The sequence below is a fragment of the Kibdelosporangium persicum genome, from assembly GCF_013280595.1.
Classification (GTDB): Bacteria; Actinomycetota; Actinomycetes; order Mycobacteriales; family Pseudonocardiaceae; genus Kibdelosporangium; species Kibdelosporangium persicum.
Genome location: NZ_JAAATY010000051.1, coordinates 1 through 52,856 on the forward strand (window position 1 = coordinate 1; position 52,856 = coordinate 52,856).

42 protein-coding genes are annotated in these 52,856 nt (G+C 67.4%); 24 read left to right on the plus strand and 18 right to left on the minus strand.

Translation table 11 applies throughout. From position 1 onward, the window contains the following. Positions 1–36 precede the first annotated feature (36 nt). The 4 genes from GC106_RS44560 to GC106_RS44575 all read right to left on the minus strand — a co-directional run bounded on the left by GC106_RS44560 (position 37) and on the right by GC106_RS44575 (position 3,674). Positions 37–792, minus strand: coding sequence for an SMODS-associated NUDIX domain-containing protein (locus GC106_RS44560; protein WP_173142258.1), 756 nt, complete (start codon positions 790–792; stop codon positions 37–39). A gap of 235 nt (positions 793–1,027) precedes the next feature. Next, complete coding sequence (locus GC106_RS44565) at positions 1,028–1,744, minus strand: lasso peptide biosynthesis B2 protein (protein WP_173142259.1); 717 nt, start codon at positions 1,742–1,744, stop codon at positions 1,028–1,030. Continuing rightward, positions 1,741–3,489 carry an albusnodin/ikarugamycin family macrolactam cyclase gene (locus tag GC106_RS44570; protein WP_173142260.1) on the minus strand — a complete coding sequence of 583 codons (1,749 nt, stop codon included), beginning with the start codon at positions 3,487–3,489 and terminating at the stop codon, positions 1,741–1,743. Before GC106_RS44570 ends, GC106_RS44565 begins: the two co-directional genes overlap by 4 nt. A gap of 35 nt (positions 3,490–3,524) precedes the next feature. Next, the gene (locus tag GC106_RS44575; RefSeq protein WP_173142261.1) at positions 3,525–3,674 is read right to left on the minus strand and encodes a hypothetical protein; all 150 of its coding nucleotides are present in this window, start codon (positions 3,672–3,674) and stop codon (positions 3,525–3,527) included. 290 nt (positions 3,675–3,964) lie between these two features. On the opposite strand from GC106_RS44575, the gene GC106_RS44580 reads away from it, so the two are divergent. The 3 genes from GC106_RS44580 to GC106_RS44590 all read left to right on the plus strand — a co-directional run bounded on the left by GC106_RS44580 (position 3,965) and on the right by GC106_RS44590 (position 7,478). Beyond that, positions 3,965–5,200: an ROK family transcriptional regulator gene (locus GC106_RS44580; protein WP_173142262.1), complete on the plus strand. Its 1,236-nt coding sequence runs from the start codon at positions 3,965–3,967 to the stop codon at positions 5,198–5,200. Positions 5,201–5,721: 521 nt separating this feature from the next. Beyond that, entirely contained in the window at positions 5,722–6,870 is a 1,149-nt protein-coding gene (locus GC106_RS44585; protein ID WP_173142263.1) for a hypothetical protein, read from the plus strand. Between the two features lie 191 nt (positions 6,871–7,061). Further along, a complete protein-coding gene (locus tag GC106_RS44590) occupies positions 7,062–7,478 on the plus strand; it encodes a transposase (protein ID WP_173142264.1) in 417 nt (138 codons plus the stop codon). A gap of 217 nt (positions 7,479–7,695) precedes the next feature. Here the strand turns inward: GC106_RS44590 and GC106_RS44595 are convergent, their stop codons facing one another. From GC106_RS44595 to GC106_RS44615, 5 genes are read right to left on the minus strand one after another with little or no spacing between them, the layout of a single operon-like run. Continuing rightward, positions 7,696–9,597, minus strand: coding sequence for a radical SAM protein (locus GC106_RS44595; RefSeq protein WP_173142265.1), 1,902 nt, complete (start codon positions 9,595–9,597; stop codon positions 7,696–7,698). Beyond that, entirely contained in the window at positions 9,594–11,498 is a 1,905-nt protein-coding gene (locus GC106_RS44600; protein WP_173142266.1) for a B12-binding domain-containing radical SAM protein, read from the minus strand. The genes GC106_RS44595 and GC106_RS44600 overlap by 4 nt, the downstream gene beginning before the upstream one ends. Before the next feature lie 20 nt (positions 11,499–11,518). Continuing rightward, positions 11,519–12,793, minus strand: a complete 1,275-nt coding sequence (locus tag GC106_RS44605) for an aminotransferase family protein (RefSeq protein WP_173142267.1) — start codon at positions 12,791–12,793, stop codon at positions 11,519–11,521. A gap of 4 nt (positions 12,794–12,797) precedes the next feature. Then, a complete protein-coding gene (locus GC106_RS44610; RefSeq protein ID WP_173142268.1) occupies positions 12,798–13,082 on the minus strand; it encodes a phosphopantetheine-binding protein in 285 nt (94 codons plus the stop codon). After that, complete coding sequence (locus tag GC106_RS44615) at positions 13,079–19,774, minus strand: non-ribosomal peptide synthetase (protein ID WP_173142269.1); 6,696 nt, start codon at positions 19,772–19,774, stop codon at positions 13,079–13,081. The genes GC106_RS44610 and GC106_RS44615 overlap by 4 nt, the downstream gene beginning before the upstream one ends. A 243-nt stretch (positions 19,775–20,017) precedes the next feature. Between GC106_RS44615 and GC106_RS44620 the strand changes: the two genes are divergently transcribed. From GC106_RS44620 to GC106_RS44630, 3 genes are read left to right on the plus strand one after another with little or no spacing between them, the layout of a single operon-like run. Further along, positions 20,018–21,088: an acyl-CoA dehydrogenase family protein gene (locus GC106_RS44620; protein ID WP_173142270.1), complete on the plus strand. Its 1,071-nt coding sequence runs from the start codon at positions 20,018–20,020 to the stop codon at positions 21,086–21,088. A 1-nt stretch (position 21,089) separates the two neighbouring features. Further along, positions 21,090–21,725, plus strand: a complete 636-nt coding sequence (locus tag GC106_RS44625; RefSeq protein WP_173142271.1) for an acyl-CoA dehydrogenase family protein — start codon at positions 21,090–21,092, stop codon at positions 21,723–21,725. A 12-nt stretch (positions 21,726–21,737) separates the two neighbouring features. Next, positions 21,738–22,478, plus strand: a complete 741-nt coding sequence (locus GC106_RS44630; protein ID WP_173142272.1) for an SDR family NAD(P)-dependent oxidoreductase — start codon at positions 21,738–21,740, stop codon at positions 22,476–22,478. Between the two features lie 7 nt (positions 22,479–22,485). Here the strand turns inward: GC106_RS44630 and GC106_RS44635 are convergent, their stop codons facing one another. Further along, positions 22,486–23,670, minus strand: a complete 1,185-nt coding sequence (locus GC106_RS44635) for a cytochrome P450 (protein WP_173142273.1) — start codon at positions 23,668–23,670, stop codon at positions 22,486–22,488. A 60-nt stretch (positions 23,671–23,730) separates the two neighbouring features. On the opposite strand from GC106_RS44635, the gene GC106_RS44640 reads away from it, so the two are divergent. Together GC106_RS44640 and GC106_RS44645 are read left to right on the plus strand one after the other, a co-directional pair. Then, on the plus strand, positions 23,731–24,477 hold the full coding sequence (locus GC106_RS44640; protein ID WP_173142274.1) for an SDR family oxidoreductase: 747 nt from the start codon (positions 23,731–23,733) through the stop codon (positions 24,475–24,477). 7 nt (positions 24,478–24,484) lie between these two features. Next, on the plus strand, positions 24,485–25,240 hold the full coding sequence (locus tag GC106_RS44645) for an SDR family NAD(P)-dependent oxidoreductase (protein WP_173142275.1): 756 nt from the start codon (positions 24,485–24,487) through the stop codon (positions 25,238–25,240). A 22-nt stretch (positions 25,241–25,262) separates the two neighbouring features. On the opposite strand, the gene GC106_RS44650 is transcribed toward GC106_RS44645, so the two are convergent. Beyond that, positions 25,263–27,173: a hypothetical protein gene (locus GC106_RS44650; protein WP_173142276.1), complete on the minus strand. Its 1,911-nt coding sequence runs from the start codon at positions 27,171–27,173 to the stop codon at positions 25,263–25,265. Between the two features lie 208 nt (positions 27,174–27,381). Here GC106_RS44650 and GC106_RS44655 point away from each other — a divergent pair, with 208 nt between their 5' ends. The 9 genes from GC106_RS44655 to GC106_RS44695 are packed head-to-tail and all read left to right on the plus strand — an operon-like array spanning position 27,382 to position 35,185. Then, complete coding sequence (locus tag GC106_RS44655; RefSeq protein WP_173142277.1) at positions 27,382–28,503, plus strand: M20/M25/M40 family metallo-hydrolase; 1,122 nt, start codon at positions 27,382–27,384, stop codon at positions 28,501–28,503. Beyond that, complete coding sequence (gene lysX, locus GC106_RS44660; RefSeq protein WP_173142278.1) at positions 28,497–29,336, plus strand: lysine biosynthesis protein LysX; 840 nt, start codon at positions 28,497–28,499, stop codon at positions 29,334–29,336. The genes GC106_RS44655 and lysX overlap by 7 nt, the downstream gene beginning before the upstream one ends. Further along, positions 29,333–30,592: a DegT/DnrJ/EryC1/StrS family aminotransferase gene (locus tag GC106_RS44665; protein WP_173142279.1), complete on the plus strand. Its 1,260-nt coding sequence runs from the start codon at positions 29,333–29,335 to the stop codon at positions 30,590–30,592. The genes lysX and GC106_RS44665 overlap by 4 nt, the downstream gene beginning before the upstream one ends. Continuing rightward, a complete protein-coding gene (locus tag GC106_RS44670; RefSeq protein ID WP_173142280.1) occupies positions 30,589–31,401 on the plus strand; it encodes a transketolase in 813 nt (270 codons plus the stop codon). Before GC106_RS44665 ends, GC106_RS44670 begins: the two co-directional genes overlap by 4 nt. Further along, on the plus strand, positions 31,398–32,366 hold the full coding sequence (locus GC106_RS49625; RefSeq protein ID WP_173142281.1) for a transketolase family protein: 969 nt from the start codon (positions 31,398–31,400) through the stop codon (positions 32,364–32,366). The genes GC106_RS44670 and GC106_RS49625 overlap by 4 nt, the downstream gene beginning before the upstream one ends. Beyond that, positions 32,366–32,533: a lysine biosynthesis protein LysW gene (locus tag GC106_RS44680; protein ID WP_173142282.1), complete on the plus strand. Its 168-nt coding sequence runs from the start codon at positions 32,366–32,368 to the stop codon at positions 32,531–32,533. The genes GC106_RS49625 and GC106_RS44680 overlap by 1 nt, the downstream gene beginning before the upstream one ends. Then, a complete protein-coding gene (gene argC, locus GC106_RS44685; protein ID WP_312873408.1) occupies positions 32,533–33,558 on the plus strand; it encodes an N-acetyl-gamma-glutamyl-phosphate reductase in 1,026 nt (341 codons plus the stop codon). Before GC106_RS44680 ends, argC begins: the two co-directional genes overlap by 1 nt. An 8-nt stretch (positions 33,559–33,566) precedes the next feature. Beyond that, on the plus strand, positions 33,567–34,379 hold the full coding sequence (gene argB / locus GC106_RS44690; RefSeq protein ID WP_246368247.1) for an acetylglutamate kinase: 813 nt from the start codon (positions 33,567–33,569) through the stop codon (positions 34,377–34,379). Next, complete coding sequence (locus GC106_RS44695; RefSeq protein ID WP_217281750.1) at positions 34,376–35,185, plus strand: LLM class flavin-dependent oxidoreductase; 810 nt, start codon at positions 34,376–34,378, stop codon at positions 35,183–35,185. The genes argB and GC106_RS44695 overlap by 4 nt, the downstream gene beginning before the upstream one ends. On the opposite strand, the gene GC106_RS44700 is transcribed toward GC106_RS44695, so the two are convergent. The 3 genes from GC106_RS44700 to GC106_RS44710 are packed head-to-tail and all read right to left on the minus strand — an operon-like array spanning position 35,157 to position 40,775. Beyond that, on the minus strand, positions 35,157–36,989 hold the full coding sequence (locus GC106_RS44700; protein ID WP_173142285.1) for a RiPP maturation radical SAM C-methyltransferase: 1,833 nt from the start codon (positions 36,987–36,989) through the stop codon (positions 35,157–35,159). The genes GC106_RS44695 and GC106_RS44700 overlap by 29 nt on opposite strands. A 4-nt stretch (positions 36,990–36,993) precedes the next feature. Next, positions 36,994–40,005 (minus strand): non-ribosomal peptide synthetase, encoded by a 3,012-nt coding sequence (locus tag GC106_RS44705; RefSeq protein ID WP_173142286.1) that lies wholly within the window; start codon positions 40,003–40,005, stop codon positions 36,994–36,996. Next, positions 40,002–40,775 (minus strand): thioesterase II family protein, encoded by a 774-nt coding sequence (locus GC106_RS44710; protein ID WP_173142287.1) that lies wholly within the window; start codon positions 40,773–40,775, stop codon positions 40,002–40,004. Before GC106_RS44710 ends, GC106_RS44705 begins: the two co-directional genes overlap by 4 nt. Before the next feature lie 172 nt (positions 40,776–40,947). Between GC106_RS44710 and GC106_RS44715 the strand changes: the two genes are divergently transcribed. The 3 genes from GC106_RS44715 to GC106_RS44725 all read left to right on the plus strand — a co-directional run bounded on the left by GC106_RS44715 (position 40,948) and on the right by GC106_RS44725 (position 43,753). Beyond that, the gene (locus GC106_RS44715; RefSeq protein ID WP_173142288.1) at positions 40,948–42,153 is read left to right on the plus strand and encodes an MFS transporter; all 1,206 of its coding nucleotides are present in this window, start codon (positions 40,948–40,950) and stop codon (positions 42,151–42,153) included. Positions 42,154–42,468: 315 nt separating this feature from the next. Continuing rightward, the gene (locus tag GC106_RS44720) at positions 42,469–43,317 is read left to right on the plus strand and encodes an SAM-dependent methyltransferase (RefSeq protein WP_173142289.1); all 849 of its coding nucleotides are present in this window, start codon (positions 42,469–42,471) and stop codon (positions 43,315–43,317) included. A gap of 70 nt (positions 43,318–43,387) precedes the next feature. Then, positions 43,388–43,753, plus strand: coding sequence for an MGH1-like glycoside hydrolase domain-containing protein (locus GC106_RS44725; RefSeq protein WP_246368249.1), 366 nt, complete (start codon positions 43,388–43,390; stop codon positions 43,751–43,753). Between the two features lie 133 nt (positions 43,754–43,886). On the opposite strand, the gene GC106_RS44730 is transcribed toward GC106_RS44725, so the two are convergent. Next, positions 43,887–44,597, minus strand: coding sequence for an SGNH/GDSL hydrolase family protein (locus GC106_RS44730; protein ID WP_312873409.1), 711 nt, complete (start codon positions 44,595–44,597; stop codon positions 43,887–43,889). Positions 44,598–45,034: 437 nt separating this feature from the next. On the opposite strand from GC106_RS44730, the gene GC106_RS44735 reads away from it, so the two are divergent. The 3 genes from GC106_RS44735 (at position 45,035) to GC106_RS44745 (ending at position 49,774) form a co-directional block, all read left to right on the plus strand. Continuing rightward, a complete protein-coding gene (locus GC106_RS44735; protein ID WP_173142257.1) occupies positions 45,035–45,232 on the plus strand; it encodes a hypothetical protein in 198 nt (65 codons plus the stop codon). A gap of 243 nt (positions 45,233–45,475) precedes the next feature. Continuing rightward, a complete protein-coding gene (locus tag GC106_RS44740) occupies positions 45,476–48,412 on the plus strand; it encodes a S8 family serine peptidase (protein WP_173142290.1) in 2,937 nt (978 codons plus the stop codon). A gap of 351 nt (positions 48,413–48,763) precedes the next feature. Beyond that, positions 48,764–49,774, plus strand: coding sequence for an SMP-30/gluconolactonase/LRE family protein (locus GC106_RS44745; protein WP_173142291.1), 1,011 nt, complete (start codon positions 48,764–48,766; stop codon positions 49,772–49,774). On the opposite strand, the gene GC106_RS49910 is transcribed toward GC106_RS44745, so the two are convergent. Further along, positions 49,681–49,962: a class I SAM-dependent methyltransferase gene (locus GC106_RS49910; RefSeq protein ID WP_173142296.1), complete on the minus strand. Its 282-nt coding sequence runs from the start codon at positions 49,960–49,962 to the stop codon at positions 49,681–49,683. The two genes, GC106_RS44745 and GC106_RS49910, sit on opposite strands and share 94 nt — an antisense overlap. Before the next feature lie 196 nt (positions 49,963–50,158). Then, positions 50,159–50,371 (minus strand): hypothetical protein, encoded by a 213-nt coding sequence (locus GC106_RS44755; RefSeq protein ID WP_173142292.1) that lies wholly within the window; start codon positions 50,369–50,371, stop codon positions 50,159–50,161. A gap of 306 nt (positions 50,372–50,677) precedes the next feature. Here GC106_RS44755 and GC106_RS44760 point away from each other — a divergent pair, with 306 nt between their 5' ends. Then, the gene (locus GC106_RS44760; protein ID WP_173142293.1) at positions 50,678–51,997 is read left to right on the plus strand and encodes an AlbA family DNA-binding domain-containing protein; all 1,320 of its coding nucleotides are present in this window, start codon (positions 50,678–50,680) and stop codon (positions 51,995–51,997) included. Positions 51,998–52,548: 551 nt separating this feature from the next. On the opposite strand, the gene GC106_RS44765 is transcribed toward GC106_RS44760, so the two are convergent. Then, a partial coding sequence (locus GC106_RS44765) for an SMODS-associated NUDIX domain-containing protein (RefSeq protein ID WP_217281533.1) occupies positions 52,549–52,856 on the minus strand: 308 nt, incomplete at its 5' end.

The window sequence follows — 52,856 nt, forward strand, 5'->3', positions numbered from 1 at the left end:
CGGGCAGGGTGTGGAGTCTGCCGGGCGCGGCATGCGTTATCGCACCGCCGGGATCGGTGGGTGGCGCCGTTTGGTGCCAATGAGAAACGCGGCTTGACCGCCGATCAGTCCGGCCGTGCAGCGGCCGTACTCGATGTCCGTCGCGCCCACCCCGACGATCAAGTGAGTCGTCGGATCCTCGGCCAGCTCCAGCAGGCGCTGCTTGAACTGGGCCGCGGCCCCGGTTGGAGCCACTGCGATGTCGTAGACCTCGAACCGGCGCAGGTGCAGATAGTCGGTGCCGGGTTCTTGGCGTGGGCCCGTTTGGACCACCCGGAGTGGGGTGAACTCCAGCGAAGCCACGTGGTCGATCAGTTCCGGATGGCCGACCTCGGCCAGCTCTTCAGCCAGCTCGCGGCGCAGGCACTCGGTTGCCGACTCGCGGCCGGTACCGCTGTCGAACCAACGTATGAACTTCTTGACCGAGCGGGAATCGACGAAGCCGCGCAGATCGTGCCGCATGTGATCGATCAGGCCGGTGGGTTTCGGTTCATCTTTGAATCCCAGCCTCTCCAGCTGTGCCTCGCCGTCGCTAAGGTACTTGTAGGCACCACCGGGTGGCCCGTAGGAACCGGGCCGGTTGATGGCGTGGAACAGTACGTAGCGGTCGTCGTCGCGGATGCGCAGCAGGGCACTGAAGGACACCCGAACTCGGCGCGGTTGGGCAAGCATCCGAACGCGGTACCGCCAGACCACTGCCGCCGTCGCGGTCATCGCCGAAGTGATGAGACCGGCCACGATCTCGACAACCACCGTCACCTCCGACGACCCGTCCGCAATGGCTGTCTTCATTGTCACAGTCCGCGCTCGCACCACAAGCGCCGTGCGGGGGAAGTTCCGCTGCCCCAGGCAGGATGGGAAACTCCGCGCCGGTGGTACATCCTCAGGCCTCATCCTCCAGCACGTGGCCAGAATGCCTCGTCGCTCAACGTGGCCGCCCCGCCCACCTCCAGATACCGCAGCGTGAATCCATCCGTTCACCAAGAATCTAGATCACGAGCACTTGGCGGTAGGTCGAGTTGATCGGGTCGTCTGAGTTGTCGGTCACAGGGCTGCCGTCCACGGCGATCCAGGCGTGAAAGGACAGCGGATCGACGGCGAAGCCGAAGCACCAGTCCACGCGATAGCCGATGATGGCCGCGGCCAGTACCGCGGTCAGGGACTCCTCGAGGCAGGCTACGCGGCCAGGGTGGAACCTGCCGGCTCGGCGGGCGGCGGAGAGAACGCCTTGAGCCTCGGCGATTGTGGCCTTACGGCGGCAGAGGCGGTGTTTCAGGCGTGTCACGGCGGCGGTGGTGACGCGGAATGGCATCTTCAGCAGGAGGAGTGCCACGGGGAAAGCGACGAGCGCGGTGAATCCCTGCAGCCGGGTATTGGGTTGGCTCGTCGGGGGGAGCGTCATGAGGATTCCGGCGGCTTGTCGGCGGAACAACTCGTCAGGGACGAGTAGACCTCGAGCAACCAAGGCGGACACCAGGAGTTCGATGTCGTGCTGGATCTGCCCGGCTGGCACGTCGGGGTGGCGCCGCACCAATGAGTCGATCGCCGTCTGGATGTCCTGGTGTGCGCGCAATGACTGGTAGAACTCGGCGCCTGTCCGGTTGAGGAGGTGCCAGCGACCGGTCGCCTGGTTGAGCAGGGTCAGGTTCCCCCGGTCGTCCGGTGTTGCGTGGACGGTTTCGGGGATGACGAATCTGCCGCTCATTCTGCGTCTCCGGACTGGTTGCGAAGCCACAATTCGACGGCGATCCACTGGTTCAGTGCGCCCCACGGCGTCGGCAGTCCGTCGATCGCTCGTACGACGGTCTGACGGACGGGTGCGGGCTCGATCAGTCCGTGATCCGCTGTGGCCGGGTTCTCCAGCAAGCGCCGCAGGACAGGCGCCGCGCGGCGGATGCCTTGGTATGCGTCTGCGGTGTAGTCGCCCTTGGTCGGGCGCGCGAGCACGAGGTCGGGAACAAGACTGGACAGCGCCGCGCGGAGGAGCGGTTTCGGCTTGGTGATGCTAGATCGCCGCGAGGCCGAAAGGGCCAGACAGGCACGCACGACATCTGTGTCGAGGTAAGGCGCGTGCACCGCGACGCCACACTGTGCACCTGAAGTCCGCACCGCTCGCTGCGTCAGGGCTTGCAAACGCAGTCTGGCTGAAGTTACGACGTCACCGACCGACGCTTCGTCGTCTGTGGACAAGCCGGCCCCGTATGCACGGACGTGCTCGGCGAGCGTCCTTCGCGCGGGTCTGGTCAGCCAGTCGGCCTGCGGAACAGTCCAATAGGCGACATTGTCCTTCTCCCAGGCCACCTCACCGGTTGGTCGTCCTTGGGCGATTTGACCGGCTAAGTCGGCAAAGGCTTCGCTCCGGCTGGTTCTCGACATGGCGATGGCCCTGGAGAGTAGCGACATGGGCGATCGGTTGCGTATCCTCGCCCAGCCGAGACAATGCCGCCACAGCCGGGGTAAGTCCCGTTGCCTGCCCAAGTCGGCAAGATAAGCGGCGGGCGCGGCGAGCACGATATCGCCACCCTCGCCGACGAGATGCAGGTCTGAACCGAGTTTCGCGGCCACCTTCAGGCGCGCTTTCATTGAGCCCATCGCGACTGCGGATGAATGCGGTTCTTCGGCGAGCACGTCAATACTCTGATACGGCAGATCCGCATCAGAGCCGAAGACCAGATGGTGTTCGAGTCTGTCGGCGAGTCCCACTACCCGAGTGGCGTGGTCGACGTCGTCCGTGACCGGCCGACTGCTGTTGAGATACGTGAGAACCGGCAGTCGGGGCGATTTCTGGGCGGCAAGAAACGCGAGCGATGTTGAATCAAGCCCACCGCTGAAATCGGAGGTGAGCGAACCAGCGGACGCGACTCTGGCATCGACCGCCCTGGTCAACGATGACTGGAGCCCAGTCGCGGCTTCGGCGAGCGATACATGGGGGTCCGGCTGAAACTCAGTGTAGGGTTCCACCTCGACGTGGCCGTTCACGATGCGAGCCAAGCGCCCCGGACTGAGCCGGTCGACCCCGGCGAACATGGAGCGGGTATCGAAAAGATCACCCGCTTCGGGGCAGGTCAGTGTGGCCAGCAAGGCGACCCGGTCAGGCTCGGCTTGGACATGCTTCGCCAGCGCGGACGCACTCGATCCGAACACCACATCATCGTCGGACCGGGCCAGGTAAAGCGGGAACTGACCGACCGGGTCCGCGATCAGGGTAGCCGCCTGCGGCTGGAGAACAGCGACTGAATAGCAACCGGACCAACCACTGAAACACTCCGGCGCACCGGTTTCGGCGAACTCGCCAAGGCTGCTTTCAAGCTCGTCACGAGAGGCGAAGCAGTGCCCGATGACGACTGCGCACGCCGACGCCCCAACAACGACTCGAAGTTCATCGGATTCGATGCATTCAAGGACCTGTGGCGTTGTGACACTTCTCGCTGATCGGCCGCTGAAACGCACTTCTTCGCTCCCCTGCGCGACTCTCCTTCATCAAATCAGTTCTGCTGGCCATTCGCATCGCCACTTCCGTTGCTGTTTCCGTGAGTGACGTCCTGAATCAGGCCGAAATCATGGATCGCGGGCGGTTCATAACCACTTTCACTCGGCTGATCGTCGCGGCGCGATTCGGCCCAATCATCACTCACAAGCCACCTCCCGAGGCTCGACTCCGGGCTGTCGCGACCCGGTCACAATTGGTAAAGTCTAGCCGTCGCAACTGTCACCCGCCAGTGTTTGACCTTCACCATTTAGTGGCCCTGCATGTGAGTTGATGGTGACAAGCTCTAAGAATCCACGGCTACGATTTCCGACCGCACGAGCCTTCCAACTGACGAAGACACGCCCCCCTAGCCAAGGCATGGCTACAGGATTATGGTAGAAGGTCTTCTAATTGAAGACGGCCCGCCGACCGGCGGGCCCCTTGACTGGAGGACCCGTGGCATCTACGAGTCGGACAAACCATGACGCGCGCGACCTGCTCTGGACGCCGTCCGACTCGCTTAAGGACGCAAACCGGCGGAGGATCATCCGTGCCGTGATGCTCGATCCGAGCAGCACGCAAGTGAACATTGCCCGGATCACCGGCCTGTCCCAGGCAACAGTGTCGACCGTGGTGAGCGAGCTCCAAGAAGAGAAGATCTTCCGGGTCGACTCCGGCGGAGGCGAGCGCGGCAAACGGATCCGTCTGGGCGCCGTACGGGGTTTGGCGGTGGGCATCGAGGTCAACCACACCGGCTTGACCGTGGCCGCGAGGCGCGTGGACACACCCAGAGTGGAGTCGGACACCGTCGACTTCAGCGCCGATCAGGGCGGCCGGATCTGGGTCTCGGAAAGTGTCCGGCTGATCAAGGAACTCGCGCGCAAGACCGGGCTTGACGAAGACCACATCGTGTCGATCGGGCTGGGTGTCCCCGCTGCCGTCGACCCGCGTACCGCCTTGGTCACCCAGGTAGCCTCGTCGCTTGAGTGGAATCTCGGCGGCGATCCCCGGGAGAGGTTCCACGAGCACTTCCCGGGCGTGCCGATCATCATCGACAACGAGGCCAACCTGGCCGCATATGGCGAATACGCCTTCGGTGTAGGCAAGGGGGACGCTGGCAAGAACGTCGAAACCATGCTCTTCGTCAAAGCCTCGACAGGCATCGGATCGGGGCTGATCATCGGCGGTCTGATCTACCGCGGACGCCACGGTCTGGCGGGCGAGCTGGGCCATCTGACCATGGACCCCACGGGAACCGTCTGCCGTTGCGGCAATCGTGGCTGCCTGGAGACGCTGGTCGGCGGAGCGCGTCTGGTCGAACAAGTGCGGCAGGCGTATTCCGGATACCGGATAGATCTGCCCACTGGGCTGGAAAGCATGATCGAAAAGGCCAAGGGCGGGGACCAGGTGTGCGGCAGGGTGCTGCACGATGCCGGTCGTAACATCGGTCTAGCGCTGGCAAGGGTGTGCAACCTACTCAACCCCGAGATCATCGTGCTGGGCGGAGAGCTGGGCCGAGCCTCCGAACTGCTCATCGAACCCGCGGAACAGAGCCTGCGTCTCTATGCATTGCGGGGGATGCTCGACCATCCCGATCCGACTCGGATCATGGGATCGCAGCTCGGCCTCCTGGCGGGTGCTCAAGGCGCGCTCGGCTTCGCGCTGAAGGCGGACGTCACGGTAGGTGTCTAGGCTGAGCTTCCCTTCAACCTGATGCTGCAGTCCATGCTGGAGCAGTATTGACTTCGAATCGAAGAGTCGTACCCTTCTGGTTGGAGGCCGCGACGTTTCGAGGTCGAAGGCGGTGAAGGCAGTGACGCCAATCCCCAGGAGCGCATGCGTCAGTCGATCGATTTACGGACCGGAAGCGCCCGGTGGCCGAAGCGCTGTGCTGCGCACGACAGCCAACCTGGGCCGCCGCACGAGAAAAGTGGCCGAGTTCGCGGTCGCGAGCTCGCGGTGCGTCCTTCCTGCCCCACCGAAAGCCAGGTAGTGCCATGTCCTCCCGATCCCGCCGCCGGAGAGCGGCCGAGCCCGTTGACCACGCCAACGAACGCCCACGGCGCCTGACACCACGGAGAGGCATCTCTGCCGGAAGGCGGACAACGCTCCCCAGCCAGCGCAGTGCCACACCTGACGTGCCGGTTCTCTATCCCACCGCCAGGCCGATCCGCCACCGCTGGTCGACCATGAACACAGAACGCACTGTCCTCGTGGGGGTTCACACTCCGACAAGCCTGCTGCGGCTTGAGGACATCACGCTGCTGTTGGAGGACGACCCGCGGGTCCAGTTGATCTACACCCAGGTGCCTGACCAGCTGGGAAACGGTGTGGCGGAAAAGCTCCAGCAGCTTGAAGTGCGGACGATCCCGTGGCAGGAGGCCGTCTGCCAGACGTTCGACCTGTCCATCTCGGCGAGCCTGCACCAGATGGGCGAAGTGGCCGCTGCCCGCCGTTTCACCGCTCCACATGGAGCCGGCTACAACAAGCTCTGGCCCGCCTGGGCCACGGATGAGCCCGGCAGCGAACGGCAGGTTTACGGACTCGACCGCCGGTCCCTGCTCGACGAGCACGACCAGCCGATCTTCGACTCGATCGTGCTCCCGCACCACGACCACATGGCGACACTCACCCATCAGTGCCCGGAGGCTGTCGCGGCGGCGGTCATCGCCGGAGATCCGTGCTACGACCGCCTGTGCGCATCCCTGTCAGCCAGGGACAAGTACCGGTCGAGGCTGGGTGTTCGCGACGCCCAGACCTTGGTCGCCGTATCCTCGACCTGGGGGCAGCGGTCGCTGCTGGGCAGTCAGCGGGATCTCTTGCTACGACTGACTTCTGAGCTTTCGGTCACCCATCGGGTCATCGCGACCCTGCACCCAGCGGTGTGGTCACAACACGGTTCTCGCCAGGTCCGCACCTGGCTGCGTGACGCCCGCGCAGCCGGCATGGATCTCATCGATGCCGGGGAGGACTGGCGAGCATTGGTAATTGCTGCGGACATGATGATCGCCGACCACAGCTCGTTGGCCGTGTACGCATCGAGCGTGAAGGTGCCGTTGCTTCTCAGTCACTTCGCCCATGATGAGATAGACCCGCACTCGGTGATGGCTGAGTTGGCCGGCCGAAGCCCACGGCTGTGTCCCTCAACACCGCTGCTTGAACAACTCGACGAGGCCAGGCGAGCGCAGCCCACCCAGTGGGACGTGTCCGGTCGCCGGATCTCGACCGTCAAAGGACAGTCCGCCGCCATTCTCCGAAGAGAGCTCTACCAGTTGCTTGGTCTGTCCGAGCCTTCCACGGCGGCGAACTGGCCACTCGTTCCGGTGCCGCGGCTCGTACGGGACGTGGTCGATCTCCACTGACCTGAGCGGGGCGCTTTCCAGCCTTGTCCGTTGTGAGTCTTTGCGGCAGTCGGTCATCGCGATCTGGCGAAGTTGGCGAATGTGGTGGTGAGGCCGAAAACACCATCCATTGGCAGTGACTCCCTGTGTCAGGCGTAAGGGCTCCTGACAGAATGATCACTTGCTGGCGTCGGGCAGGGTTGATGTGGATTATGTTCGGGCGTGAGAGGGGTGAATCGACGCCGTGGATCGTCTCTGACGATCTGTGGGAGCAGATCGAGCCGTTGCTGCCGGTGCTGCCGCGCCCGGCATGCCATCCTGGACGCAAGAGGCTGCCTGATCGTCAAATGCTGTACTCCAGGCGCGCCATGGTGGGTTCCGGCCGAAGGATCCGTCGAGGAGAGCTCACCGCGCCGCTGACCGTGGACACGGACCCCGCTACGGTCGCGTTGACCTCGTTGCTCGCGCTCGGCTTCGTCCACCATGAAATCGAGTCGATGTCGACTGTCCACTACGGCGGCGTGGCGGTGACCGGCGTCGATGATGGACGGTTGGTGACGACCATGCCGCCGCCGAACGAAACCGAAACCTCGACGCCGACAGCAGCATCCGCGACGGCGTCGCGCTGACCTTGATGGACGTGGCGGGCGCGACCGTTCCGTGGTGCCGCGATCGCCTTCCACGCACAGCTTCTCGGCTCGCAGTCGGCCGGAGAGCTTGTCGTGCAAGCGTTCGTCCGGGCCTGCGACGAGCGCATCGCGCGGAGCGACATCAGCGTGTTCGACGCCGGGCACCGGTTGCGCGCGTTGGGAACGGTCGTCTACCGGTTCGCCTGACCGCGGGGTGTCAGTGGGCGAGAGCGGGGACCGGTTTGTACTCCGGGAGCATCTCGCGCAAGTGCACAGTCATTCCCTGGCAGTAGGAGACGTTGTCGTGCAGGGGCTGGTCCTCTCGGAAGGGGAGTTTGCGGCGCAGGGGGTGACGCATGAACAGTGGCCCGTCGGGGATGTCGTCCATCGGTTCGAGGTCCCTGAGCAGGTCGGTGACGGCCTGCGGTGCGGTGATCTGGATTCCCCTGTCTTGGAGGGTGACTTCCAGCTCGGTGAAGGTGTGGTCCGGCAGCCGTGGTTTCTCGCGGTAGACGTAGGGGCGGGCGAGCAGGTCCAGTTCGAAGGCCGCTCTGGCCACCGGGTCGGTCCAGAACTTCTGTTCGGCCACGAATCCGGCGAGCAGCCGGTCGAACTCGGCCCGGTTGGCGTGCAACAGCATGTGGGTGTGTGTCCCGCTGTTGAGCAGGTGGTAGTTGCCGAGGTTGGCCACGGAGTCGGCGAAGAACCGGCAGATTTCGGAGGAGTCCTGGTGGCGCTTGAAGTAGTCGACCGCTCGGGCGAAGAGTTCGTCGAAGTCCATCCGGCCGGTGCGGTCGAGGTGGTTGGCCAGGTAGTAGAGCCCGCGTAGGCAGTAAAGGCTCTGCATCGAGTAGAACAACCAGACGCCTTCGTCGTAGTCCTCTTCACTGACCCACTTCGTGCCCACCACGACGTCGGCTTCCGCTGCCGCGTCGGGAACTCGCCGGACCTTGATGCCGAACAGTTCGCGGTTCTTGTAGATCGGCGTGTTGTGCAGCAGCAGTTGCAGGTACACGAGAATTGTGTCGGCGCGCGATCGGCACAGCTCGGTCAGGCCGCGGCGGTACGAGGCGACGGTTTCGCCGGGCAGCGGCCAGATCATCTCAGTGAACGAGCTGATCTTCTGCTCGCGCAGGTGGCGGTGCAGTTCCGTGTACGTCTCGGCCCGGATGTTGCTGCGGTCGATCAGGCGAAGAACGTCCTTGTCCATGGTCTGCAAGGAGATCGGCTGGCTGGTCAGCATGCCGCCGTCGATCAGCAGCTTGGTGATCTCGGCCATCCGTTCCGGTTTGTTCTTCGCCGAGTTCATCCCCATCATCAGGGGATAGCCGGTTCGTTCCCGGTTGTGCACCACGTGTTTGGTGATCTCGACGTCCCGTGGGGAGATTCCCCAGTTGGCGTCGGCGATGTACAGCATCATGAACTCGTTGTCGCTGATCCAGTCGATGTCCTGGAGGATCCGGTCGGTCTCGAAGCGGTTGACCTTGGCGTTGGTCGCCGCACCCCAGAAGCAGAAGCCGCAGTTGTAGGGGCAGCCGCGGTTGGTCTCCAGGATCGCGTAGGTGTACTTGCCCGGCTCGAACACGCCGTTGGTGTACGGCGACGGGATCTCGGTGAGGTCCTTGATCCGCTCCGCGGGTTCGGTGGTGACCAGTTCGCCGTCCCGCCAGAAGCTCAGCCCCGGCACCGCGGCGAAATCCGGCTCGTCGCTCATCAGCTGCCGCAGGTACTGGTGGAACGTGCGTTCGCCCTCGCCGTTGCACACCAGCACGTTCGAGCGGTCCGGCGGTACGTACTGCGCGGCGTGGCTCATCACCTGCGGCCCGCCGAGGATGAAATGGGCGTTGGGCAGCCTGTCGGCCAAACGCTCCAGCAGCCAGGTCATCAGCCCCATGTTCCAGACGTAACAGCTGAACGCGTAGACGTCGCTCGGTTCCCGCTCCAGCTCCGCCGCGGCTGCCTCACGGTCGACCGACGAAGCGGGTGCGTCGTAGATCCGGAACGAGAAGGCGTCCGCCACCTCGGGGTCGTTGGCGGCATAGGACCACAGGTATCCCGCGGCCAGCGGGGTGATCCGCTCGAACGCGGTGAACTCCACCAGCGTGACCGTTTTCGTCATGCCCGCACTCCAGCCATTCGGTCGGTCAGCGTCCATTCCGGTAGCATTTCTCGCAGATGCAGCACCATTCCCTCGCAGTAGGAGATGTTGTCGCGCAACGGCCGGTCGGTCATGAACGGCAGCTTGCGGCGCAACGGATGGCGCAGCAGCAACAGCCCGTCCGGCGCGCCGTCGAGCGATTCGAGGTCGCGCACCAGTTCGGTCACCGCGGGCGGGGCGAGGATCGCCATGTCCTTCTCCTGCCGGGTGATGTCCAGTTCGGTGAAGACGTGCTCGGGGAGTCGTGGTTTCTCGCGGTAGACGTAGGGGCGGGCGAGCAGGTCCAGTTCGAAGGCCGCTCTGGCCACCGGGTCGGTCCAGAACTTCTGTCCGGCCACGAATCCGGCGAGCAGCCGGTCGAACTCGGCCCGGTTGGCGTGGAGCAACAGGTGCAGGTGGGTGCCGCTGTTGAGGAGGTGGTAGTTGCCGAGGTTGGCGACCGAGTCGGCGAAGAACCGGCAGATCTCGGAGGAGTCCTGGTGGCGCTTGAAGTAGTCGACCGCTCGGGCGAAGAGTTCGTCGAAGTCCATCCGGCCGGTGCGGTCGAGGTGGTTGGCCAGGTAGTAGAGGCCTCGCTGGCAGTAAAGGCTTTGCAGGACGTAGTTGAGCCACACGCCCTCGGCGTAGTCGTCCTCGGTGACCCATTTCGTCCCGACCACGATGTCGGCCTCCGCGGCCTCGTCCGGCACACGGCGGACCTTGATGCTGTACAGCTCGCGCTTCTCATAGATGGGCGTGTTGTTCAGCAGCAACTGCGGATACACGACGATCGTCTCGGCACGGGACCGGCACAACGTGGTGAGACCCCTGCGGAACGAGGCCACGGTTTCGCCGGGCAGCGGCCAGATCATCTCGGTGAACGAGCTGATCTTCTGCTCGCGCAGGTGGCGGTGCAGTTCCGTGTACGTCTCGGCCCGGATGTTGCTGCGGTCGATGATGTCCAGGACGTCCTTGTCCATGGTCTGCAAGGAGATCGGCTGGCTGGTCAGCATGCCGCCGTCGATCAGCAGCTTGGTGATCTCCGCCATCCGTTCCGGCCTGTTCTTGGCGGCGTTCATCCCCATCATCAGGGGGTAACCGGTTCGTTCCCGGTTGCGCACCACGTGTTTGGTGATCTCCACGTCCCGTGGTGACATGCCCCAGTTGGCGTCGGCCATGTACAGCACCATGAGGCCGTTGTCGCTGATCCAGTCGATGTCCTGGAGGATCCGGTCGGTCTCGTAACGGTTGACCTTGGCGTTGGTCGCCGCACCCCAGAAGCAGAAGCCGCAGTTGAACGGGCATCCCCGGGTCGTCTCCAGGATGGCGTACGTGTACTTGCCCGGCTCGAACACGCCGGTGGTGTACGGCGAGGGGATCTCCGAGAGATCGCGGATGCGCTCCGGGCGTTCGGTGGTGACCAGTTCGCCGTCCCGCCAGAAACTGATCCCGGGCACCGCGGCGAAATCCGGCTCGCCGGTCATCAGCTGCCGTAGGTACTGGTGGAACGTGCGTTCGCCCTCGCCGTTGCACACCACGACATTGCCCCGCTCCGGCAGGACATAGCGCCACGCGTGGCTCATCACCTGCGGGCCGCCGAGGATGAACTGCGCGTCCGGAACCTTCTCGACCAGCTCGTCCAGCAGCCGGGACACCAGTCCCATGTTCCAGACGTAACAGCTGAACGCGTAGACATCGCTGGGGTCCCGCTCCAGTTCCGCCGCGACCGCCGCGCGGTCCACAGTCACCGGTGCGTCGTGGATCCGGAACGCGAAGGCGTCCGCGACTTCCGGGTCCTTGCCCGCGTACGCGCACAGGCTGCCGGAAGCCAACGGAGTCACCTTCTCGAACGCCGTGAACTCCACCATGGTCACGGTCTTCATCACTACCCCCAGACGGTCGACTACAAGTTCGCGACCTCGTCCAATGCCTGGTCCAGCGCGACGACGATCTCCTCAACCTCGTCATCGGACACCACCAGCGGCGGGATGATCACGATGGCCGGCCACTTGGCGAGGGTGGACACCAGCACACCGCGTGCCTCCATCGCCAGCCGCAACAAGTCCGGTTCGGACAGTTCGATCGCGTACATCAGGCCGGTGCCGCGGATCGCCGTCACGTGCGGATGCCGTTTGGCCACATCGGACAGACGCTGGAACAGTTCCGCGCCGCTCCGCTGGACGTTGTCCAGCACCCTGTCCGTGGTCAGGACCTCCACCACGGCCATCGACGCGGCCAGCGCGACCGGGTGCCCGTCGTTCGTCGACCCGATGAAGAACTGCTGGTCGTAGGGCAACGCACGGACCTGCTCGTAGATCTCGTCGGACAGCACGACAGCCGACAGCGCGGCGTACCCGGACGTGAGCCCCTTGCCGAGGGTGAGGATGTCGGGCCGGACACCCAGCTGGCCGCAACGGGTGAACGCGCCCGTGCGCCCCATGCCAGTGGTCACCTCGTCGATGATCAGGTGGATTCCGTTGACACGGCAGAAGTCCGCGAGCGACCGCAGGTAGTCCTCGGTCAGCACGTGCGCGCCTTCACCGACGATCGGTTCGACGACGACCGCGCTGATCCGCTCGGGACCGTGATCGGCCATAGCCTGTTCGAGGCCGCTGGCGGTGCCGTCGCCGTGCGTCTCGAACGGGCCGGACCCGTGCAGCACGCCGGGGAGCAGCGGTCCTGCTTGGTAGTGTACGTAGGGGATTCCGGTCAGCGCACCACCGCCGGCGCCGAGGCCGTGGAAACCACGCCACATCCCGAACACTGTGGTGCGCTCGGGCTCCCCCCGCACACGGTGCAGGAACCGTGACAGCAGCACCGCGGTTTCCACCGCCTGCGAGCCGTTGCTGCAGTACCGGATCTTGGTCAGGTGCTCCGGTAGGTGCGGAAGCAGCGCGTTGGCCGCCTCCATCGAGATTCCGCTCGGCCTGCCGTATCCGATCAGGTTGGCGTACGGCAAGGTGTCCAGTTGCTGCTTCATCGCGGCGATGACGCGTTGGTTGTCGTACCCCAGCGTCACGTTCCACAGGCCCGACCGGGCGTCGAGCAGCCACCGGCCACCTCTGTCGCGCACGCGGACGCCTCGTCCCTCGACCAGCATGGTCTCCGGCGACACGGTCTTGAGGTAGGCGTTCATCGCCGGGCTGTTCCACAGCGGGTACTCCGCCGGATCGATCATCGGCTCATTCCCCGGACGCGATGTGCTCTTCGATCGCCTTGGCCAGCTCGGTGATGGTCGGGTTCTCGAAGATCAGCATCAGCGGCAGTTCCACTTCGAACTTCTCGCGCAGCTTGTAGGTGGCCAGGGTGGCCAGCATGGAGTTGCCGCCGACGGCGAAAAAGTCGTCGTCCGCGCCGAACGTGTTCTTCTTCAGCACTGTCACCCAGATCTCCGCGACAGTCTTCTCGGTCTCGGTGTCGACGCCGGTCACGGCAGTCGCGTCGAACTCGGCGTTCTCGGAACTCATCGTGTGCTCTTCCTCTCCGGTGTTCTCCTGCTGTTTCCCGCCGGCATCGTGGACAGCCGGGTTCCCGGGTCGTGCAGCGCCGTCCGCAGCACGTGCCCGAACTGGTCGAACACCCGCTCGATGCCGGGCGGGTCGAAGATGTCGGCGTTGTACTCGACCGTGCCGGACACGTGGCCCGCCGACAGGGTGAGCGCGACGTCGAGGTCGAACTTGGCCGTCCCGGTGTAGATGTCGAGCACATCGGCGCGCAGACCGGGCAGGTCCAGTGCGCGGCCACGGATGTCCTGCACCGAGAAGATCACCTGAAACAGCGGCGAGTACAGGGCGTCCCGCCGTGGGTTGAGGTCACTGACCAGTTGCTCGAACGGCACGTCCTGGTGTGTGTACGCGCCGAGCGCCGTCTCCCGGGCACGGGCGAGCAGTTCGCCGAAGGACGGGTCGCCGGACAGGTCGGTCCGCAGTACCACGGTGTTGACGAAGAACCCGATCAGCGGCTCGAGTTTCGCGTCGGTGCGCCCGGAGACCGGTGTGCCCAGCACGATGTCGGTGCGGCCGGTGTGCACGGCCATGGTCGCCTGGAACGCGGCCAGCAGTACCATGAACTCGGTGACTTCGTGCTCGGCGCACACGTCGGCGAGTTTCTCCGTGTCGTTCCCGGACAACAGGGTGAAGCGGTGCCTGCGGCCCGTACCGGTGGGCCGGACCGGCCGCGGGCGGTCCGTGGGCAGCTCCAGCCGGGGCAGCCCGGCGAGCCTGCGACGCCAGTAAACCAGCCCTTCCTCCGGTGCCGGGCGGACTCGGTCCGCCGCCGCGAAGTCCCGGTACTGCGACACGATCGGAGGCAGCGCGGCGGGGCCGGCGCGGTAGGCCGTGGCCAGTTCGGTCAGCAGGACCTCGGTGGACCACCCGTCGAACGCCGCGTGGTGCACGGTCAGCGAGAGCATGTGTTCGTCGTCGGCGACGCGGATCAGGCGGGCCCGGATCAGTGGTGCCACAGCCAGGTCGAAGGGCTGGCGGGCGTCCTCCTCCGCGAGCCGGACAGCGTCGTCCACCGACTCGGCGATGGCGTCGTCGACCTTGAACACGTCGATCGGCTCGACGTGCTGGACGGGCCACCCGTCCTCGCCGAGCGCGAAGCGGGAGCGCAGGACTTCATGTCTGCGGACGATTTCGGTCAGCGCGCGGCGCAGTGCGTTGGCGTCCAGTGCACCGCGCAACCGGAGACCGAGCGCCACGTTGTAGGTCGGTCGGCCGGGCTGGAGCTGGTCGAGGAACCAGAGCCGTTGCTGTGCGGGCGACAGCGGGGCTGGGCCGGCGTGTCGTCCCGTCTCCCGCCGGGGTGCCGTGTCCAGTTCCGCGAGGTGCCGGGCGAAGTCGGCGAGCACGGGATGGGCGAACAGAGAACTGAGCGAGGGGGTGACGCCGAGCCGCTCCGCGACACGCGCCACGACTTGGGCGGCGGCCAGCGAGTTGCCGCCGAGGGTGAAGAAGTTGTCGCCGGTTCCCACCCGCTCCGTACCGACGACCTCTTGCCACACCTGCGCTACCACGATCTCGTGGCTGGTCCGCGGCGCGATGTACCGCATGGCGCGGTCCGGCGCACCGGGCAGCGCGGTACGATCGACCTTCCCGTTGGCGGACAACGGCAACGTATCCAGGAGCACGAACGCGCCAGGCACCATGTACCGCGGGATCCGCTGCTTGAGGTAGTGACGCAGCGCCTCGCCGTCGATCCCGTCCCCGGCGACGACGTAGGCGACGAGTTCGGCCACGAACCCGTCACCCGAAAGCATCACGTACGCGTCCCGCACATCCGTGTGTTCCACCAGAACCGCCGCGATCTCACCGGGCTCGATCCGGTATCCCCGCAGCTTCACCTGGTTGTCGGCGCGGCCCTCGAACTCGATCAGCCCGTCCGCCCGCAACCGCACCAGATCACCGCTGCGGTACAGCCGGGAGCCGGGCTCACCGAACGGATCGGGCACGAACCGTTCCGCCGTGAGCCCTGGCAGCCCGTGGTAACCACGGGCCACGCCCGCGCCGCCGACCCACAGTTCGCCTTGCGCGCCAGGTGGGACCGGGCACAGCCACGGATCGAGAACACGCAGCGTGGTGCCGCCGATCGGCCGTCCGAGGGGAATGGATCGGGGCTGGGGAGCGGTTCCCGCCACGTGGGTCGCGCAGAACGTGGTCGTCTCAGTGGGACCATAGCCGTTGACCACGGTCAGGCCGGGCAGTGCGGCGCTCAACCGGCGGATGTGCGGCGGGGACAGCGCTTCGCCGCCGGTCAGCAGCAACCGCAGCGGGGCCAGGGCCTCCGGTGCGGTGTCGACGATCAGGTTGGTCAGCTGCGAGGTCAGCCACAGCACCGAAACGCCCTCGGCCGCCAGCACCGCTCCCAGCTCACGCGGCCCGACCGGGCCGGGCGGCCAGACCGCCAGCCGGGCGCCGTGCACGAGCGGCGTCCAGATCTCGAACGTGGACGCGTCGAAAGCCGCGGGCGCCAGGTGCAGGAACGTGTCGTCCGGACCGATCCCCAGGTGCTCGAGGCCGTGCACCAGCCGGGTGATCGCCCGGTGCGTGACCTCGACGCCCTTGGGCCGCCCCGTCGACCCGGACGTGTACATGACGTACGCGAGGTTGTCCGGATGGACGACAACACCGGGATCGTCGGTGGGCAAGGCGTCGAGGCCGGGCGCGTCGATCGCGACAGCGTGGTCAAATTCGTCTACTTTGGACAGTGTGGTGAGGACAGCCGTGGCGCCGCTGTCGTCGAGCATGAACCGGATTCGCTCCGCCGGGTAGTCCGGGTCGATCGGCAGGTATGCTCCGCCGGTCCTGAACACCGCGAGTTGCGCGACCACCAGGTCCTGGCCGGTGGCGTGGATCGCGATGATCCGCTCCGGGCCCGCGCCATGCCGGATCAGCAAGTGGGCCAAGCGGTTCGCAGCCGCGTTCAGCTCGGCGTAGGTCATCCGCCCCACGGCGGGGGAGTCGGGTGTACGGGTGGCTTGACGTGCGACTAGCGTCGCGACCGGCTCGTCGGTTCTCACCGGCGGTCCGGTCAGTCCGGGTGGCGTGTCCGGCGCCAGCATGGCGAGCCGGGAGATCCGGCGATCGGGGTGGGCCAGCGCGTCCGCGATCAGGACCTGGTAGTGCTCGGCGAACCGGTCGACCGTCGAGGCGTCGAACAGGTCCGTGCTGTAGCCGATCGACCCCACCAGCCTGCCGTCCCGGCTGACCTGGATCACCAGCGAGAGGTCGAACTGGCAGACACCGGTGTCGAACTCGACCGGCTCGACGGTGATCCCCGGCAGTCGCAAGGAATCGGCCGGTGCGTCGTACACCTGGAAAGTCACCTGGAAGACAGGGTTGCGGGACAGGTCGCGTTCCGGCGCCAGCTCTTCCACCAGCCGCTCGAACGGCACGTCCTGGCTGGCATAGGCGGTGTTCGTGGCTCGTACGGCGCGGGCGAGCAATTCGGCGAACGTGGGGTCGTCCGCGCAGTCCAGCCGCAGCGCGAGCATGCCGGACAGGAAGCCGACAACCCGGTCGAGTTCGGCGCGCGTGCGGTTCGCGACAGGAATGCCCACCACGACGTCCCTGGAGCGGGAGTACCGGGCGAGCACCGCCACGAACCCGCTCAGCAGAACCGTGAACAGCGTGGTGCCCGCGTTCCGGCTCAGCGCGCCCGCGGCCGCACCGACGTCCTCGCCGAGGGTGAAGCGGACAACGCCACCGCGGTGACTCAGCACGGCCGGCCGCGGCCGGTCCAGCGGCAGCTCCGCCTCGGCCGGTGCACCTTCCAGCGCGGCGCGCCAACGTTCGAGTTGGGCGTCCATTTCGGACCCGTGGCTCAGCTGGTGCTGCCACCATGCGAAGTCGGCGTACCGGACCGGTGGGTCCGGCAGCTCCGGCCGGTGACCGGCCAGAAACGCCTCGTAGAGTGCGCTGAGCTCCTCGAACAACACCTCGGTGGACCGCCCGTCGGACACCAGGTGGTGCATGACAAGGCACAACACGTGCTCGTTCTCGTGCACGCGGATCAGCGTGGCTCGAAGCAGACGCCCGGACCCCAGGTCGAACGGCACCGCGAACCGCTCGGCGAGCACGTCGTCCACCGCACGGCCTGAGGTCACGTCCCACTCCACCCGGCCGACGGGTGCGACCACCTGGTAAGGCACACCGTCCCGCACCCGGATCGGGCTACGCAGCGCCTCATGCCGTTCGACAAGCGCTTCCACCGCACGGCGAAGGCATTCCACGTCCAGCGTGCCGCGCAGCCTGTGCGCCTCGAGCACGTGGTACGCGGCGCGGTGCGGCACAAGCGAATCCATGAACCACAGCGACCGTTGCCCCGGCGAAAGCGGCAGTTCGCCGTCCCGCGGCGCACGGGGGAGGGGAGCGACATCCTGTCCGCCCGCCGCGACGATCTCCGCCAATCGAGCCACCGTGGGGGTACTGAGGAACTCGGTCACCGGCACGTCGACGCCGAACTGCTGACGTACCAGGGCGATCAGTCTGATCAGCTGGAGGCTCGTACCGCCCGCGGTGAACAGGTTGTCCTCCGCCGCCAGGCCCAGATCCGGCATGACCTTGGCCACGCATTCGTCGTGGAGCCGGCGTTGTAGCCCGGTCAGCCCGGCGGGCGTGGACGGCGGCGCGGCCGGTGGCAGCCGCTCGGCGAGGGCGGACATGTCCACCTTCCCGTTGGCGTTGACGGGAATCCTGTCGACGGCGACGATCCGGCCCGGCACCATGTAGGCCGGCAGGCGCTCGCTGAGCTCCTTGCGCAGCTCGGCGGGATCGATGCCGGAGCTCACAACATATGCGACGACTGTCCTCCGGTCGCCCGTGCCCGTCAGGTCGACGACCGCGCTGCGGACACTGGGATGGGCGAGCAACGCGGACTCGATCTCGCCGAGTTCCACCCGTTGCCCACGGACCTTCACCTGCCGGTCGGCGCGCCCCACGAAGACGATGTCCCCAGCGGCGTCCACCCGAACCAGGTCGCCGGTCCGATACAGCCGCCCGCCGTCACCGGTGAACGGATCCGCCACGAACCTGGCCGCCGTTCGTGCCGGATCACCCAGATAACCTCGCGCCAGTCCGGCACCACCGAGGTACAACTCGCCCACGGCACCGCGTGGCACCGGCCGCAACCACTCGTCCAACACATGGCAACGGTGGTTGTCCACCGGTCGTCCGATGGGCGGTGGCGTCCGCATGATGCCCGCGCAGTCCGTGTAGATCACACCGATCGTCGCTTCGGTGGGCCCATACCCGTTGACCACTCGGCGTCCCGGCGACCAGCGTGTCACGAGCGAACCGGGGAACGGCTCACCGCCGACCGACGCGATCCGCAGGTCCGGGAAGCGTGCCGGGTTCATCGAGTCCATCAGCACCGGAGGGAGTTCGGCCACGGTGATGCGTTCGGCCACCAGTACGCGCGAGAGCTCCTCGACGCTCAACCGCTGTTCGTCGCCCGCGATCCACAGCGAGGCACCGGTGAGCAACGCTGAGAAGACCTCCTGCACCCACACGTCGAATCCTGGCGAGGCGTACTGCAGCACCCGGTCTTCGTGGGTCAGTTCGAACATCGTCCGCATGGCGTTGACGAAGTTGACCACGTTGACGTGCTCGACGATCACCGCGCGCGGTGATCCGGTGCTGCCGGAGGTGTAGATGCCATACGCGGCGTCGCGGTGATGTGCCTTGATGCCAGGGGGTTCGGGTGGGTTCCGGGCGATACGTCCGGCATCGGCGTTCAGATCTACTGTGCGCCAAGGGCCATCGAACTGCCGGTCCGTCACGACCGCCGCGACCTCGGCCTGCTTGAACAGTTCGTCAGCTCGTCTGGCAGGAGTGTCCGGGTCGAGCGGGATCCACGCCGCACCGGCGTACAGCGCGCCGAGACACGCGACGACCCACCGCGGGTCTCCGCGTGAGATGAGGATTCCGACACGGCCGGCGGGCAACTCGTGCGCGAGCCGGCGGGCGTCGTCGGCCAGTTGCCGGTAGGTCAGCTCGCCGGTGGCTCCTGCCACCGCACGCCGGCCGGGGAACCGACGGGCGATCTCGTCGAACCGCTCGGTCAGGGTCACCGGGGGGACCGGCCGGACCGGGCCGCTGATCAGTTCCGGGCCGGTGGATTCGAGCATCCACAAAGGACTTTCCGGGCGGTCGGTGCCTGCCGCGAGCAACGCGGCCGCATGGCGCAACAGCCCTTGGACCGTTTCGGTCTCGTAGCGGTCCGGATCGAACCGCGCCACCACACGGCTGGGGATGTGGTCGATGTCGAGGAGGAGATCCGCGTCCTGCCACGGGTCCGGGTCCGACAACACATCGGACGGCGTGCGGAGGCGTACCACGATCGGCGGGACGGTGGCGGCTGGTCGCGTTCGCAGGCCCGCCTGCCGTGCGGCAAGGGCCTGGAACGCTTCACCGCCAACGACTTCACAGGTCAAAATGCCTCTGGCGGAACCGGGGCGTACCGCGCCGACGCGGACCGTTCGTTCGGCGGAGAACCGGCTCAGTGCGGCCAGAACCGCGGCCAGCGCCGCATCCGCGGACGCGGTGCCGGTGAGCGGCTCAGCGAGGCGTACGCGGCTGGGCGGAGGAGCGGCTCCGGTGGCCGTGGCCCGAGGGAAACGGGTCGGCGGATCGGCGATCAGGCTGTCCGCGAATTCCATTGTAGACGATTCTGGACCCGCTGTTCCGACGGAGCGAATGCGGGCGAAGAACCGCGCGCGGCGATCGGTGTCCGCGAACACCTGTGGCCTGCGCGTCATTGATCCCCCTACCCCAGCAATGCGGATCACGGTCGACTGTACCGTCGCGGCCACTCACTATCTACCCTGCGGAAAGGGTGACACCACCCGGTTGCGGCGGTATGGTCCCAAGTGCGGTGGCGCCGAGCGGTGAGTGGGGGACGTATGGACTTCGGCCATACGCCGGAAGAGGCTGATTTCCGCGATCATGTCCGTGATCATTTACGCGGCATGGTGTCCGATGCGGAAATGTCCGGCGCCGACGAGCGGCCGCTCTACCGGCGGCTGGGCGCTGCCGGGCTGCTCGGTGTGGCGTGGCCGGTGGAATACGGTGGTCAGGGCCGCTCCACGGTTTTCCAGTCCATTGTCAGCGAGGAGATCGTCCGGGCGGGAATACCGGACGCGCTATTCGTCAACGGAATCCTGACCGTTGGACGGCTGGTGCTCAACGCGGGCACCCCGGCGCAGAGATCCCGGCTGCTGCCCGGCCTCGCGAGCGGCGAGATATTCGCCGGAGTCCTCTACACCGAACCGGAGGCGGGGTCCGATCTGGCGGCGCTGAGTACCACGGCGATTCCGGTGAAGGACGGATTCGTGTTGTCCGGGACGAAAGTGTTCGGCCTGAAGTCCGGAATCGCCGACGTCGGACTGTGCGCGGCGCGCGTTCCCGGCCGGGGCGGATATGCGGAGATCACGCTCTTCCTCGTCGACATGCGGGCTGAAGGCGTGCACATCACGGCTCTGGACGGACTGCCTGAAGAGCGATTCCACGTGGTCGAGCTCGACGACGTGCGGGTGACGCCGGACGATGTCGTCGGCGGCCTGGGCAACGGATGGTCGATGGTGCTCGAGGCACTGCCCTACGAACGGATCGGTTTCGATTTCTCGATACGCGCCGAGCGGTGGTACGGCCTGGTGAGGCAGACCGGTGACGACCCGGCCGATACCGTCACGTCAGCCCGCTATGCGGCCAGAGTCGAGGCGGCCCGGCTGTTGTCGTGGAAAGCCTCGGCTGCCGTCGATTCCGTGTCCACAAGCGTGGCGAAATGGTATGGCAGTGAACTGGCGGCGGAACTCGCGGGCTGGGCGGTACGAAAGCACGCCCCGGATATCCCGGCGGAGGTGGAGCGGGCATACCGGGAGGCGCCCGGACTGACCCTGTCCGGCGGTACGTCGGAGATGATGCTGCAGACGCTGGCCCAGCACCTGCCGGACACCGTGGACCGGGTGGGCTGACATGCGCCTGGAATACGACGAGAACCAGCGTGACCTCGCCCGTGCGCTGCGCGCCAAGCTGGCCGGGACCGACCCCGACGACGTCCGCGACTGCCTGGCTGAGCTGGACGTCTACGCCATCGAGACCTCGCTCCGCCTGGGCCTGGGCCTGGGCGTGGTCGTCTGCGAGGAACTCGGCCGCCACGCCGCCCGCGACGACTACCGGGAGAGGACCGGCGGCGATCGGACCGGGGAATGGCTCCGGCAGGCCGCGTACCTGCTCGGACTGGCCGCGGGTGCGCACCGGCTGGCGGTGCGTCGCGCGTTCCGGCGCAGGCAGTTCGGCCAGGCCCTCGCGGACCGGCAGGCCATCGCGTTCCCCTTGGCGGCTCAGTTCGCGCAGTTGGAGGCGGTCCGGCTGCTCGTGCACCGCGCGGCCTGGCTGGCCGATCACGGTGAGGACGCTGGACAGGCGGCCGCCCGGGCGTTGGCCTACGCCGCCGAGCAAGCCTTGGAGGTCACCGCGTGGGCCGTACACGTGCACGGTGCGTACGGTCTGACCAGGCATGCCCCGGTGCATCGGTATTACGAACTGGCATTACAGGAGGCCACGCATTACGGCGACCCAGCGCGGCTATGGCAGATCGCAGGGCCCTGACAGGAGGCGAGGATGCGTGTAGCCATAGTGACCGGCGCCGGCCGCGGTATCGGCGCCGCCACCGCGTCACGTCTGTCCGCTCACGGCCTGGCCGTGGCCGTCCTGGACCGTGACAAGCCCGCGAGCGAACGAACGGCCACGGACATCGCCTCTTCCGGCGGGACAGCGGTCGCCATCGCCGCCGATGTCGCGAATCCGGCGCAGGTCAAGGACGCGGTCGCGCTCGTCGCCGAGCAGTTGGGACCGCCGCTCGTGCTGGTCAACAACGCGGGCGTGACCAGCGACCGGCCGCTGGCGGAGATGACGGAGGACGACTGGGACCTGGTGCTGGGTGTCAACCTGCGCGCGCACTTCCTGATGTGCCGCGCCGTCCTGCCGCACATGCGGCGCGAGGGCTGGGGCCGGATCGTGAACGTGTCCAGCATGGCCGCGAACGGCACCGCCAACCAGGCCAACTACTGTGCGGCCAAGGCAGGCGTACAGGGCCTGACCCGTGCCCTGGCCGTCGAGCTGGGCCCCGAGGGGATCACCGTGAACGCCGTGGCGCCCGGCTACATCGCCACGGAGATGACCGAGACCAGCGCGGGCAAAGCCGGTTTCGCCCGCGCACAGCGCGTGGTGGCCGCGCAGACGCCGATGCGCCGGGTGGGTACGCCGGCCGACGTCGCCGAGACCATCGCGTTCCTGGCCGATGTGGACTCCGGGTTCATCACCGGTCAGGTCGTGCCTGTGACAGGTGGCCTGATGGTCTGAACTCTGATCACCTGCGGGTGACGGCCGTCGGGAGGTGCAGGAAGCCGCGCGCCTCGGCCGCGGCGACGCGGCGTAGGCCGCTGGTGTCGATGTCGTAGTCGCTGAACCTGCTGACGAGTTCGCGCAGGGCGACGCGGGCCTGCAGGCGAGCGAGACGGACGCCGAGGCAGCGGTGCCTGCCGGTACCGAAGGTCACCTTCGCCGGCGACAGGCGGGTCACGTCGTACCGGTCCGGATCGGCGAAGACGTCCGGATCCCGGTTGGCCGAGCCGGGCAGCATCAGGACCTTGGCACCCGCGGGGATGACCACGCCGTGCCGCTCGATGTCGACCACCGCCATGCGGGCGGCGAATTGGTTCGGGGTGTCGAAGCGCAGTGTCTCCTCGACCCATCCGGAAATGTTTCCCGCGAACGCGAGCTCACGTTGCGACGGATGACGCCACGCCCAGTACCACGCGTTTCCGAGCAGCTGGATCACAGTGTCGTTGCCCGCCGCCGTCAGCAGGTTCAGAAAACCGACGATCTCCTCGGGGCTGACCTTCTGGCCGGGTCCGGAGATGGCCAGCAGGTGGGAGACCAGATCGTCGGCGGGCGCTCGGCCACGAATCTCGATCAGGCCGCCGAAGTACTCCATCAACGCGAGCGTCGCCTCGATCGCGGCGATCGGGGCGTCGTGGGTCCCGTTCTCCCTCTCCACGACCTTGTCGGCCAGTTCCTGGATCAGCCCGTGATCATTTTCCGGTACGCCGATCAACAGGCACAGGACTCTCATCGGGAAGCGGTCGACGAAATCGGCCACGAAATCGAACCGATCGGGAACCTCGTCGAGCAGGTCACGGACCATCCGGCCGACGGCCGGTTCGAGAGACGCTATCCGCCTGCTGCCGAAAAACGTCGTCACCGCCGAGCGGACACGCGTGTGCATGGGCGGGTCCATGGCGAGAACCGACGCGTACTTGTACGCGTTCGGTCCCCAGCTGGCCGGTTCGATGCTGTTTCCGTTCGCGTTGGAAAAACGGTCGCCGTCGAGCAGGAAAGCCGTCACGTCCGCGTGCCGCGACACCGCCCAGAAGTCCAGTTGCGAGTTGTGGTACACCGGCGCGGCTGCCCGCAGCCGCGCGTAAACCGGGTAGGGATCCGCACGCACGTTCTCGTCATAGGGATCGTAGTGGACTTTCTCGGCGATCCTCATGTGTCCTCACTCTATGCGAACGATATTCCTGCGACAAGCGTTCCCTGATACGCTCTTGGAATGGGGTCACCAGCACTTTCCGGACGCACCGCACTGGTCACCGGCGGGTCCCGCGGAATAGGCCGCGCGGTGGTCGAACGGCTCGCCGCCGACGGCGCGGCAGTGGCATTCAGCTACCGGCAGAGCGAGGACACCGCGATACTCCTCGCCAACGAACTGTCCACCGCGGGGACACCCGTGCGCGCCATCAGGGCCGATATGGTCTCGGTGGCGGATGTGCGCAGGATGTTCGCCGAGGCGGTCGAATTCCTCGGTGGTCTCGATATCGTCGTCAACAACGCAGGAGAAACTCTGGTGTCGGCCATCGGCGACACCACGGAAGAGGATTTCGACCGGGTGATGGCGGTGAACGTGAAGGCGACGTTCTTCGCCATGCAGGAGGCGTCCCGCAAGCTGCGCCGCGGCGGCCGGATCATCAACGTGTCCTCTGCCAACACGGTGCTGCACGCGCCGGGGATCGCCGTCTACGCCGCGTCGAAGGCCGCGATCGAGCAGTTCACCCTGGTGGCCGCGCGTGAACTGGGCATCCGCCAGATCACGGTGAACACCGTGTCGCCCGGTCCGGTCGACACGGACATGCTGCGCCAGTCACAGCCGCCGGAGGCGCTCGACATGGCGGCGGCGATGACTCCTTTGCGGCGACTGGGAAAACCGGACGACATCGCGGACGTGATCGCGTTCCTCGCCGGGCCGGGCGCGCGGTGGCTGACCGGCCAGAACCTGCGTGCCGCGGGTGGATTGGCGTGATGCTCCGATGACCGAGCAGCGAACCGCGATCGTCACCGGCGCCGCGAGGGGAATCGGTGCGGCGACGGCCTTGAGGCTCGCCGCCCGCGGCGATCGGGTCGCCGTGATCGATGTGGACGGTGAGGGGTGCGAGCGCACGGCCGGCCGAATCACGACCGAGGGCGGTACAGGACTGGCCGTGCGAACGGATGTGGCGGTCCAGGAGGAGGTCCGCGCCGCGGTCGACGAGGTCGCCGACCGGCTCGGCCCGCCCGCGATCCTGGTCAACAACGCCGGAATCGTGCGCGACCACCTGCTCGAGGACATCTCCCGCGCGGACTGGGACGCGGTGCTCGACGTCAACCTGCGCGGTGCTTTCCTGATGTGCCAAGCGGTCGCGCCCCACATGGTGCGGCAGGGATGGGGCCGGATCGTGAACCTGTCGAGCACATCGGCCAACGGCAGCAGGGAACAGGCCAACTACGCGTCCGCCAAAGCCGGTGTGCAGGGCCTGACCCGGACGCTGGCGATCGAACTGGGCCCTGCCGGGATCACTGTGAACGCGATCGCGCCGGGGTACATCATCAGCGACATGACCGCGGCGACCGCCGCCCGGCTCGGGGTGGACTTCGGTGAGTTCCAGAAGATCGTCGCGGCGCAGACGCCCGTGCGCCGCGTCGGCACACCGCACGACATCGCGCACACGGTGGCGTTCCTGACCAGCGAGGGGGCCGGGTTCGTCACCGGTCAGGTCGTGTACGTCACCGGCGGTGTCGTGCGCTGAACCGTCTGGCGGGGTGGCCATGTCAGCCCGCCAGTGCGCCGGTTTCGGCGAGCAGCAGCGGGGTCCACTCGGGCAGCATCTCCCGCAGGTGCAACGTCATGCCCTGGCAGTAGGAGATGTTCTCCTCAAGGGTGCGGTGCCGCAGGTAGGGCAGTTTGCGCCGGGCCGGGTGGCGCAACAGCACGGGGCCGTCCAGCCGCTGGCCCGCCATGTCCAATTCGGACAGCAACGTCGTGGCACGCGGCGGGGCGGTCACCTGGAAGGCGTTGCCACGGTAAGGTTCCACCGTGATCCGCTCGAACGGGTAATCGGGCAGGCGGGCGCGCTCGGAGTAGATGTACGGCCGGGCGAGCAGATCCAGTTCGAACATCGTACGCGCGTCCGGATCGCTCCAGAAGGGCTGGCCCGCGACGAAGTCGGCCAGCAGGCCGTCGAACTCGGCGCGGTTCGCGTGCAACGTCAGGTGCGCCAGCCGACCGGCGTTGAGCAGGTAGTAGTTGCCCAGCCCGGCAACGGACTCGGCCAGGAACCGGCAGATCTCGGAGTCGTCGCGGCGCTTGAAGTACGCCACTGCCTCGGCGTACAGGTCACCGAAGGCGAGCTGCCCGGTCCGGTCGAGGTGGTTGGCCAGGTAGTACAGGCCGCGCAGGTTGTACAGGCTCTGCATGGCGTAGTAGAGCCAGACTCCCTCGTCGTAGTCCTGCTCGGTGACCCAGTTGGTGGCGACCACGACCTCGGCCTCAGCCACCTCGTCGGGAACCCTGCGAACCCGCACGCCGAGCACCTCACGGCTGTTGTAGATCGGCGTGTTGTGCAGCAGCAGCTGTGGATAGACCAGGATGGTGTCGGCCTGCGAGCGGCACAGCTCGGTCAGCCCGTTCTTGAACGTCTCGGTCGTCTCACCCGGCAACGGCCAGATCATCTCGATGTACGAGCTGATCTTCTGTTCCCGCAGGGTGCGCTGCAGCGCGGTGTACGTCTCCGCGCGGATGTTGCTGCGGTCGATCAGCCGCAACACGTCGGAATCCATGGACTGCAGCGAGATCGGCTGACTGGTCAGCAGGCCGCCGTCGACGAGGATCCTGGTGATGTCGGCGACCCGGTCCGGCTTGTTCTTCGCCGCGTTCATCGAGATCACTTGCGGGTACCCGGTTCTGTTGCTGCACTCCACCATGTGCCGGGTGAAGTCCACGTCCCTCGGCGCCATGCCCCAGTTGGCGTCGGCCAGGAAGATCGTGGTGAACTCGTTCTCGCTCATCCAGGTGATGTCCGCCAGCACCCGGTCGGTCTCGAACCGGTTCACCTTCGAGTTGGTCGCCGCGCCCCAGAAACAGAAGCCGCAGTTGTACGGGCAACCGCGATTGGTCTCCAGGATGGCGAACGTGTACTTGCCCTTCTCGAAGTAACCCGCGGTGAACGGCGACGGGATCTCGGTCAGATCCTTGATCCGTTCCGGCCGTTCGGTGGTGACCAGATCGCCGTCGCGCCAGAAGCTGATGCCCTGCACCTGTGCGAAATCCGGCTCGCCGGTCAGCAGCTGGCGCAGGTACTGGTGAAAACTTCGTTCGCCTTCTCCGTTGCACACCACGATGTTCGTGCGCTCCGGTGGCACGTAACTGCTCGCGTGGCTCATCACCTGCGGCCCGCCGAGGATGAACTGCGCGTCCGGGAGTGCCGAGCCCAACCGGGCGAGGATCCAGCGCACCAGCTCCATGTTCCAGACGTAGCAACTCAACGCGTACACGTCACTGGCACGGCTTTCCAGTTCCGCGGCGACCACCTCGCGGTCAGCGGTCACGGGCGCGTCGTAGATGTCGAGCTCGAAAGCGGCCTCGATGTCCGGGTCCTTGCTGGCGTAGCTCTTCAGGTAGGCGGAGGCGAGCGGGATTATCTTGTCGAACGCGGTGAGTTCGACGAGAGTGACGTTCTTCATCGTTCGCGGATCCCCCATTCAGCCCGACGACGTCACCGCGCCGCATACCGGCAGGCCTTGCATCCGACCGTCCCAGCATGCACGTTCCCGCACCGCTTGTGAAGGGTGCACGACCAATGCGGCCGAAGGGTGGCGAAGCAACCGTGATCGTGCGATGGTGGATACCTGGTGGGTGTGCGCACACGGCTGGGGGAAGCGAGGCCGGGACGTGGGTGGTTCTGGGTCGGCGGCAGCGGAGGCGGAATTCGGCCCGGTCATGTCACTCCAGCGGATGGTGAGCATCCCGTCGCCCACCGGTGGTGAGGGTGAGCTGGCCGATTACCTCGTGGGTACCGCCCGTCGGCTCGGGCTCGCGGCGTGGCGCGACGAGGTGGGCAATTTCGTCGCGGAGAGAACTCCTGGCGGGACAACAAGATCGGCAGCGGGTGCGGGGAGTCCGACGGTCCTGTTGCTGGGACACATGGACACGGTGCCCGGCATGCTCCCGGTCCGGCTGCGTGACGGCGTGCTGCACGGACGCGGTGCCGTGGACGCCAAAGGCCCGCTCGCCGCGATGATCTGGGCCGCGGCCAAGCATTCCAACCGGACTGCTCGCGTCCGCGTCGTCGGCGCGGTCGGCGAGGAGGGCGATTCGCCCGGCGCCCGGCACCTGCTGGCCGAAGACCGCCCGGACGCGGTGGTCATCGGCGAGCCCAGCGGCGTGGGCAACGTTGTGCTGGGCTACAAGGGAGTGATCTGGTTCAAGCTGGAGATCACCAGGCCCGCAAGGCATTCCAGCAGGCCGGAGCCGAAGGCCGTTGAGGTGGCGGTGGAATTCGCCCACGACGTGCGTGCGTACGTGACGGCACACGCGGCCGGTGACCGGATGTTCGACCGGCCGATCGCGACGGTGACCGAGCTGACCGGCACCAGCACCGGCGCACGGGTGGTGCTGGGCTGCCGGACCCCGATCGGCTTTGACAGCAAGGCTTTCCGCACCTGGTTGCGGGATCGGGCCGGTGACGACGAGCTGACCGTGATCGAGGAGGTGCCCGCGGTCCTTTCGTCGCGCACCGACCCGATGGTCGCGGCGTTGTCCCAGGCCGTCGGCCGGTTCGTCGGCAGGCCGACGGCCAAGGTAAAGCTCGGCACGTCGGACATGAACGTGGTGGGTCCGGTGTGGTCGGTGCCGATCGCGGCGTACGGCCCCGGTGATTCCCGGCTCGATCACACCGACGAGGAACGCATCGAGGTGGCCGAGTTCCTCACGTCGATCGACGTGCTCAGCCATGCGCTGGACCTGGTCTCGGAGACACTCGCCCGCAGGCACGCGGCGGTGCGGCCATGTTGAGCGTGCTGTTGTCACGCCTCCGCGTCGAGGAGAAGGCGCTGCTCGAGGAACTCGACCGCAGGCACGTCGCCTACGAAGTGCTGGACACCCGCACCCTGGCTTTCCGGCTGGACGAGCTGGATCTGCCGTATCAGGGAGCGTTGTGCCGCGAGGTGTCGCACCACCGTGCCCACTACGCGGCTCGTCTGTTGGAACACGCGGGTGTTCCCGTGGTCAACAGCGCGGCGGCGATCGCGCTGTGCGGCGACAAACTGCTGACCACGCTCGCACTCCGGCGGGCCGGGCTGCCGACGCCACGCACGCTCGTCACGCTGACCGCCGAGGCCGCGATCGGCGAGCTGCCGTCCTTCGGCTATCCGGCTGTGGTGAAACCCGTGGTCGGCTCGTGGGGCCGGCTCGCCGCGCGGCTCTCGGACGACGAGGCGGCGCAAGGGGTGCTGGAACACCGCGCCGCCCTGCCTGGGGCACACCAGCACATCACATACATCCAGCAGTTCGTCGGCCGCCCGGGCAGGGACATCCGCGGGCTGGTCGCGGGCGAGGAGGTGCTCGGTGCGGTCTACCGCACGGCCACGCACTGGCGGACGAACACCGCGCGCGACGCGGTGACGTCGTTGTGCCCGGTGGACGCCGACCTGGAAAAGATCCTGTTGGACACCGCCGCCGCGGTCGGGCCAGGGGTTTACGGCATCGACGTGCTGGAGGACGCCGACGGGGCGTTGTACGTCAACGAGGTGAACCACACGCCCGAGTTCCACGGTGCGGCGGAGGTACTCGGCACCGGCCTGGCTGACCGGTACGTCAACTACGTCCTGGACCAGGTGAAGTCATGACCGGCAAGCTGGCGATGTTCGGCGGGACGCGGACGGTCACCCTCGACGAGGCGGACCGCAAGCTCCTCGCATGGCCGATCGTCACCGACGCCGAACGAACGGCGATCCTGGACGTGCTGGAGCACGGCGGTTTCACATCGGTCGGTGCCGGTGCGGCGGTCGTGCGGGAGCTGGAGGCGAGGTGGGCGGCGTACACCGGGACCCGCCACTGCGCGGCGGTGTCGAACGGGACGACAGCGATCGAGCTGGCCATCGCCGCGGCCGGGCTGGACCCGGGCGCGGAGATCGTGGTGCCCGCACTGTCCTTCATCGCCACCGCCACCGCGCCGCTGCGGCACCGGATCAAACCGGTGTTCGCGGACATCGACCCGCGGAAGTTCACCCTCGCCCCGGCTGCCGCCGAGACCGCCATAACGCCGCGGACACAGGCCATCCTCGCGGTCCACCTGCACGGACTGCCCTGTGACATGACCGAGCTGCGTGCCCTTGCCGACAGGCACGGGCTGAGGCTCGTCGAGGACGCCGCGCAGGCCCACGGTGCCACGTACCGAGGGCGGCAGGCAGGTGCGCTCGGCGATATCGCGGCGTTCAGCCTGAACGTGTCCAAGAACCTGCCGACCTGTGGTGAGGGTGGGCTGGTCACCACCGACGACGCCGACATGCACGACCAGGTCGTGCTCCGCCGCCAGTTCGGCGAACGCGTCCCCGACAAGGGCGAACGGCCCTACGTGTCGGAAGTGGTCGCGGGCAACGCGAAGCTCAGCTCGATGCAGGCCGCGTTCACCCGCTGCCAGCTCGACCGGCTGGCCGAGTGGGTCGCCGAACGCGAGCGCAACGTCAGCGGCCTGCTGGCCGGACTGGCGGACCTGCCTGGACTGGTGCTGCCCTGGACTCCGCCGGACCGGACGCACGCCTGGCACATGCTGCGCTTCCGGTTCGACGTGGCCGCGATGGGCATGCCGGATGTGGCCCCGGGCGCCGCCCGATCGCTCCTGCAGCGTGCCCTGCGTGCCGAAGGTGTTCCGTTGCAGCGCTACCAGTCGATGCCGTTGCCCGCCCAGCCCGCCCTGCGAGCGGGAAAGTACGACCCGCGAGAGCACCCGGTCACCGCCGCGGTCCTCGACGATTCGCTGACGCTGCAACGCTGGCACCTCAACCCGGCGAGTGAGCCGGTTCTGCGTCGATGCGTGGAGGCCTTCCACAAGGTATGGGCGAACCTCGATGTGCTCGCTCCCGTCGCCAGGCAGGCGTCATGAACGACGTCAAAGCCCGTGCGTACCGGGCACGGGAGACGATCCTGGCGATCGGCGCGACCGAACACGGCACGCACGTCGGTGGCAGTCTGTCCGCAGTGGACATTCTCACCGTGCTGTACTCGGACATCCTGCGCGTGCGCCCGGACCAACCGGACTGGCCCGACCGGGACTGGTTCGTGCTGAGCAAAGGCCACGCCAGTGCTGCGTTGTACGCGGTGTTGTCCGAACACGGCTACTTTCCGCCCGAGGAGTGCGAGGCCTACGGCAGGCACGGTGGCAGGCTGGCCGGACATCCGTTGCGGAGACTCCCCGGCGTCGAATTCCCCACGGGGTCCCTGGGGCATGGCTTGTCACTCGCCGCGGGTGTCGCGCTCGGCGCTCGGCGCACCGGCCGGCCGTGCCGTGCGTTCGTCCTGCTCGGTGACGGTGAACTACAGGAGGGATCGAACTGGGAGGCGATCATGTCCGCGCCGCGGTTCGGCCTGGACAACCTGGTCGCCGTGGTCGATCGCAACGGCTGGCAGATCACCGGCCGTACCGAGGACTGCGTGCCGCTCGAGCCGCTCGCGCAACGTTGGCGCAGCTTCGGCTGGGAATGCGTGGAAGTCGACGGTCATGATCTCGGCGCGCTGCGCCAGGCGTTCGCCACCGTGCCACGGAGCGAGGGCCGGCCGACCGTGGTCATCGCCAGAACGACAAAAGGGCGTGGTGTCCCGATCTTCGAGGACCGCCGCAAGAGCCATTACGTCAAGCTGACCGCGCGGCTCTACGAACGCGCGATCGCCGGACTGCGCCGGAGCCGGCCGTGACGTGGGCCGAGCGATACGCGGGCAGCACACGTGAGGTGTATCGCCGCACGCTGCTCGAACTGGCGTGCGCGGACTCGCGGATCTACTGCGTGGACTCCGACATGGGCGGTTTCGAGGACGACTTCGGCGAGCAGCTGCCGCGGCAGTACGCGAACGTGGGCATCGCCGAGGCGAACATGATCGGGATGTCGGCCGGGCTGGCCGCGGCCGGGCTGATCCCGTTCGCCAACACCATGAGCGCCTTCGCGACCGCGCGCGCCGCCGAGCAACTGAGGCTGGACGTGGCGGGCAACGACCTGCCAGTCCGGATCGTGGCCAGCCACGGCGGACTCTCGGCCGGGCACTACGGGCCGTCCCACCACTCGCTGGCGGATCTGGCCGTGCTGCGGACGATGCCGCACCTGACCGTGCTCGTGCCGGCCGACACCGTCGAGACCGAGTACGCGATCCGGGCCGCGGCTGTCGCGCCCGGCCCGGTCTTCGTCCGGCTGGGCCGTTCCGAGACGCCATTGGTGTACCAGAAGCCGTACGAGTTCACTGTGGGCAAGGCGGTCGAGCTGGCAGCCGGCAACGCTGTCACGATCATCGCCACCGGCCCGCTCCCGGTGAACATGTCCCTCACCGCGAGTGCCCTCCTCGAACCGGAGGGCATCGCGGCACGCGTGCTGAACATGCACACGATCCAGCCCATCGACCACGCCGCCGTCGTTCGCGCGGCGCGCCAGACCGCCGGGATCGTGACGGTCGAGGACCACGTGGTGTCCGGCGGGCTCGGGGCGGCGGTCTGCGAGATCGTCTGTGCCGAACACCCGTGCCGGGTCACCAGGATGGGCTCGGCCACGGCGTACGTCGACGAAGTCGGCAGCGAACGCGAACTGCTGGTGGCGGCCGGGGTCTCGCCGGAGCGGATCGCCGCGGCCGCGGCAGAGCTCGCCAACCCGCGATGGAGAAGGGAGACGGCCTGATGGCGTTGAGTTGCCCCGAATGCGAGAGCGAGGTCTCGCCGCCTGAACCCGTTCGTCAGCACGAAGTCCTGGAGTGCCCCGACTGCCGGGCCGAACTGGAGGTGATCGCGGTCGAGCCGGTGGTGCTCGCGCTCGCACCGGAGATCGAGGAGGACTGGGGCGAGTAGTGACAGGCATCCGGGCCGGAATCCTCGGCGCTTCCGGGTACATCGGCGGGGAACTGCTCCGGGTGCTGCTCGGGCACCCACGGGTCGCCGCCGTCGTACCGGTGTCCCGGCGGTTGGCGGGCCGCAGGGTGGACGGCGTGCACCCGAACCTGCGTGGCACCACCGAGCTGGTCTTCCGGTCCATGGACGACGTGTCGCCCTGCGACGTGTTGTTCCTGGCCACGCCGCACACGCAGACCATGGACATGGTGCCGGGATTGCGATCCGTCGCGCCCTGCCTGATCGATCTCAGCGCGGACTTCCGGCTGCGGGATCCAGTTGTGTACGAACGGTACTACGGCACCGTGCACACGAACCCCAGCCTGTTAGCGGATTTCGTACCCGGGCTGCCTGAGCTCTATCGCGAACAACTCGAGGAGGCGGACCTCATCAGCGTGCCTGGGTGCATGGCGACCGCGGCGATCCTCGCCCTGTACCCGCTTTCGGCGGACGGGCTGCTCGACGGAGCCGTGTGGGTGGACGGCCGGATCGGGTCCAGTGGCGCGGGTTCGGCTGCGACCTCGACGAACTTGCACGCGGAGCGCAGCGGCGCGATGCGGGTGTTCGCTCCGGCCGGGCACCGGCATGAGGCGGAGGTCAGACAGGCGACCGGCCTGGAGATCACCATGAGTGCGACGGGAATGCCCGAGGTGCGCGGCGCTCAGGTGGTGTGCCGTGGACGACTGTCCACGCCGCTGCGGGAACCGGAGTTGCGCCGTATCCATCGCGAACACTACGCGGACGAGCCGTTCGTCCGTATCGTGGCTCAGCGCCGTGGGTTGTACCGGCTGCCGGAACCCAAGGTCATGCACGGCTCGAACTTCTGCGACGTCGGATTCGCCCTGGGGGACGACCGGGATGTCGTCCTGGTGGCCGCACTGGACAACCTGGTGAAAGGAGCGGCGGGAAACGCCGTGCAGTGCCTGAACATCCGGATGGGCTGGCCGGAGCGGCTGGGCCTGGCGTTCCCGGGGCTGCACCCGTGATGGTGCCCATGACTGTGGTGGTGAAAATCGGCGGCCGCGGCGGCATCGATGTGCCGTCGCTCTGCGCGGACATCGCCGGGCTGACCGCACGAGGGACGCACGTCGTGCTCGTGCACGGCGGATCGGGTGCAATGGAGGAGCTCGCTGAGCGCCTCGGTGTCGGGCTACGCGACCTGGTCGCACCCGACGGCGTCGTCACCCGCCGGACCGACGAAGCCACATTGGACACGTTGACGCTGGCGCTGGCCGGGCGCGTGAAACCCGCACTGCTGACCGAGCTGGCTCGGCATGGCGTGCGCGCGATCGGGCTGACCGGCATCGACGGCGGCCTGCTGCGTGCGCGACGCAGGAAGGCTATCCGGTCGGTGGAAGACGGCCGGACCGTCGTGGTCCGAGATGACCACAGTGGACGTATCGAGTCGGTGGACACCAGTCTGCTGCGTGGCCTGCTCGGCCTCGGGCTCGCGCCGGTGGTGTCACCGCCCGCGCTGACCGAGGACGGGAATCCGGTCAACGTCAACGCCGACCGGGTGGCCGGTGCGGTCGCGGTCGCCATGGGCGCGGACCGCCTGGTGTTCCTCACCGATGTACCCGGCGTGCTGGCGGACGGGGCCGTTGTCCGTGAACTCCGGTTGCCGGGCACGGGGATCACTGGCGGAATGGGCATCAAGCTCGTCGCCGCGGGACAGGCACTGGCCGGTGGCGTATCACGGGTGTACATCGCCGGTGGCGGTGGGAAAAAGCCGATCTCGTTGGCCCTCGCCGGAAAGACCGGCACCAGGGTCCTGACCGAGGAGGAGGCAGGATGCGCTGTGGAGTGAGCGTTCCGACCTTCGGTGAGTTCGCCGACGTGCATGTGCTCACCGAGCTGGCGGTCGAGGCCGAACGAGCGGGGTGGGACGGATTCTTCCTCTGGGACCACGTGGCGTGGCCGTGGGTCGACGAACTGGTCGACCCGTGGATCGCGATGACCGCCGTGGCCCTGAGCACCGAGCGAATCCGGTTCGGGCCGGTCGTCACCCCGTTGTCGCGTCGCAGGCCCGCCAAGGTGGCCAGGGAGACAGTCACGCTGGACCGGTTGTCGGGCGGCCGGTTCACGCTCGGTGTGGGCTCCGGCGCGTTCGCGAAGGAGTTCGACGACCTGGGCGAGCCGGGAACCGACGCGCGTACCCGCGCCGCGCTGCTCGACGAGTCACTGCGGGTCCTGACCGCGCTGTGGTCGGGGGAGAAGGTCAGCTTCACCGGGACGCACCACCAGATCCGGGACACCCGGTTCGTGCCCACACCGGTGCAGCAGCCCAGGATCCCGGTCTGGGTCGGCGGCCAGTGGGCGTTGCCCGGACCGCTGGCCAGGGCCCTGAACTGGGACGGGTACGTGCCGCTCAAGGCCGAACCGGTGCCCTTCACGCCCGCCGAGGTCGCCGAGATCGCCGAGCGGCTGGACATCACCAGCCGCACGGGTTACGACCTGGTCATCTGCGGTGCGGGCGGCGACGTCGCGGGTTACGTCGAAGCGGGCGCCACCTGGTGGGTCGACACCGTGCCTGCGTGGGACCCGTCGTTGCCCGCCATCCGCGAGCGTGTCGTCGCGGGCCCGCCTATCGATCGTCCAGGGTCACCAGGCTGAGGATCTGCTTTTCCTCACGGAAGAGCAGGTGTTGCTCGTCGAACTGGGCCAGCCGCGCCAGCACGTCGTCGGCGGGCAGGTTGAGTTCGGCGGGCAGCCGCTCAGGCTGTACGGGCGAGGACAGCCTGCGCAGCAACACCCGTGCGGTCTCGTCCAGCGTGACCCGCCGTTCGTCGCCCCACCGGGTGTCAAGAACCTCCTCGCCCCGCAAGGACAGCGTAGGCCTGCGCCGGTCCCATGCGTCGCGCCACCGGGTGATCGACGCGTTCAGCACCGGCAGCCACTTCGCCGCGTTGAGCGTGTAGGGCGCGAGCTTCTGGTCGGTGAAGAAGTACGCGAGGTGTTCGATCGCGGCTTCGTCGAACGGGTACACCAGCTCGTAGAACGGCAAGGGCCGCAAGTCGAGCCCGTATTCGCCGCGTTCGGTGTGGTACGGGCTGTACCGGTCGAACCGCACCATGTGCGCACCGGTCGGCGGCGGCAGGTGGGTCAGCAGCGGGATGTCCCGCGCGTACTTCTCGTACACGCTCTCGTGTTCCTTCGGAAAGCCCACCAGCAGGTTCCAGTCCGGGCTGATCGAGTGCCGCAGGCAGCTCTTGAGGAACTGCAAGTTCAGGAACGCGGTCGTGCCTTTGCGCATCAGTTTGAGCGTGTCGGTGGACAGCGCCTCGATGCCCGGCTGGACACGCCGGACGTTGGCGCGGGCCATCGCCGCCATGTCCTTGTCCGCGACCGGCACCTTGATCTCGTAGAACACCGTGACGCCGTCGGGCGCGTCCAGGTGGGCGAACACATCGCGCGGGTAGGACTTCGGCATGATGTTGTCCGTGCAGGCGAAGCTCTTGCACCACGGCGTGTACTCGAACAGCCGTCGGAACTGGCGCAGTGCCGTTTCGGCGGACATCGAGCGGTAGCCCATGCCGAGTCCGTTGAGGCCGCAGAACGTGCAGTGCGAGCGCTGGCCCCACCAGCATCCGCGGGAGGTCTCGAAGAACAGCGTCGGCTCGGTCCGTGCCGCCTGCTCGCCGAGTTGCTCCCGCCGGGCGGTGAACGCGGTGACGAAGCTGCTGAAGTCGGGTTCGAAGAAGTCCTCGATGTCCCGGTCCCGGCCGACCGCTTGGCCGTAACGGGCCTGCGTGTAGTTGCGCGCCGTCACCACACCGGGCAGGGTGTGCGCCTTCTCCGGCGTGTCGTCGACTAGGCACCGCAGGAACTCGGGGAACGTGTGCAGCGCCGGGCCGGAGAACGTGTAGTCCACAGTGGGCACATGCGCGGCGATGACTGTCCCCATGGGAGCTTCGCAGTTGGCACCGCCTATCACGGTGACCGCGCCGGGGTTGCGGTCCTTGACGACTCGTGCGATCGCGATGCTCGGCACGTTCTGCGCGAACATCGAGGTGAACCCGACCACGTCGGCGCCGGCCAGGTCGTAGCGGTCGACCAGCTCACCGCAGTAGTCAGCGAGGCCTGCCCGCAGTTCGGTGATCCGCACGCGGAAGTCCCGCCACCTGCGCCCGCGGTAGTAGCGGCGGAAGTACTCGTCGGCGTTGTCAGCCGACTCCGGGAACGCCACCTGCCGGAACAGCCACTCACCCACACCGGACAGCAGGTGCTCCAGATCGCCCGCGATGGCCTCGTACGTCTCGACACCGCAGTACTCGACGAAGTCGATGTTCAGGTTGTGCACCTCGGCTCGCGCCGCGCCCGCGAACTCCCGGCTGACCAGTGCCGAGAGCTGGCTCAGCGCGAACGAGGGCCGGTTCCAGTCGGCGAACGGCATGTTGACGAACGCGACCCTGAGCATGGGGTCAGCCTCCTTCAGCGAATTCGGCACACGCGCGCACAGTGGCGAGGCGGTACAGGTCGCGGACCGAGATGGCGATTCCCCGCTCAGTCAGCTCCGCGACCACCCGCAGCGCGATCAGGGAGTCACCGCCGATCTCGAAGAAGTCGTCGTCCAGACCGATGTCGTCGATCTCGAGGATCTCCCGCCACACCGACGCGATCCTCTCCTGCACCGGGGTGAACGCTGTCTCCGGGGCGGAGTGGTGTACCGGCGGCGGCTGCGGCAGCCTGGCGCGGTCGACCTTGCCGCTCGGGGTGAGCGGGAGTTCGCCGAGCACCACGACCGTCGCCGGGACCATGTAGGCCGGAAGGCGTTCCCTCAGGTGGTCGAGCAGTTCTTCGCGCCGCGGCGAGTGGGTGCCTGCGGGGACCACGTAGCCGACCAGCTCCGGCTCAGCTGCGTGGTGCAAGACGACAACCGCCGACCGGACGGTTTCGTGCGCCCGCAGAACCGTCTCGATCTCGCCGGGCTCGATCCGGAAGCCACGCAGTTTCACCTGGTCGTCACCGCGACCGAGGAACTCCAGTGCGCCGTCCGGCGCCAGCCTGCGCACGATGTCCCCGGTCCGGTACAGCCGGGCACCAGGCCGGAACGGGCTCGCCACGAACCTTTCCGCGGTCAGCGCGGGGTTGCCGAGGTACCCTCTGGCCACTCCCGCTCCGCCGATGTACAGCTCTCCTTGCGCGCCAAGGGGGACCGGGCGCAGCCGGCGGTCGAGGACGTACACCTGGACACCGTCGAGCGGGTGGCCGATGGGCACCCGGCCGAACGGGCTCCGCCGCAACGCCGGGCCCGCGGTCGCGGCCACCGTGCATTCCGTTGGGCCGTAACAGTTCAACGTGACCAGATCGGCGTCGCGCGTCCGCTTGACGCGGTCGGCGTCGAGCTGGTCACCGCCGAGGTTCAGGTGTCGTGTGCGCGACAGCGCGGAGCGGTCGTGGTCCGACAGCGCGGCGAACAGGCCGGGAGTGAGCAACAGTGCGGACGCCGCTGAGGCCAGCCGGTGGTAGTCGGCCGGATCCAGCCGATCATGCCTTTCCGGCAACACGATTTGCGCGCCCGCGCACAACGTGCTCCACAACTCGTAGACAGACGCGTCGAATGCCGGTGACGAGTGCAGACCCACTGTGTCGTGTGGACTGGGCGACATGGGTTGGTTGGGAGAGACGAAGTTCGTCACGCTCGCGTGCGTGATCATCACACCTTTGGGGCGGCCGGTCGAGCCGGACGTGTAGGTGACGTAAGCCAGGTTGTCCGGCCGCATCGGGACATCCGGCCGGTCTTGCGGCCAGTCGTGGTACGGCGAGACCTCACGCAACACCACCGCGGGCTGTGCGTCGTCGATGATCTGGCGGATTCGCTCGGCTGGGAACAACTGGTCGATCGGCAGGTAAGCGCCGCCCGCCTTCAACACGCCCACAAGCGTGACGATGGTCTCGATACGGCGCGGCAGGACCACGCCGACGACACGGTCCGGCCCGATTCCCTTGTCCCGCAACATCCACGCGACCTGGTTCGCCTTCGCGTCCAGTTCGCCGTAGGTCAACAGGTCGGCGCCCTGCCGCACGGCGATCGCGTCCGGTGTGCGGTCGGCGTGCCGCTCGATCAGTCTGTGCACCAGGTCATCGGGAGCGGCGGGCCGTGATTCCCGGTCCGGCTCGGCCATCATCCGCAGGTCGGCGATTCGGGCGCCCGGCCGGACGGCGTCGGCCAGTAGGTTCACCAGGTTCCCGGCGAGCCGTTCGATCGTGGCCGCGTCGAACACCTCCGAGCGGTATTCGACGAAACCCGTGATGCCGGGGCCGGTGTCGTGGAACAGCACGTTGAGGTCGAGCGCGGCGGTGCGCCCGTCCGGCAGGTCGAGCGCGGCCGCCGGGACGCCGGGGAAGTCCACATCGGACTCGGGAATGGTCTGCACGGAGAACATGGCCTGGAAGACCGGGTGCGCGCTGAGGTCTCGGCGCGGGGCCACCGCACGGATCAGCCGGTCGAACGGGAGTTCCTGGTGAGCCATGGCCTCCAGGGTCGCCCTCCGGGCCTGCCCGACCAGGTCGTCCACGGTCTCGTCGTCGCGTACCCGCAGTCGCAGGGGTAGGGGGTTGACCAGGTGGCCGACCAGATCGGCCGCTTCCGGCCACTGCCGGTTGGCCAACGGCACGCCGACGATCACGTCATCGTCACCGCTGTAGCGGCTGAGCAGGCAGGCGAACACCGACAGCAGCGCCACGAACGTGGTCGTCCGGTTCCGGGAGGCCAAGTCCCGTACGCCTTGGACGAGTCCGGGTGGCAGGGTGAAGTGGGTGCAGGCGCCGGAGTAGTCCCGGACCGGTGGCCGTGGCCGGTCCAGTGGCAAGGCGGGTTCGGGCAACGGTCCGGCGAGCTGCCGGCGCCAGTACGCCAGCAGCCGGTCGAGTTCCTTGCCTTGCAGAAAATCCTGTTGGCGGGCCGCGAATTCGGTGTAGGACAGGGGCAACGGATCGAACGCCGGCCCGCCCGATCGCGCGGCCTGGTAGGCGGAGCCGATGTCCCGCCACAGCACCGACATCCCCCAGCCGTCGACCACGATGTGGTGCAAGGTCAACAGGAACCAGTGCTCACGGTCGTCGAGCGTGAGCAGCAACACTCGCCACAGCGGGGCCCGCGCCAGGTCGAACGGCTTGTTCTGGGCCTCGGCCAGCAGGTGCCGGGCCTCGGTGGGGCGACCACGCAGCTCGGCGTGGCACCAGTCCACGTCGATCCGGTCGTGCACGACTTGCACCGGCTGACCGTTGACGAGCTCGAACGAGGCCCGCAGCGGCTCGTGCCGGTCGGTGACCGCGGCAAGTGCCGCGCGGAGGGCGCTGACGTCCAGGTCGCCGAGCAGCCGCAGGCCACTGGCCACTGTGTACGTCGCGCCCGTCGAGTAGAGGTTCTCCTCGGCGAACAGCCGTTGCTGCGCTGGTGAAAGCCCGGCACGCCGGACACCGGCGATCATCGGACGCTCACCTCTCCCGAGTGCAGGCCCAGTCGCCGGCACACCACCTCGGCGATGGCATCCGCCTGGGTGGCGAGGTAGAAGTGCTCGCCGGGAAGGCGGTGGACCTCCAGGTCCGCGGTCGTGGCCGTGGCCCAGTTCGCGAGATTCCGCCCGGCCAGCAACGGATCGTCGGTTCCGCCGAACACGGTGATCGGGGCTCGGACCCGAATGCCGTCCAGCGGCGCGTTGCGCACCACCCGCAGGTCGGAACGCAGGATGCCAAGGAACATCGCGCGCAGTTCGGCGTCACCGAGCATCTCGCGCGCGGAGGCGTCCAGCAACGCGACGGAATCCAACAACGCCTCGTCGGTGGCGGCGTAGGTCACCGCGAAGGGCGATCCCATCGAGATCCTGTTGCCGGGACCCGGGTGTCCGGACACGAACAGGTGCCGCACCGGGACGTCGTGCCGGTCGAGCGACTGGCAGACCCTGGTCGCCAGGATGGCGCCCATGCTGTGCCCGAACAGCGCGATGTCCGGCAGTTCGGCGTTCATGACCGCTTCGGTGATCTGGCCGACCAGTTCGTCGAGATCGGTGACCAGCGGTTCGAGGATGCGGTTTTCCCTGCCGGGCAACTGAACCGGCAGCACGTCGACGTAGTCGTTGAGCGCGGCGAGCCAGGACCGGTACTTCGACGCCGTGCCACCCGCGTGGGGCAGGCAGACGAGCTGTACCGGGTGCCGACGCCTGGCCGGGTTACCGAAGATCCATTTGCCACGCATGGCCATCTGCCATCCCCCAAGAGTGTCATCGGGACCGTGCTCCGGCTGAGACCTCCTCTGGCGCTGGCGCCCTTCTGTGCGATTATGGCGGGGAGGTACGCAAGGTAGCAACAAACCGGGCAGTGGCCAGGTTAATGGCCGCCCGGCGGCGAAATGTGACCCATTGGGGGGACTGTGCATGCGCGCTTACGTGGCCCTGTTCACCCATTCCGATGTCCGCAGGCTCGCCATCGCGGCCGTAGCCACCAGGATCGCGGCACCGATGTTGAGCCTCAGCATCCTGCTCGGGGTCGAAGCGGCGTACGGGTCTCTGGGCGCGGGTGGTCTGGTCCTGACGGGGTACGCGGCGGCGCTCGCGGTGGGCGTCCCCGTGGCGGGCCGGTTGGCCGACCGGTTCCAGCCGCTCCGGGTTCTGCTGTGGTACTTGGTGATCCACGTGATCGCCTACGTGCTGCTGATCCTTTTCCTGTGGCACGCGGTATCCGTCGGCGCGCTGGTCGGCAGCGCGATCCTGCTCGGCGTCAGTACGCCTCCGGCTGGTCCGATCGTGCGATCCAGTTGGCAGGCGGTGGTTCCGAAAGAACAGGTGAAGACCGCGTTCGCGTTGGACGCGGTGCTCAACGAGACCATGTTCGTGACCGGTCCGTTGATCGTGTCGGCGTTGGTCGCGATCGCTTCCCCGCTCGCCGCCGTGATCTTCGCGGGCTCATGCACCCTGGCCGGTGTCACGTTGTTGCTGACAGTGCCCGCACTACGGGCTCGGCAGGCCGGCGAAGCCAAGGACGGCAACCGGTTCCGCCGGTTGCTCGGTCCGCTGGGGCAGGGCCAGGTCCGTGTTCTGCTGACCATTCTCGTGTGCGACACGCTCGCTTTCAGCAGCATCATCGTCGGCATCACCGCTTTGGCGACCGCCCAGAACGCCGCCAGCGCTCCGGGCATCCTGCTGAGCCTGGCGTCCGGTGGTGCGGTGGTCAGCGCCCTGCTGTACGGCGCCCGAGAGCGTAAGGGGCAGGCCCAACGCCAGCTGGCCATGTACCACGCGGCGTCCGCGGTGCTGTTGGCGATCATGACCCAGGTGGACAGCCTGGTACTGGCCGCGGTCGTGTTGGTGGGAGTCGGCCTGGTCGGAGGCCCTCGGGACACCCTGCACCAGCTCGTGCTCGGTGAGGCCGCCCCCGCCGACCAGCGAACCGAGGCCTTCGCGTGGATGAGCACGTTCATGTGGGTGGGCTACGCGCTCGGTACGGCACTGGCCGGACAGCTGGTCACCGCGGCCGACGGCGGGTCGGACACGACGTTCGTGGCGGCGGCGGGCGCGGCTGCGCTGGCTGCCTTGGCCTCGCTGCTGGTCCGTCCGGCTCCTCAACGGGTCGACATCGCGTAACCGCTTGTACCGCTCGGGATCGACCGCGGCTTGGTCGGGTTGTGATCTTGTACTTGGTGTTGGCGTGGACGGGACACCCGCTCGGGTGGTCGCGCCGAGTTTCCTGGCTGCTGACAGTGGGAACGGTGGCTGCGAATGCTTCGGCCGGGTGGCCTGACCCGGTTGCTGTGGGCTGCACGCAGCAGCGCCGTTGATGTTGCTCCTCATGGTCGAGTCCGGGCGGGCGGTGCTGTTGCGGTGGGACGGCACCGGTAAGGTCACCGGGGAAGCGGCAGGACCTCACCGCGGCAGACGCCAACCGGGGGAAAGTGGATCATGGCCGAGAACTCGAGGGTTGGGAACGACCCCAGTGACGAACTGGGGCTTCCGGGCGTGGACACCACGAAACCGAGCGTTGCGCGTGTGTACGACATGATGCTCGGCGGCAAGGACCATTACGAGGTGGACCGCGAGTTCTACCGGCGCACGATGGAGATCGAGCCGAACGCGCCACTGCTGGCCCAGGCGTTGCGCCGATGGCTGATCAGGGTGGTGCGCTACCTGACCACAACAGCAAAGATCGACCAGTTCCTGGACTGCGGGTCCGGGCTGCCCACAGCGGAGAACACCCACCAGGTCGCCCAGCGCGTCAACCCCGAGGCCACGGTCGTCTACGTGGACAAGGATCCGATGGTGATCGCGCACGGCCGCGCGCTTCTCGAGGAGAACGACCACACCCATGTGGTGGCTGCCGACCTGCGCTACCCCGATGACCTGTTTGCCCACCCGGTGGTGTCCCGGTCGCTGGACTTCGACCGTCCGATCGCGCTCATGCAGTGCGCCACCATCCATCACGTCGAAGACGACGAGAACCCGCGTGAGCTGATGGCCCGGTATATCGAACTGCTGCCAGCGGGCTCATACGTCTTGTTGAGCCACTTCTGCGACCCGGACGACGGCAGCGAGGTCAGCACGCTGGCCAAAGCCATGGAAGCCAATCTCCGCTCCGCGATCGGCAGGGGCCGGTGCCGCACTCCTGCCGAGATCGAGTCCTATCTGACCGGCCTGGAAATCCTCGACCCCGGCCTGGTCCCGGTCAATGAATGGTGGCCCGAGGGCCCTCGCCTCGCTCCGGCCCTGCCGATCGACTTCATCGGCTGGGGAGCCGTCGGCCGCAAGCCCTGAACTCGCACAGCGTGGCGGCGATCTCGGGCCGGTGTGGCGGGGATGCCGGTAACCAGCCAGCCATCGAACGTTGGCCAGCGCTGAACTCCCTGCCGACGTGCACGCCACGCTCACCACGAGCGTGGCCGAACACCTGACACCGGCCGGACTCGCCACCGAACTGCCGAGCTCTCCGCACTACGAAGCCGATGGGTACTGGCGAGGTCCTGTGTGGGCACCTGCGACGATCCTGATCGAGGACGGCTTGCGCCGGGGCGGAGCCGTCGACCTCGCCGACCGGGTGAGCGCCCGGTTTCGCGCGCTGTGCGAGAAGTCCGGCTTCGCCGAGAACTTCGACGCCCTGACCGGACAAGGCTTGCGCGACCGTGCCTACACGTGGACAGCCAGCGCGTACCTGATTCTGGCCGCGGATTCCCAGACCAGAAGGGCCCGCTGACATCGGCACGCCCGACATCCGCTTGTCATCACCTGCGCAGTGATCGGCAGAGGGTGGTCAGCCAGTCAACCTCCAGGGGAGAGCGGGGGAGTGACGTGGAAGGTGGTGTCCTGCCGCTCACTGAGCTCGATGGTCAGCCCGGCAACCGCGGCCTGCCGGGCTGGACGGAGCCCGCGGCGTGGGAGGCATCGGACGAACTGGCGCTGCCCGGTACGGATCGCAGGGCGTTGTACCAAGTAGTCGCCATCTTGCTGTAGCCGGCCGAATTGGGGTGGATGCCGTCGGGCAGGTCGGCGATCGGTACCGAGGGGTACATGTCGACGAGGTGCACGCGTTTACCGGCCGCCGCCTTGGCGCGCACCATCGGGGTGATGGCGGCGTTGAAGTTCCGGACAGTCTGATCTGCGAACCGGATCGGGATGATGGTCGCCACGAAGAGGTCGGCGTTCGGCGACTGGGCCGTGATCCGGTCGATCAATGTGGACAGTCGTCGCGGCGCTCCCGCGGGATCGCTGCCATACATGTCGTTGGTGCCGATGTGCAACAGGATCGTCCGTGGAGCGTAGGTCCGCAGCCAGTTCGCCACATTGGTGTCGATCTGCGCGATCGTCCAGCCGGGGTGCCCCTCGTGATCGCGATCGGGCATGGTCGCCGGACCGGTGGACATCGAGCCGACGAAGTCGATCGTGCGTCCGGCGGCGCGCAGCTTCGTACCGAGGTCGAGGCGGTAGCCGCCATTGGAGTCGCCCTGGGTGATCGAATCGCCCAACGGCATGATCCGCACAGGGTCGGCCTGCGCGCCGGGTCTGTCCTCAGTAGACAAACTGGCAGCGGCAGTGTGCACGGAAAGTGTTGTGAGCAAGACCATCGCCGCGACAACGGCCCGGCGTGGGCGAAGAGGCTTGGCGCAGGAGTTCCTTCGCATCGAAAGTCCCAACGTCATCGTTGACGGACGGTCACTGCGCCGACTGGGTCAGCCGGAGCGGAGACAACCTCGGTGTGCGGCCTTGACTTCCCGGTAAATGTAGCGCTACCACTACCGCCAGTCAACGACAAATGTGAGCGCTAACATCAGCTCGATGGTAGAAGGGCCATCGAGCCTCACTCGTAACCATCTGGGAGTCCAGGTTTTAGGACATGATGCTGACGTTGATGCGCCGGGCGGGCGCTGCAAGTCGGTTGCGTGTGTGAGCGTGAACAGTCAGAGACGGACCGTTCGGTCAGTCTCTGTCCATAGTGGAATGTGCTGCTTGGGCGAGATGTGCGTGGCTGCTTCTCCCCATGTCGTGGCTCGACCAGATCTCCAGCGAGCTCATGGTCGCCGCCGCGAAACTGCTGCGGGACAAAGCATCAGCCATGCTCGACGCGATGATGCAGGACTTCGAACGCGCCACCGGGCCGCGGTCATACCCTCGCAGAGCCAGACCGGCGCGCACTCCGGCATCTGCCGTGGCCGGCCCGCATCCACCGATCGGATGACCACGGGTCATGACGGCCGTCCGCCGAACTGCCAGTCGTGAATCTCGATGTCGGCGTACCGGCCGGCAGTCCGAACCGCCGCCGTTGGCTGTCAAGCTTCGCCGTCAGCGGATGAGCCGCGGTGCGGTGTCCAGTCCGGCAGTTGACGTTTGCCGGTAGGCGGCCGAATAGAGCATTGATTGACTGTTGGTTCTCCACCATGCTGGGAGATAGTTGAACCTTCACACTCTGCTGAGGTGGGCGATGCGGCTCTTCCGGGTGAGATCCACGGTGGCCAGGCTGGCCACGATCGCCGTACTCAGTGGTTTGGCGGGCACGGCCATCCCGCCGACGAACGCCGCAGCCCAATCCGGCGCCGCGCCGATCGCGCTGGAACTCGCTGCCCTGGTTGAGGACGCGGACGAGGGTGCGCCGGTACAGGCGCTGCTGATGTTGCCTAACGTCACTGAGCATGACGGCGGCTACGACGCCGTCGTCGACACGCTGCGCAAGCATGCGGCCGACAGTCAGGCCGAGGTCATGCGGCACCTTGAGACCCGCGACGACGTCACCGTGCTGAACCGCCTCTGGCTCACCAACATGCTCGTCGTCGAATTCCCGGCCGACACCAAAGCCCTTGGCGCGCTTGCCGAAATCCCGGGTGTCGACCACCTGGTCCCCAACTTCGAGATGACCCTGCCGGGCGTGACGGAATCCGCGGACGTCAAGGCACAGGCGCACACCTGGGGTTTGGACAAGATCGAGGCCGCTCGGACCTGGCAGGACCTCGGCGTCACCGGCGCCGGCGCGAAGGTCGCGGTGCTGGACACGGGCGTGGCGGCCGACCACCCGGACCTGGCCGGCAAGATGGCCACCACCGACCCCCGCGACCCGAAACACCCCGGCGGCTGGGCGGAGTTCAACGCCGCCGGGGGACGGGTCGACAGTTTGCCCCGGGACTCCGGGGAGCACGGCACGCACGTGACCGGCACCGTGGTCGGCAGTGACACCTCCGGCACAGCGATCGGCGTCGCGCCCGACGCGGAGTACATGCACGGCCTGGTCATCCCTCACGGGCGCGGCACGTTCGCGCAGATCGCCGCCGGCATGCAATGGGCCGTCGCGCCGACCGACATCACTGGCAAACGAGCGGGCTCACCTCCCGATGTGGTGTCTATGTCGTTGGGTGCCAACGGTTTTCTCGCCGAGATGATCGCGCCGACGCAGGCCATCCGGGCCGCGGGCATCGTCCCGGTCATGGCCATCGGGAACAACTGCGGCACGGCCGGCACCGCGAGTCCCGGAAACGTCCACGAGGCGATCGCCGTCGGTGCTACGGACTCGTCGGACAACGTGGCCTCGTTCTCGTGCGGCGGCGTGGTCCGCAAGGACCAGTGGACCGGCCCGCCCGCCGAGTGGCCGGACGCCTGGGTCAAGCCGAACGTCTCCGCGCCCGGGGTCGATGTGTACTCGGCCTCACCGGACGGCGGCTACAGCACGAATTCCGGCACCTCGATGGCCACCCCGCACACCGCCGGCACGGCCGCGCTGGTGCGCTCCGCCGCGCCCGGCCTGTCCGTCGACGCCGTGTTCGCCGCGCTTGCCGACACGTCGTTCTGGGACAACCGCAACTCGCCGAACCGGCCGGATACCCGGTTCGGGCACGGCCGGATCAACGCCTACGAGGCCACCGCCCGGGTCGCGGTGCACTCCGGGATCACCGGGACGATCACCGCGGGAGCGTCAGGTGCCCCCGTCGGTGGTGCGACGGTCGTTGTCTCGCCGGGCAATCGCACGGTCACCACGGACCCGGACGGCACTTTCCGCACCCGGCTGGAGCCGGGCACGTACAAGCTGGCCGTGTCCGCTTTCGGTTTCCAGGACGCCGAGGTGTCCGGCGTGGTTGTCGCGAAGAACTCCTTCACGCCGGTGGCCGTCCCGCTCCAGAATGTCCCCAGTGGACAGTTGGCCGGCACGGTGGTGTTCGCCGAGTCCGGTCACGGCGTGCCCGGGGCGACCATCAGCCTCCTCGACGTGCCCCGGAGCATCTCCGCTACCACAGGCGCGGACGGGCGGTACACGATCCCGCTCGTTCCGGCGGGCACCTACGCCGTCGAGGTCAGCCATCCGTCCTTCACCGCACCGGATCCGCGCAAGGCGACCGTCACGGCGGGCGGGGCGACCACGGCGAACTTCACCCTGACCAAGCGACCGCCGTCGGTGGCCATCGTGTCCAGCCCCGAGTCGTACGCCCAGGAGTTCGTGGACGACGTGTTCACACCGGCTGGCGTCCCGGCGACCGCCTACTCCTACAACGAACTCGAGCTGGCCGCGCGGCACCCCGTCGTGCTGATCGGTTACAACAGTGGGGGAGGCTACAACCGGGCCCAGTTCCAGGCGATGCTGGACGCCACCGACGCGAGCGGCGCCGGTGTGCTCTTCCTCGACCACCCGACCGGCTCCCTCAACGGGCTGACCCTGCTGTCCAGGCACACCGGTCAACCCGAGGGAACCTGGTCGACGGCGGGCTGGATCGACGGGGAGGACCTGCGCTACGAGGTCACCGAGAAGCACCCGATCTTCGGGGACCGGAAGGTCGGTGACCACGTGATGCTGGCCCCGGTCGACTCGGACCTCCCCAAATGGGCTGCCTGGTTCGCCGGCTACGAAGGCGACGGCAGACTGATCATCGGCGCGTTGGGCCGCAACAGCGGTGTCATCGGCGGTGGCGTCGCCATCGACCAGCGCGCCAACAACCGGCACGTGCTGCTGTCCATGCACGGGGCCGACCCCGCCGCCTGGACAGCCGACGCGAAGGAACTCTTCCACAACGCGATCGAGTGGGTCGCACCCGAACCGCCGGTGAACGCGCCACACTTCACCCCGTACGACCTGACCGTCAGCCCGGAAGCCGTCAAGGTCGGCGAGCCGGTTTCCGTGACGGTGCGGGTGAAGAACGTCGGCAGTTCGGCAGGCACCTACGACGCCGAGGTGAAGGTCGGCGGCTCGACGTTCGCGGTCACCCCGGTGACCTTGGCCTCAGGCGCGTCGACCACGGTGAGCTGGACGATCACTCCTGATGCCGTCCGCACGTACCTGATCTCCGTCGAGCACCTCGCGAACTCGTTCCGGGTCCGGGCACCGGTCGTCACCGGGGCGCGGTGCACAACTCACGCGCCGCCAGGTCGACGAGCCTGCTGAATCGGGGAGGTCTACTCCGAGCGCCCAGCAAGGTGTCGGTGTGGCGCGGTCCGGGCACGCGGAGCCGGTCGGCAAGCAGCTCCTCGAATGCCGCCCGCGCTCTCGCCGGGTCTCCGGTTTCCCGCCGCCATGGAAGGAGTCGACACCGGTGCCTGACAGCCGCACCGCGTTGCGGGTCGAGTCGCGCGCCGAGCCCGGCTGCGCGACTTCGCGCTGGTGCCCGGGATCATCGCGATCGCAGTCGTCGGGCAGGCGACCTCTGTTGCCAGACTGCGTCGATGTCGTTACCCTCGGTTCTGGGAGCGCTCCCAGAACCGGACTCCACACGACCTTCCCGAGGACGGCACCGGTATGAGCATCCGAGGAAAGCGCCGAGCGATTGTTGTGGCCACGGCCGTTCTGGCCGCTTTGAGCGTCCCCCACACCTCGGCCGCCGCGCGCGGGGAGCCGTGTCCCGGAGGGCCGTTCGGCAATCCGCTGCCCTCCCCGGACCTGACCGCGACCAAGATCAAGGACGGGTTCAACTTCCTGGAGGGCCCGACGTGGGACGCGGCGACGCAGACTCTGTTGCTGAGCCACATGTATGACGGCACCGGCCCGCAGAACGTCCAGCCCTCGGACATCCTCCGGTTCACACCGGCCACGGGCGCCGTCACCACGTTCATCAAGAACGCGGGCAGCAACGGGCTGGCGATCAGCCGCGACGGTCAGTCCGTGTTCGCGGCGACGCATGATCAGCGCAGCCTCTCCTCGTACCACCTGGCCACCGGACGGCGGGCCACGGTCGCGGCGACCTACCAGGGCCGGATGTTCAACTCTCCCAACGATGTCACGGTCGCCGCGAACGGGACAGTGTACTTCACCGACCCGAACTTCCAGCGTGCGAACCGGCCGGACCAGATGTCCGGCAAGACAGGTGTCTTCCGCGTCACCAACGGTGTCGTCACCCTGATCGACGACACCATCCGCCAGCCGAACGGGATCGAGCTGTCCCCGGACGGCAGAACTCTGTACGTCGGCGGCAACGCGACCGGCAAGATCTACCAGTACCCCGTCAACGCGGACGGCAGTACCGGGCCTCGCAGCGACTTCGCGGTGCTCAACGGCACCGATGGCGGCACGGTCGACTGCGCCGGGAACGTGTACCAAACCACCTATGGCGAAGGGAAGGTGCACGTCTTCTCGCCGGCCGGGCGGAAACTGGGCACGATCTCGGCCGGTCGCAACGCCACCAACGTCGCCTTCGGCGGCCCGGACCGGACCACCCTCTACATCACGTCGGGAACTGCGTCCACCGGTGGCAACACCGGGAACTTCGGCCTGTACAGCATTCGCCTCAACGTCCCCGGCTGGCCGTACTGACCTGACGAAGAACCACAGGAGACCCTAGCTGGGACGAGTTGCCCAGCCGGTTTCAACAGTCCCACCCATCGGCGCAATGCGCTGCGCGGTTGCGGCAACGCCCAGATCAGATGGCGCACCATCACCATGTCGAACTGTCCGCACGCCACAGGGGCCGCCGCGTTGCCAACCACAAGATCGACGGTCAGTCTGGGCTCGTCGAGCTGGTGTACGTCGTGGGTGCAGCCTGGCCGGTCACTGTCGGTGCCTTTGCCGGCAGGATACTGGGCTCGTCACAACAGTTCCGGACGGTGTGTTCAACACCTCCGGGTAGGAGGTCAGGACCGCTGGCCTGACCCCCTGATTCGCCGGGGTGCTCAGGCGACTGCGCGACCGTCGAGCTGTTTACCTTGGGAATGAAAGGAATGTCGCGAACTTCAGGGTCATTCGCTGACGACGCAACGTCCTGTCCAGTCGCAGCAGGGCGATCTGCGACAAGGTGAACAGGGGCCTGGTGTTCCAAACTCGACCGGCGGCGGCGAGCACGACAGTGTCCGGGACATCGGGGATCAGCCGATGTGGGTCGATCGCCCGGACCTTCGAGACCAGTTGTGCCATCGCGTGCGGTTCTTCGTCCCGCAGAGCGTCCGCCGATGCCTGGCCTGCACATACAGGTGGCTGGCGGCGTGGGCGCGTTCAAGCCACTTGACGCGGATCAATTCGTTTGCGTGGACCGAACAGGTCACACAGCTCGAAGCACGGGTGGAACGGAGTCTTGGCGAAGTTGACTGCGGCGACTACTCGATCCGCTGCGGCCACGTCGTGGCGGCGCCTCGGCCGCTGCGTTAATCGACGATCGAAACCTGCCGCCTGGGCGGTGTTTCTCGCTGGCCGGTGACCATCCGGGTCAACTACTGTTGGCCGATGGCGATCATGTGGTCACGGATCCATGCCGAGCTGGGGCTGTCTCCGGCGCCGTTGACACACGCCATGGTGGCACAGGCCGTCGACCAGCGTGTCGTCGAGAGCGAAGATCTGGATTGGAAACTGGACTTTGCCTGGAAGAAGGAGAACCTGCCGGCGGAGGTCAAGGAGAAGAAGAAGTGGGAGTTCGCCAAGGACGTGACGTCGATGGCCAACACCCGCGGTGGGCTGATCGTTTTCGGGGTCCGGGAGGACAACGAGCGGCCGGTCGAGCTGACTGGTGTGCCGAACGGTGAACGGGACCGTCAGCCCCTGCGGGCGTTCGTCAACAAGTACGTGCGGCCGCTGGTGGGCGGACTGCTCATCGAAGCGCTCGACAGCGAGGACGGTTCGCCTGGCTTGGTGGCCGTGTTCGTGCCGCCCAGCCCAGATGCCCCGCATGTGATCGGCGAGAGGAACGAGCTCGGCGTCCCATATCGCTACGGGTCTGACACGAACTGGATGTCAGAAAGCGAGCTCGAACGCGCCTACCGCGATCGTTTTGCACGGCGCGCCGACGATCGAGCGGCGCTGACCGCGCTGATCGACGGCCTGATCCACGAGACCAAAGGGGGCTGGGGCGTGTGGGTGGCGGTGGCTGCCTGTCCGGTCGCGTCGTTGCCGATGCTGCCCGGTCCGCAGCGCGCCGCAGCAACCAAAGCGATGGATGACGCCATGCGGTTGGCCGTCGACATCTTCGGATCGGCCAGAGACAGGCATCATCCGATGTTGGACCAGATTGCTCGCGAAGCGGTGAACAACCCGAGAACCGGACTGCGGCGGTGGGTCATCCGGCCGAACCACTACTCGACGGACCCGACGGATCAGCCCGCCTGGGCTTTAGTGGAGCTGCACCACGATGGCTCCGTCGCTGTAGCCATGAGGTTGACTGGGGTCATACGTCGCGACGAGATCGCAAGTATGGACTTCGACGCCACATGGGTGCCGGTCAGGTTCGTTGACGCTGTGGTCGCGGAGGCCGTCGCGTTGTCGTCGGTCCATGTCCGCGGACTCGGCGGCGTGGGAACGATCCTGGCTCGTGCGGCTCTTCTGAAGGAGAACAGTTCAACTCCGCTGGTCGCGATCGACAACCAACTGCACGGCAGGATGAACTCGATGTTCCGCCAGGTGCCGGGCACTCGAGCAGTCCGGGAACCGGTGGCTGTGGAGACCGCGTTCTCCGCCGCCGACGACGTCGTGGCCTTGCGCGGCGCGGCCCGCCAGCTCGCGGATGACCTCGTCCATCAGTTCGGCGTACCAAGTTCGTCCATACCCGACTGAGCTCGACGACGGCCTCAGCGTGCACAGCGTTGTGCGGCACGATGTCCTCCGGCTTCCGTGGCCGATCACCGGCAGCGGTCGGAGATCTCCTGCGCGCCGCTGAGCTGGAGCCATCACGGGCCGGAAGCTACGTCGTCGATGCCCGACTGGCGGCGAACTCGACGGCACGAGCCTTGGGCGACCGAGAGATCGGTGGCAGGGCCGTTGTGTTGCAGATGCTCGAGGCGATGAGTGCGGCACAGTCCGCCGTGCTGGCCGATGCGCCAGCGGCATTCGACGAGACAGCCACGGCCGGGGTGTCCGCGGATCTATGTAAGGCACTTGGCGATCTCACTGGTTCCGGAAGGACCGACCGTTCGAGATCACCTTCCGATGGGCCCGCACACAGCCACTGCAAGTGCCGTCACCTGTCCTGGCGTTCCCGGAGACGTCGGGATCGCTACTGCAGGCGGCGGCCAGACGGCTCCGAGGCCGCGACGGACTGGTGTTGCCGAGTGCGGGGATCGGAGCGATGGCGGGCAGGGTGTGGAGTCTGCCGGGCGCGGCATGCGTTATCGCACCGCCGGGATCGGTGGGTGGCGCCGTTTGGTGCCAATGAGAAACGCGGCTTGACCGCCGATCAGTCCGGCCGTGCAGCGGCCGTACTCGATGTCCGTCGCGCCCACCCCGACGATCAAGTGAGTCGTCGGATCCTCGGCCAGCTCCAGCAGGCGCTGCTTGAACTGGGCCGCGGCCCCGGTTGGAGCCACTGCGATGTCGTAGACCTCGAACCGGCGCAGGTGCAGATAGTCGGTGCCGGGTTCTTGGCGTGGGCCCGTTTGGACCACCCGGAGTGGGGTGAACTCCAGCGAAGCCACGT

Coding starts and splice junctions, on each gene's coding strand:
- GC106_RS44745 (WP_173142291.1), top strand. CDS start 48,764: ATGAGCATCCGAGGAAAGCGCCGAGCGATTGTTGTGGCCACGGCCGTT.
- GC106_RS44630 (WP_173142272.1), top strand. CDS start 21,738: ATGCGTGTAGCCATAGTGACCGGCGCCGGCCGCGGTATCGGCGCCGCC.
- GC106_RS44705 (WP_173142286.1), bottom strand. CDS start 40,005: ATGATCGCCGGTGTCCGGCGTGCCGGGCTTTCACCAGCGCAGCAACGG.
- argB (WP_246368247.1), top strand. CDS start 33,567: ATGACTGTGGTGGTGAAAATCGGCGGCCGCGGCGGCATCGATGTGCCG.
- lysX (WP_173142278.1), top strand. CDS start 28,497: ATGTTGAGCGTGCTGTTGTCACGCCTCCGCGTCGAGGAGAAGGCGCTG.
- GC106_RS44640 (WP_173142274.1), top strand. CDS start 23,731: ATGGGGTCACCAGCACTTTCCGGACGCACCGCACTGGTCACCGGCGGG.
- GC106_RS44740 (WP_173142290.1), top strand. CDS start 45,476: ATGCGGCTCTTCCGGGTGAGATCCACGGTGGCCAGGCTGGCCACGATC.
- GC106_RS44635 (WP_173142273.1), bottom strand. CDS start 23,670: ATGAGGATCGCCGAGAAAGTCCACTACGATCCCTATGACGAGAACGTG.
- GC106_RS44610 (WP_173142268.1), bottom strand. CDS start 13,082: ATGAGTTCCGAGAACGCCGAGTTCGACGCGACTGCCGTGACCGGCGTC.
- GC106_RS44615 (WP_173142269.1), bottom strand. CDS start 19,774: ATGGAATTCGCGGACAGCCTGATCGCCGATCCGCCGACCCGTTTCCCT.
- GC106_RS44600 (WP_173142266.1), bottom strand. CDS start 11,498: ATGAAGACCGTGACCATGGTGGAGTTCACGGCGTTCGAGAAGGTGACT.
- GC106_RS44665 (WP_173142279.1), top strand. CDS start 29,333: ATGACCGGCAAGCTGGCGATGTTCGGCGGGACGCGGACGGTCACCCTC.
- GC106_RS44625 (WP_173142271.1), top strand. CDS start 21,090: ATGCGCCTGGAATACGACGAGAACCAGCGTGACCTCGCCCGTGCGCTG.
- GC106_RS44565 (WP_173142259.1), bottom strand. CDS start 1,744: ATGAGCGGCAGATTCGTCATCCCCGAAACCGTCCACGCAACACCGGAC.
- GC106_RS44645 (WP_173142275.1), top strand. CDS start 24,485: ATGACCGAGCAGCGAACCGCGATCGTCACCGGCGCCGCGAGGGGAATC.
- GC106_RS44620 (WP_173142270.1), top strand. CDS start 20,018: ATGGACTTCGGCCATACGCCGGAAGAGGCTGATTTCCGCGATCATGTC.
- GC106_RS44735 (WP_173142257.1), top strand. CDS start 45,035: ATGTCGTGGCTCGACCAGATCTCCAGCGAGCTCATGGTCGCCGCCGCG.
- GC106_RS44700 (WP_173142285.1), bottom strand. CDS start 36,989: ATGCTCAGGGTCGCGTTCGTCAACATGCCGTTCGCCGACTGGAACCGG.
- GC106_RS44755 (WP_173142292.1), bottom strand. CDS start 50,371: ATGGCACAACTGGTCTCGAAGGTCCGGGCGATCGACCCACATCGGCTG.
- GC106_RS44595 (WP_173142265.1), bottom strand. CDS start 9,597: ATGACGAAAACGGTCACGCTGGTGGAGTTCACCGCGTTCGAGCGGATC.
- GC106_RS44710 (WP_173142287.1), bottom strand. CDS start 40,775: ATGGCCATGCGTGGCAAATGGATCTTCGGTAACCCGGCCAGGCGTCGG.
- GC106_RS44680 (WP_173142282.1), top strand. CDS start 32,366: ATGGCGTTGAGTTGCCCCGAATGCGAGAGCGAGGTCTCGCCGCCTGAA.
- GC106_RS44650 (WP_173142276.1), bottom strand. CDS start 27,173: ATGAAGAACGTCACTCTCGTCGAACTCACCGCGTTCGACAAGATAATC.
- GC106_RS44760 (WP_173142293.1), top strand. CDS start 50,678: ATGGCGATCATGTGGTCACGGATCCATGCCGAGCTGGGGCTGTCTCCG.
- GC106_RS44715 (WP_173142288.1), top strand. CDS start 40,948: ATGCGCGCTTACGTGGCCCTGTTCACCCATTCCGATGTCCGCAGGCTC.
- GC106_RS44605 (WP_173142267.1), bottom strand. CDS start 12,793: ATGATCGATCCGGCGGAGTACCCGCTGTGGAACAGCCCGGCGATGAAC.
- GC106_RS44720 (WP_173142289.1), top strand. CDS start 42,469: ATGGCCGAGAACTCGAGGGTTGGGAACGACCCCAGTGACGAACTGGGG.
- GC106_RS44590 (WP_173142264.1), top strand. CDS start 7,062: ATGTTCGGGCGTGAGAGGGGTGAATCGACGCCGTGGATCGTCTCTGAC.
- GC106_RS44670 (WP_173142280.1), top strand. CDS start 30,589: ATGAACGACGTCAAAGCCCGTGCGTACCGGGCACGGGAGACGATCCTG.